Here is a 57671-nt window from a genome sequence, read left to right as displayed (position 1 = left end):
ATATCAGTTTTGTCTTATTTGACCATAATTATGTCATAAATGACAATACGGTAAGGCGTTAAATTAGATTAATATCAATGCATCACTTGTTCATCACCGCTTATTTATCATTATCATAATAGGGAAATGACTATGGCCGCAGATACACTTATCAACGACTTTGAATTACCGTTTCAACTCTACGATGTATTAGGGGTTGAGCATTTAACCAAGCATTCGAAGTTTGCAGAACACAGCCGTGAAACTTTTGATGCGGTATTAGGCACTGCCAATAAAATCGCCACCGATTTGTTTTTACCGCACAACCACGTAGCGGATAAAAACGAGCCGCAGTTTGACGGCAAAAAAGTCAGCATGATAGACGACGTAAAGGTTGCTTTTGATGCCTTTCGCGAGTCGGGCTTTATCGCGGGTCGTTATAGTTTTGACGATGGCGGCATGCAATTACCCGAAACCGTGATGACGGCGGTAGCAGGCTATTTTATGGCGGCCAACCCATCGACCACCGCTTATCCGTTTTTAACCACGGCGGCGATTAATGTCATTTCTCATTTCGCCAGTGATGAGATTAAAAATGCCTTTATGCCGCGTATGCTAACCGGTGAATTCACTGGCACCATGGCATTAACAGAACCACATGCAGGCTCGTCGCTTGCCGATATCAAAACCACTGCCGTGAAACAAGAAGACGGATCATACCGTATCAAAGGCAGCAAGATTTATATCTCAGCAGGCGATCACGAACTGTCTGACAATATCGTGCATTTGGTATTAGCCAAAGTGCCGGGTGGACCCGCTGGCGTCAAAGGTATTTCGTTATTTGCCGTACCCAAGTATCGTTTAAACGATGATTTATCAGTCGGCGAGCGTAATGACGTCCATTTAACTGGACTTATTCATAAACTTGGCTATCGCGGCGCAACTTCTACGGCGTTAAGTTTTGGCGATGCAGGCGATTGTCACGGCTATCTTATCGGTGAAGAGCATTTTGGCCTGCGCTATATGTTCAAAATGATGAACGAAGCGCGTATCGCAGTTGGCTTTGGTGCAGCGATGATTGGCTATCGCGGTTATCAGTATTCGCTCGATTATGCCAAAGACAGAACGCAGGGCAGAATCGCACCGAATAATAAGCCTGAAGATGCGGCAACGGCAATCATTCAGCATGGTGACGTTAAGCGCATGCTGCTGGCGCAAAAAGCCTATAGCGAGGGCGGTATTTCACTCTGTCTATATGGCTCAAATCTGATTGACCGTATCAATACCTGTGAAGATGCCACGTTAAAAAATGAATTGACAGAGTTGCTAGACCTGCTGACGCCAGTACTAAAAGCATGGCCGTCTGAATACGGTCCAAAAGCCAATGATTTAGGTATCCAAGTATTGGGCGGCGCAGGCTATACACGTGAGTATCAAGCCGAGCAGTTTTGGCGTGATAACCGTCTTAATCCCATTCATGAAGGCACAAATGGCGTTCAGGCACTAGATTTGTCATTTCGTAAGTTATGGCAAAAAGGTGGTCTGGGTATTCAAATATTAAAGCGTGAAATCACCCAAGATTTAGAAATTATCAGCACACCAGAAACCGCAAAACTCGCTGGAAAGCTGACGCCTTATATGGGTCACTTACATGAAGTACTAATGCATTTAAGCAAGGTTTTACAGACCGAAAAAGCCATGGCGTTGACGGGGAACGCGCAAGCCTTGATGAATATCTTTGCCTCTATCGTGATGAGTTGGATTTGGATTCGCCAAGCGAGTAAAGCGGAGCAATTATTAAATGATACGGCCGACGTCGATAAGCAAAACTTCTATCATGGAAAAATCCAAGCAGCAAAATACTTTATCGATTGGGAATTGCCGTTAATCAAGCGCGATATTGAGCTATTAAATAATGACAATGCGGTCTGTACCGATATGCAAGTAGAATGGTTTTAATCAATTTTGCATCGTGTTTGGTATGAATAATAAATACAACGTTAAAGGAATAAATAATGACAGCTGATAACAAACAGATTAATAAGCAGTGGCGCTTAAAAGCAAGACCTGTGGGCGCACCAGACGCTGATACGTGGGAATATACCGAGACAGAACTGCCGACTATCTCAGATGGTGAGCTGCTGATAAAAATTGAATATATTTCGATGGATCCTGCAATGCGTGGTTGGCTAAACGATGCAAAATCTTATATACCGCCCGTACAGATTGGCGAGGTAATGCGTGCAGGAACGGTGGGTAAAGTCATTGAAAGTAAGCATGAGAAGTTTGCTGTTGGCGATTATGTCGTAGGTCATAACGGCGTGCAGTCGTATGCAGTCAGCGATGGTACAGGTCTACATAAAGTCGATCCAAGCCTTGCGCCATTGTCTTATTACTTGGGCGTGCTCGGTATGCCGGGTATGACGGGCTATTTTGGCTTATTAAAAACCGGCGCACCAAAAGCTGGCGAGACTGTGGTTATTTCTGGCGCTGCGGGCGCGGTTGGTAGCTTAGTTGGGCAAATTGCCAAACTCAAAGGCTGCCGCGTTGTTGGTATCGCTGGTGGTAGTGAAAAATGTAAGTTCTTAGTCGATAAGCTAGGTTTTGATGCTGCTATAGATTATAAAAACGAAAATGTGAAAAAAGGCTTAAAGCAGGCCTGTCCAAACGGCGTCGATGTCTTTTTTGACAACGTCGGTGGCGATATTTTAAATGATGTGCTGACGCAAATTAATCTGCATGCCCGTATCGTAATTTGCGGTGCGATTAGCCAATATAACAACACCACAGAGGTCAAAGGGCCATCAAATTATCTGTCATTATTGGTCAATCGTGCACGTATGGAAGGCATCGTCGTCTTTGATAATATCAAAGAGTATCCAACGGCGATGAAAGATATTGCTGGCTGGATTGGGTCAGGCGACATTAAAGTAAAAGACCATATCGTTGAAGGCATCGAGACGTTCCCAGATACCCTGATGATGCTCTTTAAAGGTGAAAACTTCGGTAAACTGGTACTTAAGGTAGAGGGATAAATTATGACATTGAATACAAATGGAATTGCATCAGACGTCACTGGTAAACGTATTTTAATCACCGGCGGTGCGTCTGGTATTGGTGCGGCAAGTGCGCTACTGCTCGCCAGTCGCGGTGCGAAAGTGGTGATTGGCGATTTGGCAGAAGCGCTTGGGGAGGCGGTTGCTCAGCAAGGGCAAGCCGCGGGCAATAGTATCGTCTTTAAAAAGGTTGACGTGAGTAGTGGTGATGAAGTGCGCGCGCTCTTTGCTTTTGCTATGGAAACGCTTGGCGGCCTTGATGTGGTTATAAATAATGCCGGTATTGACCATAAACCGGCGCCGATGCATGAGCTAAGTGACGAGGACTTTGACCGTAATATTGCCGTTAACCTAAAAGGCGTCTGGCATTGTATGCGCGCTGCTGTTGCTTGCATGGCACCTAATGGCGGTGGTCATGTGATTAATGTGGCCTCGATTGCTGGTTTACGTTCAGCGCCGCTACTGTCAGCTTATAGCGCTGCGAAACATGGCGTCATGGGGCTGACCAAATCTGCTGCTCATGAATATGCGCGCGTTAATATCCGCTTTAATGCGGTATGTCCAAGCTTTATCGATACGCCGATGGTGCGTAATACCATGGCAAAAATGGACGAGCGCGCCCAGCAAGCCACCATAAAAGCCAGCCCAATGCGCCGTTTGGGAGATGTCGATGAAGTATCTGGCGCGATTGCATGGCTGGCGAGTGATGAAAGTAGCTTTATGAATGGTCATGCCTTTACCCTTGATGGCGGCATGTTGGCTTAACATCAAAAGTATTTATTAAAATATTCAAAAATATAAGGAATAATGATGAAAGACTTATTTGATTTAACAGGTAAGATTGCTTTGGTTACGGGTGCGAGCCGCGGTATTGGCGAATCTATTGCCCGCTTATTGGCGTCAAGAGGCGCGCATGTGATTGTCTCTAGCCGTAAGATTGATGCTTGCCAAGCGGTCGCGGATAGCATCATCGCTGATGGTCATAAAGCCAGCGCCTTTGCTTGTCATGTGGGCGATATGGATCAGATTGAGGCAATTTTTGAGCATATCAAAAGCGAATTTGGTCAAATTGATATCTTGGTCAATAACGCCGCGGCAAACCCTTATTATGGGCATATCTTAGATACGGATCTAGCGGCTTTTGATAAGACCGTTGAAGTCAATATTCGCGGTTATTTCTTTATGTCGACGGCTGCCGGTAAGATGATGCGCGAGCAGGGCGGCGGGGTGATTTTAAACACCGCTTCGGTCAATGGCTTGGTCGCAGGTGACAAGCAAGGTATTTACTCAATCACTAAAGCTGCGGTGATTAGCATGACCAAAGCCTTTGCCAAAGAATGTGGTCCATTAAACATTCGCGTTAATGCGCTGCTGCCAGGGTTAACCGATACTAAGTTTGCCTCGGCGTTAACGACCAATGATAAAGTCTTAAAGATGGCGCTACATGCGATTCCGTTAGGGCGCGTGGCTAATCCTGATGAGATGGCGGGCACGGTATTGTATCTTGTGTCTGATGCTTCAAGTTATACCACGGGTGCGACCGTGGTTGTCGATGGTGGCATGCTTGCTTAGTTAGCAATGCATGTTTAAAGCGTCGAAATCATTAATGTTTAAAAATAGAAAACCGCATGACTTTCATAGTGATGCGGTTTTTTTATACCGATGTTTTTATACTGATATTTTTATTCAGCCATTTTACTTCTTGCATTACTATATTAGGGCGTGTCTTCAATTCATCTTACAATGAACGATAGTACACGCCAGATAGAGCATTGACTTAAAATTACGAGCTAACTTCTCATAGCGAGTAGCGATACTACGAAAGTGCTTAAGCCTTGCAAACATATTTTCAACAAGATGACGCAGCTTGTACAAGTAGCTATCAAATTCTGGATTAGGCTGTTTGGCATTCTTCCTTTTAGGGATGACAGGTATCATACTATGGGTACGGGCTTTGTCTCTGATGGCTTCTGAGTCATAGCCATTATCAGCGATAAAGTAATCTGCCTGTCCAATCATGTCAATCAATTCACTTGCAACTTGACTGTCGTGGACTTCACCCCCAGTGATTTTAAAATCGAGCGGATATCCATCGGCATCACAGGATAGGTGTATCTTTGTAGTTGCTCCGCCACGGCTTCGTCCAATTGCTCGATCTTCACCACGCCGAGCTCCACTTGCATGCTGGTGACACCGTATATAACTTCCGTCGATGAATACCCATTCCGTATCAACTTCTTTTCGTAGGCTAAAAAAAATTTCTCCCACAAACCCGTTTTTGACCATCGATTGAAACGGTTGTAAGCGGTTTTCCATGGGCATAATTCTTCAGGTATGTCACGCCAAGGCGCACCTGTACGCAGCTTCCACAGTATGGCTTCCATGACCTCTCGACTGTTTTGAGTGTGATAGCAGCCATGCTGTGTCATTGTTGATTGCAATTGATCCCAAAGCGTATCTGTTAGTGCTGTTCTTGCCATAACTTGTATTTCTCGCATCGACTCAGTAGATGCGGTATTGTAACTATTATTTATGCCTTATCCAATTGAAGACACGCCCTAATACTAAGTCAATAAAAAAGGTGCAGTGCGACTTTTTTTGGATTTCGCCACCTCTTTAGGCGTGCCCGCGGCGACAATAAGCCCACCTTCATCGCCAGCACCCGGGCCCATATCGATAATCCAATCGCTGTTGCTAGCGACTTGCATATCGTGCTCAACCATAATCACCGTATTACCAGTTGCGACCAGCCCATTTAACTGTGCCATCAGCAGCGCGACATCAGAAGGGTGTAAGCCAGTCGTTGGTTCATCGAGCACATACAGCGTATCGCCGCGCTGGGTACGCTGCAGTTCGGTAGCAAGTTTGATACGCTGTGCTTCGCCACCAGACAACTCGGTCGCTGGTTGCCCAAGCCGTAGATAGCCAAGCCCAACTTTTAGCAAGGCATCTAAGGCGCGCATAATTGGGGCATCATCAATGAAAAATTCAGCAGCGGCTTCGACTGTTAAATCAAGCACTTCGGCGATATTTTTACCTTGATAAGTAATTTCTAAGGTTTCGTCATTGTAGCGCTGACCATGGCACACTTGGCAAGGCGAGTAAACACTCGGCAGAAATAGCAGCTCAACGCTGACAAAACCGACGCCTTCGCAATTTGAGCAACGTCCTTTTTTAACGTTAAATGAAAAACGTCCGGCATCATAGTGCCTTGCTTTTGCTTCTTTGGTGGTGGCAAATAATTTGCGCACATGGTCAAACAGTCCAGTATAAGTGGCCAGATTTGAGCGCGGTGTGCGCCCGATGGCTTTTTGGTCAACGGTGACTAAGCGTTTTATATATTCCATACCACTGACTATCTCTCCACCTATTGGCGTTTCTTGTTCTTGCTCCAGTAAAGCCGCTTCATCGGTGGGCGCTTCAATCACAGTTTTTTGCCCAAGCGCATTGTAGACCAGTTCAACAAACGCTTGACTGACCAAACTCGATTTTCCCGAACCTGAAACGCCCGTTACTGTGGTTAATACCCCTAAAGGAAATGCCACATCTAGCCCTTGTAAATTATTACGCTCGATATTAGCAAGTTTTAGCCAATGAGTAGGTCGTCTTGGTTGCTCGGTTTTTAACTTTTGAGTTGCTGTGTCTTTACTAAAGAGATATTGTCCAGTATAGGAATCAGAGATATCACGCAAGCCTGCAACAGGGCCGCTATAGATGATTTCACCGCCATGACTGCCCGCTTTTGGTCCGACATCGACGATCCAATCGGCGTGGCGAATGACGCTGACATCATGCTCGACAATGAATAATGAATTACCCGCCGCTACCAGTTCATCTAGAGCGCCTAATAGCGCCTGAGTATCGGCAGGATGCAGGCCAGCGGACGGTTCATCGAGTACATAAACCACGCCAAATAGTTTAGAGCGAATTTGAGTGCCAAGTCTTAGGCGCTGTAGCTCACCGGGCGATAAGGTAGGCGTGGTGCGCTCAAGCGATAAGTAACCTAGCCCAAGTCTGGTTAACGCTTCTACACGCGATAAAATATCGCTGGTAATACGCTTGGCAACAATGGCTCTTTCACGGTCGGGCATATCATCGCTGAGTTTTTTATTGGCAGCGTCGTGAAGTTTTAGCGCCAGTTCAGTCAAGGTTAATTGTGACAATTCACCAATATCAAGCCCTGCAAATTTAACCGACAGCGATTCTTGCTTTAACTTTTTGCCATGGCAGCTTGGGCATTCTGAAATTTGCATGAACTGCGCCACGCGTTTTTTGGTACGTGAACTTTGGGTCGTAGCAAAAGAATGTAAGACGAAATTTTTTGCGCTGGCATAGGTGCCTTTATAATTGGGTTTTTCGCCTTTTTTAATCGCCTCGCGTACTTGCTCGAGATTGTACTCTGGGTAAACTGGCACTTCTGGGGTTTCATCGGTAAATAAAATCCAATCGCGGGTTTCCTTGGATAACGTGTCCCAAGGTTTGTCGATATCGTAGCCAAGTGTCGTCAATATCCGGCTCAGATTTTGCCCTTGCCATGCCGGTGGCCAAGCGGCAATGGCGCGTTCTCGAATGGTTTTCGTTTTGTCAGGTACGAGCAAATCTTCTGTGACCTCAAACACGCGGCCAATACCTGAGCAAGTAGGGCAAGCACCTTCTGGCGTATTTGGCGAAAAGGCATCGGCGTAGAGCATATCTTGCCCAGCAGGGTATTCGCCCGCTCGCGAGTACAGCATGCGCAGACCATTTGAAATCGTCGTCACGCTACCAACCGATGAACGTACCGACGGCGTACCGCGCTGCTGTTGCAGGGCGACGGCGGGCGGCAAGCCTTCTATCGAATCGACATCAGGCTCGCCAACTTGGTCAATCAAACGCCGTGCATAAGGCGATACCGAATCAAGGTAGCGCCGTTGCGACTCAGCAAACAAGGTACCAAATGCCAGTGATGACTTGCCTGAACCTGATATGCCAGTAAAAACAACCAACGCATTACGCGGTAAATCCACATCGACATTTTTGAGGTTATGCACTCGTGCGCCCCTGACCTGAATGCTTTCATCAGCGGCAAGGTTGTGTTTTTTGGGAGAAGTGTTAGATTTTTTATGATTAGATTTCTTATGATTGTTCGTCATACAACGCTATTCCTTTGACTAAAATCGGCTCGTTAACGCTTTGGTTTAACAATACCGTGTCTGTTTAATACGGTGTTCGTTTAATATCGTATCTGCTTAACGTCATCCTACCACCTTAAAATAAAATCACTGCGTAGGCTTACGCTTTATAGACAGAGGGTCGACACAGCAACGCCAAACGATAACATTGATAAGGTTTACCCGATAAATTGCGGATTATAGAGGTTAAGAAATATGGCGTTTTGACCTCTATTAAGCGGGCAAGTAGCGCGTTAACTGGGAATGCTTTATCATTAACCTTATCTATCAATCATTTATAAAAGTGTTTTATGATTTTTATCAGCAATACCATTAGCCTGAATGACAGCGAAGTAGACATTAGCGCTATACGTGCGCAAGGGGCAGGCGGGCAAAACGTCAATAAAGTCTCTTCTGCGATTCATCTGCGTTTTGATATTCCCGCGTCAAGCTTAAGCGATGTGATCAAGCAGCGCTTATTGGACAGTAAAGACAGCCGAATGACCAAAGAAGGCGTACTTATTATTAAGGCGCAGCAGTTTCGTACCCAAGAACGTAATCGAATTGATGCGCTTGAGCGGCTGCAAAGCTTTATTATTCAAGTTACTCATGTCAATAAAACTCGCAGGCCGACCAAACCGAGTAGAAATGCCAAACGTAAACGCGTTGATGAAAAAACCCAGCGCGGCAAAACCAAAGCGTTACGCGGTAAAGTAGATTATTAAATAAACGGCTTACTTTTTAAATAAACCAAACAGCAAAATGCCAGCCCATTTAAGTGGCTGGCATTTTTTATAGGCTTATTTATTATCAAGTTTTTAGCTATCCAAGCCTTCTAATTAACCAAGTCTTCTGCTTAATTCGGGAAAGCGCTTTATCATAAATAACATCAACAGCAGCGACACACCAGCGATAGCGGCGCCAACATAGCCGACGCTTGATATGGAAATATGCGTCACTGCATAACCACCGAATAGCGCACCGGCACCAATCCCTAAGTTAATAATCCCTGAGAACATCGACATCAGCATGTCTTGGGCAGTGACATCAACCATAATGACTTTGGCTTGCATAGAGATAATCAGCAGCATCAGCGCCGCGCCCCACAGTAATGCAATGAAACTCAGTGCCCAGATGGAGGTCACGGCAAACAATAGCACTAGCATAGATAGCAGCATTAATATGATCGATATCAGCATCAATCTGGTATTAAAACGATCACCCCAGCGGCTGAATATCACACTGCCCGCAATCCCAGCGATACCAAACAGGAGCAGTATAAAAGTAGCTGAATTTTCACTAATAGCACCGACTTGGCGCATAAAAGGTTCGATATAAGAATAAGCGGTATAGTGAGCGGTAAAGACCAGTAAAATAAGCAAATACAAACAGACCAATAATGGGTTTTTGAGCAATTCTGGAATTTTTCTAAACGAGCCTTCAAACATACTGGGTAGCGTTGGCAATAGTCTAGCTTGCAAGAGAAAGACGATAAAAGCAATCACGCCAATACCGCCAAAGGTTGCCCGCCAGCCGAACCATTGACCGACCAAGCGCCCTAATGGCACACCAAGTACCATCGCCAATGAAGTACCGGTCGCAAGCACACTAAGCGCCAGTGCTTTTTTGCCTTCTGGTGCTACGCGTATCGCAATCGCGGCGGTGATGGACCAAAATATCGCGTGTGATAGCGCAATGCCCACGCGGCTAATCAGCAATACATCAAAACTCCAAGCAAATACGGATAATACATGACTGGCAATAAACACCACAAACAAGCCCAAAAGTAAGCTTTTACGCTCAAAACGGCTGGTGAGCAGCATCAATGGCAATGACATCGCCGCGACAATCCACGCATATAGCGTCAACATCCAGCCAGTCTCAGCCGTGGTAATAGAAAAATCATGGGCGATGTCGCTTAATAGGGCAACGGGGACAAATTCGGTGGTATTCATAATAAAGGCGCTAACGCCCATTAAAAATACTTGGAAATACTGAGTGCGGCGAGCATTTACGCTCACCTCAAGGGTCGGTTTCATAAAGTTCAACACAAATAAAGAAGGTGCTAATACAGCAAAGTGGCTTAACAATCACTCATTAGCTTAATAAGATGGCAAAGATACGTCGTAGTGACAGAAAGAAGGAGAGCAAGATACCAAGTCAGAAGCAGCAGTTAAAGTAATTTTTTGATAATTAGCAAGAATCTTGGCAGGATTGTTAAGGTTAAGCATTTATGCGCTATAAACTTACTTTGAACCGCGTAAATACGATTTTTTAATAGTAAGAACAGTGTCTTGTTTGTCAGCCGCTGTAAATCAGGGGATAATCTACAGCATTAAATCTAATCTCGAGAAACTATTTTATGCTGATTAATGCAGATTTTACTCGCCGTGCTGCATTGGCACCCGAACACTATCAATGGGTGCCATCACCGCAAAACGGCGTCGAGCGTGTCATGCTCGACCGCGTCGGCGCAGAAAAAGCCCGTGCCACCAGTATCGTGCGCTATGCGCCTGAGTCCTATTTTCCGCATCATATGCATCCGGGCGGCGAAGAGATTTTGGTGCTGTCGGGGACTTTTTCGGCAGATAATATCGACTATCCAGCAGGTTGGTACTTACGCAATCCAACAAACTCTGGCCATCAGCCGTATAGTAAAGAAGGCGCAGTCATTTTCGTCAAACTTTGGCAAATGCTAGCCACCGAAACACGTTATGTTGCTATCGATACTAACGATTGGGCAAACTGGCAAATACAGGACAATCGTGAGGTCTGTCAGTTATTCTCAGATGACAGCGAACAGGTCAGCTTACAGCGTTTAAAGGCCAATGAAGCCCTATTTACCGACACAGTATTTATAAACGCAATATTTACCGACACAATCAAAGGCGGCGCTGAGATACTGGTGCTAGATGGTGAGCTGATAGATGCTGAACTAGCAGATAATGCTAAAACCTATACTCGCGGTGGCTGGCTACGTTTGCCAGTGGATGCACTACCGCAAATAAAAGCAGGCGTGCACGGTGCTACGGTTTATCTCAAAACTGGTCACCTGTCTAAAGTCATTGGCGCTAAAGTAGAAGAAAAATAGTACGCAAACGTAGCTTTAGCAATTATTAATAGTGACTTTAATGGTTTATAGGCTACTGCCTCACTATAAAAAAGGCGTCAGAACTATTTTTCTGAAAAATAGATTTGACGCCATTTACATATAATTAGCTATAAAATATAGAAAGTTATTAAAATAATGTTCTGTAACTCCTCAGTACATACTCGCCCTTCACATTGCTGCTTTATTTCTATAAAATACCAACCGTACGGTTTCTTTAAAAGAAACTATTTTTTCTTCTATATTAATAAAACATATTCTTTTAAAGCCCAAATTATTTTTAGTTAAACTGACGCGCTAATATCGAGATAAAAATGGAAACTCAAAACGCTCATAAACGTAAAAAACAGCCAGAGCTTATACGGCGGGCGCTGCTTGATGAAGCAGCGCGCATCACTTTGGAGCAGGGCTTGTCTAAAGTCACCTTCCAATCGGTAGCGGATGCCGTCGGCGTGACCAAAGGCGGGGTGATGCATCATTTTGCCACCAAGGACGCGCTCATCTTAGAGGTGTTTTATGACGCGATGGCTAAGTTTGAGGCGGAAGTCAATCAAGCGATGGCAAAAGATCCAGTCAGCTATGGCTCGTTTACCCGCGCTTATATCGATGCCACCATCAGTCTGGGCGAAAAAGGTCAAGCCGAGTTTAATAGCCAAGCCACGCTGTACGTCTTGATGCTAGGGGATCGGATGCTACGCGAACGCTGGGCTGAATGGTCAAACGAGCAGCTAAAAAAACACGCTGCTACGGACAATACCGAAACGCTATGTATGGTGCGTCTGGTCGCCGATGGGATTTGGCTCTCTGACTTTTCGGGTATCGATATCTCGGATAAAGCCTCACTACGCACGCGCTTGATAACTATGACGCAGCAAGACTTTGACGCTTAAAAATGCATACAAACTACTTTTATTTTTCACCTTTAATCCATGACGACATTGTTTTTAAGACTTTATAAAAAAGCTTTTTTATAAAGCGAACCCGTCGCCCTAAGGAAAACTTATGACAGCTACTCAGACAAACATAAATAACTTAACAGATATTATCGACTTAACACAAACACAGACCGCTTATATCAATGGTCGCTATTTGGCGGTCGATGATTCTTTATCAACTTTCGAAGATATCAACCCAGCGACAGGTGAAGTGTTAGCTATCATTCAACAAACGACGACTGAGCAAATCGATGAGGCGGTAAAAGCCGCGCAACAAGGGCAAAAAGTGTGGGCGGCAATGACCGCGGTTGAGCGCGGCCGTATTTTGTCAAAGGCGGTTGCGATATTGCGCGAGCGTAATGATGTGCTGGCATTGCTCGAAACCAAAGACACGGGTAAAGCGCTTTCCGAGACCAAGTATGTCGATATCGTCACTGGTGCTGATGTCGTTGAGTATTATGCGGGGCTTGCGCCAATGTTAGAGGGTCGTCAAATTCCGCTGCGTGATAGCAGTTTTGTTTATACCCGCCGTGAGCCACTCGGCGTGGTAGCAGGTATCGGCGCGTGGAATTATCCGATTCAAATCGCGATGTGGAAGGCAGCGCCAGCATTGGCTGCTGGTAATGCGATGATTTTTAAACCCTCAGAAGTCACACCGTTAACGGCACTAAAACTGGCAGAAATCTTCACCGAAGCAGGCTTACCAGACGGCGTCTTTAACGTCGTGCAAGGGGATTATAAAGTTGGCGAAGCATTAACCCAGCATCCTGATATCGCCAAAGTCTCATTCACAGGCGGCGTACCAACAGGTAAAAAAGTCATGGCAAGCGCCGCATCATCATCGCTTAAAGACGTAACCTTGGAGCTTGGTGGTAAGTCGCCATTAATCATATTTGATGATGCAGACATAGATACCGCTGTTGATATTGCCATGATGGCAAACTTCTATAGTACAGGTCAGGTTTGTACCAATGGCACGCGCGTCTTTATCCCAAAAGCGCTACAAGCCAAGTTTGAAAAGGCAATCTTGACGCGTGTTAAGCGTATCAAGCTCGGCAATCCGCTGGACGAGAGCAACAATATGGGGCCATTGGTTAGCTTTCCGCATATGGAGCGAGTGCTTGGTTATATCGAGCAAGGTAAAGCTAGCGGTGCGCGTTTATTGGCGGGCGGCGAACGTATCACGGCAGGCGAGCTTGCCAATGGCGCATTCGTTGCACCGACAGTATTTACCGATTGTAGCGATGATATGACCATCGTACGTGAGGAAATATTTGGTCCAGTGATGTCGATATTGACTTATGAGCTTGAGGAAGAAGTGATTCGCCGTGCCAATGATACCGAGTACGGTTTGGCAGCAGGAGTGGTAACTGCTGATTTGACCCGCGCGCATCGCGTAATTGCGCAGATACAGGCTGGTATTTGCTGGTTAAATACCTGGGGCGAGTCGCCTGCGCAAATGCCAGTTGGCGGTTATAAGCATTCTGGTATCGGCCGCGAAAATGGCATCGAAGCCCTTGAGCATTATACGCAGACCAAATCTATCCAAGTAGAGCTTGGCAAGTTTGAATCGGTATTTTAAACAGCTGTACGGTAAAAATTTTTAAACAGTAAAGTTAAGGCTTGAGGACTCATTTTTCCTTTTCGCGCCGCCTTACTGCTATGAAATGATGGATATTTTTAATTTTATGGAGCGTTTTATGACATCAACCACACCTGAATATGACTACATCATCGTCGGCGCAGGCTCAGCAGGCAACGTGCTAGCCACCCGCTTGACCGAAGATGCCAACATTAAGGTGTTGCTGTTAGAGGCGGGTCGTCCAGACCATCGCCTAGACTTTCGCACCCAGATGCCAGCGGCGCTCGCGATGCCGCTACAAGGCACCACGTATAACTGGGGCTACAAAACCGATCCCGAGCCATATATGAATAACCGCGTCATGGACTGTGGACGCGGTAAAGGGCTTGGCGGCTCGTCACTCATCAATGGGATGTGCTATATCCGTGGTAACGCGCTAGATTTTGATGATTGGGCGAAAATCAAAGGCTTAGAGGACTGGACGTATCTTGACTGCTTACCCTATTTTAAAAAGTCAGAAAACTGCGATGCAGGCGAAAATGACTATCATGGCGTCGGTGGTCCAGTTGAAATGACCACCTCAAAACCTGGCGTCAATCCGCTGTTTGAAGCGATGATTGAAGCGGGCGTGCAAGCTGGCTATCCGCGTACAGAGGATCTAAACGGCTATCAACAAGAAGGCTTTGGGCCGATGGATCGCTTTGTCACGCCTAATGGTCGCCGTGCTTCCACCGCACGTGGATATCTTGATCGTGCCAAACCGCGTAGCAATATTACCATTTTAACGGGCGCATTGACTGACGTGATTTTGTTCGATGGTAAGCGTGCGGTCGGTGTTAAAGTTGAGCATCAAGGTCAAACCAAAAAATTCTATGCATCTCGTGAAGTGATTGTATCCTCTGGCGCGATTGCCTCTCCGCAATTATTGCAGCGCTCTGGCATCGGTCCTGGTCAGTGGCTCAAAGACTTAGATATTAACGAGATTTTAGAATTACCGGGTGTCGGTAATAATCTGCAAGACCATCTAGAGCTGTATATGCAGTATGAATGTAAGCTACCGGTCTCAATTGCGCCTGCCAATAAATGGTGGAACAAGCCAGCTATTGGTGCTGAGTGGCTATTTAATGGTACAGGACTTGGTGCATCAAATCAGTTTGAAGGCGGCGGCTTTATCCGTACTGATGAGAAGTTTACTCATCCTAATATCCAGTATCACTTCCTGCCGTTAGCGGTGCGTTATGACGGTCGCAGTGCAGTGAAATCTCATAGCTTCCAAGCGCATGTGGGTTCATTGCGCTCGCCAAGTCGTGGCCGCGTCAAGCTAACTTCAAAAGATCCAAGCGCTCATCCAAGCATTTTATTTAACTATATGTCGCATGAGCAGGACTGGCAAGAGTTCCGCGCGGCGATGCGTATCACCCGCGAGATTATGCATCAGCCAGCGCTTGACCCGTATCGCGGCCGCGCCATTGCGCCAACTGATGATCTGGTCACTGATGCGCAGCTAGACGAGTATGTTCGCAACCATAGCGAAACGGCTTATCATCCCTCATGTACTTGTGCGATGGGCGAGGGTAACGATTCGGTAGTCAATGGTGAAGGGCTGGTACACGGTATCGATGGCTTGCGCGTGGTCGATGCGTCGATTATGCCAAATATCATCAGTGGTAATCTAAACGCAACCACCATTATGCTGGCCGAAAAAATCGTCGATAAGATGCGCGGTGTGCAGTTGCCACGCTCAACAGCAGATTATTACGTTGCCAATGGCGCACCGCTCAGAGCCGAGCCGATGCGCGTTTATAACTCTGTCGTTTAAACGCCTTTTTAAATGAATGCCTAAACGAGTATTTAGGCAACTGCGCGAACTATAGTCAAAATATCCTAAAAACGCTATGGTATTGCTGATATCAATTTTTTGTAGCCTCTGTCTGCGCAGGCACAGCAAGCAAGAAAAATTGATATCAGCAGTGCGTGATGTATCGATATTACTTTTCACTCACTATATCAAACAATAAATAATATAAGTCCATTTCTATCAAAAGGCCTTTCGTAATAAAGGTCTTTTTTATCAGCGCTCATGTTTATAGAGATGAAAACCGTTGAGGTTAAATTTACTTAGCATTTGCGTCGCTGTTTTTCTAATCGTTTATCTTTCAGTTTTTATTAATTGGTACTGCTTTGTGCGTCATGCGGTTATTTATCATTGTGTGCTTGTAATTTGCGTGGCTAAAAATATCCTTTTTATAACTCATAAAGTTATGCCGGACAAAGCAATATCAGACCCTGTTTAATTTACCTATTGAGGTCTTTTATGTACAGCTCGCCATCAGAAGATGCGACGAAACCCCTGACTCTAAATAAGACGGTTTTTTTAGGTTCAGCTATTATTTCTATATTATTGATCATCTGGACGATTGTGTTTCCAGATTATAGTGAGACATTATTAAGCGCCAGTATGGCATGGGTATCAGAGAGTTTTGGCTGGTATTATATGCTGGTGGTTGCCGCTTATAGTATTTTTGCCTTGTTTGTTGGTTTTTCTAAATACGGTGATATCAAGCTTGGGCAAGACCACGAAAAAGCCCAGTTCCCGTTTTTAGCATGGGCGGCGATGCTGTTCTCCGCGGGTATCGGGATTGATTTACTCTTCTTTGGTGCCTCTGAGCCGTTGATGCATTATTTGACACCGCATACGGGTTTAGAGCCGGCCAGTGCAGAAGCGATGCGTGAAGCACTGTCGCAGACTTTTTTACATTGGGGTCTTCATGGTTGGGGCATTTATGCCTTAATCGGTATGGCATTGGCGTATTTTGCTTATCGTAAAAACATGCCACTCGCGCTACGTTCACCGCTGACCCCTATCTTTGGTGAGCGCTTAATCAAAGGCTGGCTTGGTGATGGTATTGATACCTTTGGCGTCGTCTGTACCTTAATGGGTATTGCCACCAGTTTAGGTATTGGGGTATTGCAGGCCAACGCAGGCTTAACTCATGTTTTCGGTATCGAATCTAGCAAAATGGTGCAGAGCCTGATTATCTTAGGGGTGGTTATTGCTGCCGCTATCTCTGCGATGACGGGCGTTGAAAAAGGCGTGCGCCGTTTATCCGAATTTAATATGCTGTCGTCGATATTGCTACTATTGGCCATATTAGTACTGGGTAATACCGTTTATTTACTCAATACCTTTACCCAAAATATTGGTCAATACTTTCAGACTATTATTTTTAAAACCTTTGATGTCTATGCTTATGATGGTACGGCTGGTGCTGATTGGAAGTCAGGTTGGACGATATTTTTCTGGGCATGGTGGGTCGCTTGGGCGCCTTTTGTAGGTTTGTTTATCGCGCGTATTAGCCGTGGTCGTACTTTGCGTGAGTTTGTCTTTGGCGTGATGTTTATTCCACTTGGTTTCATCTTTGCATGGTTCTCTATCTTTGGTAATTCAGCGATAGATTTGGTTGCCAATGGCGCCACTGAGCTTGGTGAAATTGCCGTTAATGACGCCGCGATGGGTATGTTTGCCTTGTTTGAATACTTCCCTTATAGCGATGCTTTTTCATTGGCAGGTGTGGTAATTGGTCTGATATTTTTTGTGACGTCCGCTGACTCAGGCGCTTTAGTACTTGCGAACCTAAGCTCAAGAGGTATGACCAATGATACCGACGCACCTGTTTGGTTGCGCCTATTTTGGGCAGCAGCCACGGGTTTGATTACTTTAGGCTTACTGTTTGCGGGTGGTTTTGCCTTGCTACAATCAGTCTCTGTCATTGCCGGTTTACCGTTCTCTCTTATTTTAGTGCTCTACATGATGGCTATGTGGAAGTCATTAAAAGAAGAGGGTAATAAGCGCAAAGCCAGTACCGTTGGCACGGCAAACGTGCTCGATAGCGGTAAAGGTTGGAAAGCGCGCTTGCAACGTATCGTCAGCTTCCCAAGCCATAAACAAGTCGAACGCTTTTTACAAACGGTGGTTAAGCCTGCCATGATTGAGGTTGAAAAAGAGCTGAAAGATGGTGGTCTTAAGACGGCATTGGATATCCGCAATCTGGCCAGCATTGGCAAAGATATAGACGCTGGGATGGATGAAGATGACGGTCAGATAGATGGGGTAAAACTGCGTGTCGGTCATGGTGATGAAGATGACTTTATCTATGAAGTCAATCTCATCAAAGCTGAGCGACCGAACTTTACGCTCAATACTTCAAGCAAGCAGGCCGAGTTTTATTACCGTGCTGAGGTATTTTTAAGTGATGGCTCGCAAGAGTATGACTTGGTTGGCTACACCAAAGAGCAAGTGCTGGTTGATATTCTGCATCAGTACGAATGTCATATGCAGTATCTGCATTTAGAACGTTAATTCATTTATTAAATCATTCATCAAACGCCAGTATATGGCGTGCTAGATTTAAGATATCTGATTCACAATTTGGCAAAAGATAACCTCATAAGTTGCATATAGCTTATGGGGTTTTTTTATATAAATTGGTTTAATAAATAATAAGCTTAATAATAAATTTAGTGATAAATCTAGTAATAAGTGATTGGGCGACAGCAGTTGTCGCAAAGATTTTTTAGCCTCTTTATTTTCATAAGGTTTTATATTATAGTTATTGAGTCAGGCAAAAATAACATGACAAACAGTTAACCCTCGGGGCGCAACGCTTCACTTTTTAACTGAGTTGTCTTTAGCAAGCATTTTTAATGATGTCGTTTGAACAGTATTTTTTAAACAGTATTATTTTCGTTTACTCCTAAACCACTTCGCCTGCACAAATCCAAAACTAAACCCCAAAAAACATATTGATTGATAATCAGAAAGACTAAACAGAGAACGCTCGTTGATTTTAATTTTTTAAGCGTAATAACGATAAAAAAAGCAGCTTTACGATAATGATAAGCTACGGCTAAACAATTAGAAAAAACACCGAATCCTACATTCTAAAACCGATTAACTTACTTAAATTATAGCTAATGACGTCATTTTACAAAATGGCGAATAGACTCGGCTGGCTTAAAGTTGCGCTTAATAAACCCCAAAAAAAAGAAAACAGTACGAAAAACAATACGAAAAATACTGCAACGAACAAACTAAAATCAAAATAATAAGGATATGACGATGACAAAGTTAACCTATCAATTTGAGCAAAAACGCATAGACGATATGCAGTGGTCAGATGGCGCAAAACTGTCTGGAATAACGGCACTGGCGAATGATGAGAAAGGGCGGGTACGAAATAGCCCATTGTTTTATCTTGAGACGGTTTCGATAAACAATTATGAAGACGATGTGTATTTTGTCAATAATACCGATGATACCTTGAGCTTTGTCGCGCCGTTTAGGCTGTGCCGAAACATAGGTGAGGCAAGGGCTAAGCTCGGTGATGACAGTGCTGAAAACGTAGAAAAGGCAAAACTTTATAGCGATGATATCGAGTATTTATATACGGACGTTTTACCGAAACAAGCGGTGCGTATTGGCAGTACGCATGTCATTTATGATAGCGATGCGCTGATGCAGTGGTTTATCGATGTGCCTTATAAGGGCATTGATACCAAAGGCATTGATACGCATTATGGCATTTGGCGCTTTAACGTGGTCAAGAAGGGCGGTATTAGTAGCTCTTACCCATTGCTTTTGCAGGACTTTAGTAAGCCCTCAAACGTGGTCAGTAGCGATTGTGTGACTGAGCGCGATGAGCTGCCGATAGAGCCTTTGCTCTATGACGAGCGCTGCTCGGTGTTAGAGCAATTTATCGAACAGTATGGCGTGGCTGACGCCATATTTATCTTGGCTATTAATGATGTGCTTTATCGCTATTGTGTGGGCTGGAGTGCGCCCTACAATGAGTCGGATATTCAGGCAAAAGATATTGCGCGTAAATTAACAGAGCAAAAGCCAAAAGATACTAAGGCGGTAAAAGCCATTATCCAAGCGGTTTATGATTTTTGGTTTGGTAAGGGCTTTGCAAAGAATCTCTCAATGCAGGCTTGTGAGGAGATTTTGTGTTTATACCAAGCGCAAATTGCCAAACAAAAAGCGGTTTAAACAATAGATAAAATTATTAAAAATAATACTAAAAAATAATGATAAAAGGAGAAAGCTATGATGTTTCCTATCGAAAATAACGACACGTTTTTACTGTTTTTCCATGGTCTCGATTCAAGTTGCGAGACCAGTAAATACACGTGTATCAAGCGCGAGCCGAAATATTGTCAAACGGTCAATTACCGCGAAAATTTTGCAGAAATTTTTAAGATTTACGATGCTTTAATTCAAGAAAAAATGCAAGAGTATCCACGCGTGGTGTTGGCAGGGCATTCGCTTGGCGCTTGGTTTGCCAATCATTTTGCCCATAAATATAACTTGCGGGCGCTCTTAATTGCGCCGTGTATTTATCCAAGTGATGTTTTAGCGGACCGTATTCCCGCCGTAGCCGATATGGAATTGTCGTTTCCGACCTCAAATACTGAGATGATGCGAGTGATGGTAGAAGTCGACGATGAAAGCTTGGATGTGGCGGTCGCTAGGCGAACTTTGGTTAATCTGCCGGATAGCTGGGAAGTCGATTATTTTGACGGCGGTCATCACCGTATCGCTCGCAGTAGTGATATTTGGTATCACTTGGTACATCTGTGTGAAGACCCTATCGTTTGGATGGATGAGGCGACGTATCATGGTGAAGATTAGGATATTTGCTGATTAAAAAGAAGTCATGATCGCGTATTTATTTTCTATGGGCTGATGTGCTATCATCATTGAATAAACTATCGTGGGTTTAACAGTTTTGTCCTCGTCATTTATTGCAAATCATCATGATTGCAATTGGTGGCAGCGTACAAACCTTGCAACTTCCAGCACGATATAAAACAATCCTGGTAAAGCGCATGAGCCTGTACTCCGACATCCTCATTTGTGCCTGATTTTATACTTTTTCGTCGGAGTTATAGGAATATAAGGTCTTCATCATCATGAGCCAATCTGCCCAGCCATCCAAATTTACCCGCCGTTTTCAGCCGTGCCATCCTCTCGCACAATACGTCATCGCGCAAATAGATACGTTAGAATATCGCGCGCAATATATTGTCAAAACCATGGGTTACCCACTAAAGCATACCATGCCTGCTTGCGAACGCCTGCGTCATGTGCTGTCCAATAAGCATCTTGGCCTTGACGGCAGCTATATGGATAAATACTTTAGCGCCGAAGAGTTTTTAGCAAAGTTATTTTCGGTACTCGATTTGCCTTATGAGCCATTTGCAGAAGATATTGCTCAGATTAAAGATGAAATAGCACAGGGTGCTGCGCCGCAACCTCGATATCGTTTATACGCCGATGTTGATTTTAAGTTTGATGACAACGCCAATTGGTTGTCTCGTTGGGGCGCTGCACTTTGGACTCAGGTAGATTTGCCAAGCGGATTTGCCAAACTGGATGACGCTGCGCGTAAAAGCATTATTAAAGAGCGTATCCGCACGCATTATCAAGAGCGTGGATCTAACGTGCCGTACGATGGCGCTATAAAAGGCTATTGCTTGATTATGGAACTGCAAGATAAAGAGGTCGAGAGAATCGCGTACGACTTACCAAAATCTAAAAGTGTGTAATAACCTAAGCAAAAATAAAATCATTATTTCAAAAAACTATCCTTACATTGCTTTAAATTAAATGTCATATTAAAAATCATCTTAAACATAAGCCTCTCTATCCTTTTATGATAGCGAGGCTTTTTTGTATTAAGTAAAAATTTTTAAAATTAAAGCCTACCATTGAAGGCAAGTGTGGTCATTGTTATGATAAGCCAAGCTATACATAATAACTTTTAAGCCTAAAACGATAAAGATTAATCAAACTGCGAAACACGTCTATGACTCCCTCGACTTCCTCTTATCCTCGTCTGTACTCTTTTCGGCGCTGTCCTTATGCCATGCGCGCTCGCCTTGGGTTGTTGTTTGCGGGGCTACAGGTAGAACTGCGCGAGATAACATTAAAAAATAAGCCGCCGCAAATGCTCGTGATTAGCCCCAAAGGTACGGTGCCTGTGCTGCAGCTTTTAAATGGCACAGTGATTGAAGAGAGTAGAGAGATAATGACATGGGCGCTTGAACAGCAAGATGCGCAAGGGTTGCTTGCTGCCCAAACTTTGCCGCAAGCAAATGCGCTGATTGATAAAAACGACAATGAGTTTAAATATTGGCTCGATCGCTATAAATACGCCGACCGTCATCTTGAGATGAGCCAAGCAGAGTATCGACAACGGGGTGAAGCTTTTTTACAAATGTTAGAGGAGTTATTAATCAAAAATCCTTATTTGCTAGGGGAGAGTATAACCATCGCTGATATCGGTATCATGCCGTTTGTCCGTCAATTTGCGCATGTGAATCGCAAGGTTTTTTACGATTTACCTTATCCAAATTTGCAGCGCTGGCTACAAGACTGGCTCAACCATCCACTTTTTTTGCAAGCGATGACCAAGTTTGCGCCCTGGCAAGAAAAAGATGACGTGGTGGTTTTTCCTGCCGCTTTCATCGATTGTCATTAGTGCTATGATAAAATCTCTCAATTACATATAAGAGGTTGCCATGACCGTTGATCTCAATAGCCGCTATGGCTTGAATCCTGCTCATAGTGAAGTCGTAGAAGCGTGCCAAATTATTGAGCCGTGCGATGCGCTCGACATGGGCTGCTCAAATGGGCGCAATGCTTTGTATCTTAGCCAACTTGGGTTTAATGTGACGGCGATAGATGACAATCCTAGCGCTATAAGCATGCTACAAGACATTGTTAAACAAGAAGGACTTACAAACCTCAAAGCCGAAGTGTACGATATCAATCGTGCCAGCCTTGATGCCGATTATGGTTTTATCAGCTGTACGGTGACCCTGATGTTTCTTGACCCCGCGCGCGTTGACGCTGTCATTGCTGATATGCAGGCGCATACGCTGGCTGGTGGTTATAATTTGATTGTTTGTGCCATGAACACTCAAGCCTATCCATGTCCGGTTAATTTCCCGTTTACTCTAAACGAAGGCCAATTACGCGACATGTATCAGGGCTGGGAGTTGATTAAATATAATGAAGACGTCGGCACCATGCATAACGGCGCGCAATTACAGTTTGCCACCATGTTGGCACGTAAGCCCAGTTAAGCAATGTTAAGTGATGTTAAGTGATGTTAGACAATAAATCTTAATCAGATCACATTAGTCATACTGTCAATTCACAAGGTTGTTAGCGCTATATTTACCACAGCGTTAGCAGCCTTTTTTAATTAAAAATTTTACAAGCCTATACAGCAATAACAAACGCACTATACAGCGGAGCAGTCGTTTTTTTAATATACTCATACTTAGAGAAATGACACGATAAAAAAATAACACGATAAAAAAGAATAATGGAAAAATAACATGGATTGGTTCAGTATTTTTATTTATGACACCACATGGTCTTTTGCGGCAGAAATCGCCATACGTACCATCATCATGTTTTGCCTGATTATTTTATTATTACGCTTTACGGGCAAACGCGGCATCCGCCAACTCTCTATTTTTGAGTTAACCATTATCTTATCATTGGGCTCTATCGCGGGCGACCCAATGTTTACAGAAGATTTGCCGCTGATTCAAGCAGTGCTCATCATGAGTATTGTCTTGCTACTTTATCGGTTTTTTACTTGGTGCTCGACAAGATACAAAATTTTTGAGCTTATCTTAGAAGGTAAGCCGACTTGTATTGTCGAGGATGGTTTATTGGTCTTAGAGGATGTCAAAAAGGGCAAAATGTCGCACGATGAGTTCTTTTCAGAAATGCGCCAAAAAGGCGTGCGTCATTTAGGCCAAGTTCAGGTAGGGTTGCTCGAAACGGATGGCGATTTTAGCGTGTTGTTGTTTGAGCCTGAGAAAACGCAGTATGGACTACCTATTTTTCCTAAAGAGTTTCAGGCGGCAAAAGTGTTAGAAGAGGGACAATCTTATGCCTGTATGCATTGCGGTTATATCGACAATATCTCAATGCTAGATGAAGTCTGCCATCGCTGTCATCAGTCAAAAGGATGGGCGAAAGCGCTCAATACCAAGTTTGTAAATTAAGCCGTATGACTGGTGACCACCTCGATAATACTTTTGCAAATAAGGCTGTTTATACTGCGTAGCTTTTGCTCAGGAGCGCCGTGGCACAGGCTGCGAAAATCATAAATCTCGCCTTGATAGCCGATACAATAAAAAAACGTGCCGACAGGTTTTTCTTCAGTTTCAGAGCCACCGGGCTTTAATAGCCCCGTACAGGCAACATATAAATCGGCCTCAAACATTTTTTTGGCTTTGATGACCAGCTCACGCGTCACCTCTAACGACTCAGGCGTACAGTCCTCAATTAATTGGCTAGGTACTTTTAATACCTGCTTTTTTATCGAAACGTCATAACATACTAGGCTTCCCATCAATACATCACCAGAATATGGACTGACAGAAAAGCGATGCGCTAAGTAGCCCGCGGTCGCGCTTTCAATAAAGACCACCGTCAGTCCTTTATCAGCGAGTAATTTTGCACAACTATCGGTCACGCCTGCCTCCTTTTCTTTATTAAAGCTCGTAAAATAAAAACAACCACTATTCACTTAAACTATTACAGTACTTTGCTCGTAATTATTCAATTTATGGATTGATGAATTTGCGTAACTATTATTTAAAACTTACCTTTCTTCACTAAATGTTATTTAGCTTTAGGGTTAGTTCTTGTAATATCTTTATATAGTATAAAATATTTGATAGGAAATCGGTTTTTAGCTTAGTCTGAAGAGACTGGGTTTTAAATAAGATTGATGACCCTTTAAACGGACTTTTAGGCGATAGTTATGTTTGTATTTGATATCAGTATGAAGATTTTAACCTACCACGCCTTTTAGCTTGGCATTGCTTTTATACTGTCACTACCGATTGCCCTTAATCGTGAGCTTGAAGACAATGGTGCGGGACTCAGAACCTTTCCTTTGGTGACGATTACGATTGCCTCGTGCGCTTTTATGTTGGTAGGTATGGACATTTATCAAGGCTCGGACGCAGAAGCTCGTATCATGTATGCGATCATAACTGGTATGGGTTTTATTGGGGGTGGGGCTATTTTTAAAAACGAGAATGGGGCAAAAGGCACGGCAACCGCCGCTGGGCTATGGAATACAGCGGCAATTGGTATCTCGGTCGCCTATGGGCGCTATGAAATTGCCATTATCCTCTCAGTCGTTGGATTTATCATTTTGCAATTCTCCAAACCCTTTAAGCCAAAGCATAGGCGCAAGGACTTATAATTCTGCTAGACATAGGATTAGACAAAAAATAAGCGAGACCATCATGGTTCTCGCCTATTTTTTGTCTCTAATGCTATGCGGTTTATCTATTGCGTACAGCGATGCGATTTACAAAATGAAATTTATTGCACGCCCTCTGCCGGTGTTTGATCGAGATTTGGATTGTTTTCATTAACAACCACAGCATCAACGCCTTTTTCTTCATCTTCTGCACCATCTACGCCAGAATAATAGGTTTGATCTCCATCATTCTCGGTCGCGTCAGTAGAGGTGGCGGTAGTGTCTGTAGAAGTAGTTGCCGTGGTGGTCGAGGTTTCGTTGTCTGTCGTAGTGGCTACAGGCGCCATTTCGTCAGCTTGCGTATCGGTAGACTGGACGTTGTCATTGGTCGTAGTCATGTCAGCAGTGTCGGGCTCTGTACTAACATCCGTTGCATCTTCTCTTTCGTTGCTGCAGGCGCTAAGCCCAATGACACTGGCTAATAAGGCTATCCAAAGTTTGTTTTGAAGCATGTTAGACGCTAATGAGATTTTCATTTTTATATCCTTGTTATTGTTTTTCATTGCCAGCTTACAATAAGATTTAGCCAGTTTAGAGGTTTATTCCTAAATCTCTCATAATTAAAATACCTGACAATTCAAATGACAGTATGCCTAAATATAATAAAGAAGCTTAAAAAAATCAGGTGAATAAAGGTAAAGGTTTGTCAATCTGTGTATCATATACTCTTTAAAATAATTTATAAGTATCTAAAAGAACCAATACGTTATGAAAACCGATATCAAAACCCCACTTGCTTTTAGAAGGTATCCTTCGACCACAGCGCTGCAATGTTTTGAGACGGCGGCGCGGCATTTAAGCTTTACCAACGCGGCGCAAGAGATGCACATGACGCAAAGCGCTATCAGTAAACAAGTCGCGCAGCTTGAAGAAATGCTGAATCTGTCACTGTTCTATCGCACCCCGCATCGTATCTCTTTAACGCCGGCTGGGAAGACTTACTACTTAGAAGTGCTTGAAATCCTCAAACATATTGAGGCGGCGACTACTAGTCTGATGTCAAACAGTGATAATTCAGAAGTACTGAAAATCGTCTCGCATCCAACTTTTTGCTCGCGCTGGCTGATGCCTGCATTAAACGGCTTTGGGGCAGCAAATCCACTGATTAATTTAACCATTAAAGAGCTGGCGGGGCCGTTTTTTTCTGAAGATCAAAACGTTGATGTGGCGTTTTTATATGGTGATGGGATTTGGGGCGGCATGGAGTCGATTAAGTTGTTTGACGAGTACAATGTGGCCGTCTGTCATCCGGATTATTTAACAGACAAAGCCGTATGCATGGGTGATATAGGCAATATAGATAATTGCACGTTATTACAACTCAGCTCACGTCCTAGCGCTTGGTATGAATATTTTAGGCAGCAGGATATTCGTATCGATGGTACCTTTGTCGGCCCGCGCTTTGATACCTTTCATACGACTATTTCAGCGGCATTACTCGGCTATGGTATTGCATTGGTGCCACTGCGTTTGGTTGCGCCAGAGCTGCAATCAGGCGCTTTAGTAACAGCATGGCGTTATGCTTCAAAAGGCAGGGGTGCTTATTATATGTCTTACCCTTTAGCCATGGGCAACTCGCATAAAATCAAGGTCATTATAGAATGGATTTCAGCTTATCTTGCTAAATCAAAGGAGCCTACGCCAGACTTGGATTTTATCTTGTAATATAGAGCAGATTTGAACTTTTTAACGATTAACCCTGTGAGCTTTTAATCCTTTGGCTATTAACAAGGTTAAAAGTGATGTTTGCAACAGTAGCGTTTGCAAAGACAGCAACGCACCGGCCTTGAGCCGGTTTTTTTTGTCAATGTTAAACATGGCAATGATAAGCAGGGTAATGATAAGCAGGGCAATAATAAGCATGGCAATGACAAAAAGGAATGACATCACAACTATTATTCGTTTGCTGATAGTGGAGCAGTTTGCTCAAATGACTCTCTCATCAAGGAAGATAAGAGACAGCCATGGAGCAGCTATACAACGTCACCGATGCCTTTACGATGGTGCATCCGCTGACATTAATCAAAGGTAAAAATGCTAACGTTTGGGACGATAAAGACCGTTGCTATATTGATTTTGTCGGCGGTATTGGGGTCTTAAACCTTGGTCATTGCCATCCTCATATCGTCAGCGCGATTGTCACTCAAGCGCAGTCGCTGATTCATTATGCTTATAACGCCGCGGCTCACTTGCCATACCAAACCTTTATGCCAAGACTGTGTGAATGGATTCCTATTAAAGGTGAGCTTGCAGGCATGCTCACCAACTGCGGCGCAGAGGCCACCGAAAATGCCATAAAAATCACTCGCATGAAGACTGGGCGCACTGGTGTGATTGCCTTTGATGGTGGTTTTCATGGGCGTACACTGGCGGCGGTTAATTTAAATGGTAAGGTCGCGCCTTATAAGCGCGGGCTAGGGCCATTGTCCGGCGGCGTCTACCATATTCCTTTTCCCAGTCCTGATAACGATATCAGCGAACAGCAGGCGATCGCGGCTTTAGAGCGTCTATTTGCGGTGGAGACTGATGTGGCTAATATCGGTGCCATTATCGCCGAGCCGGTTCAAGGTGAGGGCGGTTTTCAGCTGCTGTCAGCGACGTTTGCCCAATATTTACGCAGCTTTTGTGATGAGCATGGCATCTTACTCATCATGGATGAGATTCAGTCGGGGTATGGACGCACAGGTACGCCTTTTGCCTTTACTCATTTAGGCATTGAGCCTGACCTGCTATTGCTCGGTAAAAGTATCGCCGGCGGCTTGCCACTTGGGGCTGTAGTCGGCAAAGCTGGCGTAATGAATGGTCTGCCAAAAGGGAGCTTGGGCGGGACCTATTCAGGTAATCCAGTGGCGTGTGCGGCGGCAAATGCTACTTTGGATATCATGCAGGACGATGAAGTCTGGCAATCAGCTCAGCATTATGCCAACACCATTGAAAGTACTGTCAATGAATGGCAGCAGCAAAACCTCTCTGCATGGCTATATGGACTGACAGGAGTTGGCGCGATGCGTGGTATCGAGCTGCGTCACCCAACTTATGGCACGCATCCAAGTGTGATGGCGCATGTCTTAACACAAGCGCGCGAGCAGGGCTTGCTGTTGATGCCAAGTGGTAAGCATCGACATATTATTCGCTTATTGCCGCCGCTAACCATAGAACCTGAAACCCTAACAGCGGGTCTTGATATTTTAAAGGCGGTGCTAAGCGATATTCCTAATGAAATGCCAAAGCTATAGTGTCTGTGAGCTGCTGAGAGTTTTTGTGAGTTGCTGAGAGCGTCTGAGAGTTTCTGAGACGACTGTTTTTATCTAAAAAAATACCTTAATTAAAAAGGATACATACTTGTGAACCCTACCTTTATCAATAGCGATGATGTTCGCCACGATTTCTCTATCGCCATGTCAGAGATGTACCAAAAAGAAGTGCCGTTATATGGTGACCTCATTGATTTGGTGAGCGAGGTAAATACTGAAGTATTAAATAAGCAGCCTGAAATTAAACAGCAGCTTGAGCACACCGGAGAGATTGATAGGCTAAATATGGAGCGCCACGGTGCGATTAGATTAGGCACCGCCGCTGAGCTAAGCATGATGCGCAGGCTGTTTGCGGTGATGGGCATGTACCCCGTTGGTTACTATGATTTGGCGCCCGCTGGCGTGCCTGTGCACTCTACGGCGTTTCGAGCGCTTGAAACATCTTCATTAAATAAAAGTCCCTTTCGCGTTTTTACTTCTCTATTGCGCCTTGATTTAATCGATGATGAAGCATTAAAACAAGAAGCGATGGCGGCGCTAGATAAGCGCACTATATTTACGGACAACGTTATTAGCCTGATTGAGCGCTTTGAGGAGCAGGGCGGGTTGACGGCGGAAGACGCTAAGCAATTTGTTAAAGAAGCGTTAGAAACCTTTCGCTGGCATGACAATACGCCCGTCTCAAAAGTGCTTTATCAGCAACTATTAAGCCAACACGGACTTATTGCTGATGTCGTCGGTTTTAAGGGCCCGCATATCAACCATCTGACGCCTCGAACCTTAGATATCGATGCGGTACAAGCTGGTATGCAGGCAAAAGGTATTCCACCAAAAGCCATTATAGAAGGGCCACCGAGACGGAGATGTCCTATTTTATTACGGCAGACCAGTTTTAAAGCGTTAGAAGAAGCGGTTAGCTTTAAAAATCCTAACGGCGGCTATGAAACGGGGCATCATACTGCGCGCTTTGGCGAGATTGAGCAGCGCGGCGTGGCTTTAACGCCCAAAGGCAGAGCGCTGTATGACCAATTGCTTAGCCAAGCTCGCCGCCAGTTAGCTGTGACGCCAAATGCCGATAACGCCTCAGAGTATTATCAGATTTTAGAAAGTGCATTTGCAGCGTTCCCTGATGATTATCAAACGCTGCATGATGAAGGTTTGGCGTATTTTTACTATCAAGCGGTCGATAGCAATACAGATAACGCACCAACGCTAGATTCTATAGACGTAGAAGACGTAAATGACCCTTTATCAAGGCACATGGTTACTGGTTTGCTTGAGCAAGGAATGATTCGCCTAGAACCTATCGTTTATGAGGATTTTTTGCCCGTCAGTGCGGCGGGGATTTTTCAGTCCAATCTGCATGACGATAGCACAAACGACAGTGCAAACGGCAATGAAAACGGCGGCAAACAAAGTAAGGGTGAAGTTCATACCAATAAAGAAGCGTTTGAGAATGCTTTGGGCGCTCAGGTTTACGATGAGCTAGCGCTTTATCAAACGCTGCAAGCGCAAAGTCTCAAAGCGTGTTTGGCGAATCTAAATAATAAAGCTTTAAATGGTGTTATCTAAAGCAGTGATAGATAATTGAAACTATTAATGAGCATTCCAAAAAGGAATGGCAGTACGAAATTAATTATTTTGCAACTTAGCTGGGTGCAAGTTAAGTTAATAAGTCTTCAAGGAAGTATAAATTAATAAAAGGGATGGAATATGATCAAGCAGTATATGGCCGCGATAGGCGCCAAAGAAGCGCAATATCAAAATGGTGATTTTGACGTCAACAGCCCGATTGATGGCTCGGTGATTGGCAGCATAACCTTGGATAGCGTTGATGAGGTCGATACCAAGATTGCCAATGCCAAAAAAGCTTTTAAAGAGTGGCGCGTGGTGCCGGCGCCAAGACGTGGCGAGCTGGTGCGCCTGCTCGGTGAAGTGCTGCGCGAGCACAAAGAAGACTTAGGTATGCTGGTGTCATTTGAAGCGGGCAAGATCAAAGAAGAAGGCCTAGGCGAAGTGCAAGAAATGATTGATATTTGTGACTTTGCTGTCGGGGTGTCTCGTCAACTTTATGGTTTGACGATTGCGTCAGAGCGTCCAGGCCATCACATGCGTGAGACATGGCATCCGCTCGGTGTGATTGGTGTCATCTCAGCCTTTAACTTTCCCGTTGCGGTTTGGTCGTGGAATACCGCACTGGCTATCGTCTGCGGTAATCCGGTGATTTGGAAACCATCAGAAAAAACCCCGCTCGTTGCTTTGGCCTGTCAAGCACTGTTTGAAAAAGCCTTGACTAAATTTGGCGATGCGCCGGACCATTTATCGCAAATCTTACTCGGTAAAACCGATGTCGGTAACGCCTTGGTTGAGCATAAAGATGTGGCTTTGGTGAGCGCCACCGGCAGTACGCGTATGGGCCGAGAAGTCGGGCCAAAAGTTGCCAACCGTTTTGGTAAATGCTTGCTTGAGCTTGGCGGCAACAACGCCATGATTTTGGCACCAAGTGCTGATTTAGACTTAGCGTTACGCGGCATTTTATTCTCCGCAGTTGGTACAGCGGGGCAGCGTTGTACGACATTGCGCCGTCTATTTGTGCATGAATCTATCAAAGACGACATCTTACCGCGCATCAAGTCCGCTTATGAAACCGTTAGTATCGGTCATCCACTAGAGGGCAATCTGGTCGGGCCACTGATCGATGAAGACAGCTTTAATAATATGCAAGCGGCGTTAAAAAAGGCGCGAGAAGCGGGCGGCACGGTCACGGGCGGCGAGCGCGTCCTTACAGACAAATATCCTAACGCCTATTACGTAACGCCTGCCATTGTCGAGTTTGACGAGCAAAACGATGTCGCCAGAAGTGAGACATTTGCGCCGATTCTGTATGTCATGACCTACCAAGACTTTGACGAAGCCATTGAGATGCAAAACGATGTGCCACAAGGCCTATCATCATGCGTCTTTACCAATGATTTGCGTGAGGCGGAGACTTTCCTCAGTGACCGTGGTAGTGATTGCGGTATTGCCAACGTTAATATCGGTACCAGTGGCGCTGAGATTGGCGGCGCGTTTGGCGGTGAAAAAGAAACTGGCGGTGGCCGTGAATCTGGCTCTGATGCGTGGAAAGTCTATATGCGCCGTCAGACCAATACCATCAATTACTCAAAAGAGTTGCCACTTGCCCAAGGCATTAGCTTTGGTTAATAAAAAGGTGAGTACAGACTTTTGCCAATTTGATGTATTTATAAATAAACTGCCAAGCGTACTTTATAGAAGCTTGGCAGGCTAAAAATGCTAAGCAATCAAGGATTGGTTGCCACTCCCATCGACGACTACTAAGGAAGGTAGAACTATTATGATCGATGATAAAACACATAACCCCGATATAGACGGTTATGATCCATCGTCTAGCTTTTTACTTGATATCGCGCCGCTTGTATTGACTGCCATCATTCTGATGATACAGTTTTTCGTCTTCAAAGATTTCACCCCTCACATACCCTTAGCCTGCGGTATTTTAATCACCGGTTTGTTTATGAAGCTGCGTGGCCGTAGTTGGCAAGGTATGGAAGAGCGGTTTTTAAAGGTTATTAAAATCGGCTTGCCAGCGATGATTATCCTGATGGGCGTCGGTATGCTCATCGGCGCATGGATTATCGCCGGAACCGTGCCGACCATTCTGTACTACGGCTTTAGTATTTTCTCGCCTTCCTCGTTTTTATTTTCCGTCTGTCTTATTTGCGCCATTATTTCTGTCGCTACGGGTACCTCGTGGGGCACGGTTGGTACGGTAGGTCTTGCGATGATGGGAATTGGCATGGGACTGGGTCTTCCCGCGCATCTAACAGGGGGGGGCTATCGTCTCCGGTGCTTTTTTTGGCGACAAAATGTCACCGCTATCAGATACCACTAACTTAACCCCAGCCGCGGCGGGTGTAGACCTTTGGGATCATATCAAAGGTATGCTGCCGACGACCGTGCCCGCCATGATTACGGCGTTGGCGCTCTATGCTTGGATTGGTATGGGTTATGGTGACGATAGCATCGATTTGTCTTCTATTCGTGCATTGCAGGATAACTTAGCGGCCAATTACAATTTAAGTGTCATCACCTTATTGCCAGCGTTAGTGGTTATTGTCGCCGCTGTGATGAAAATGCCAGCGATACCGACCGTATTAAGCGGGGTGCTGGTAGGCTCAGTGATTGCCGTCTTTATGCAAGGCGTGGGCGTGAGTGATGTTTTTAATGTTTTACAAAATGGCTTTGTCAGTGAGACGGGTTTTGAAGTGGTAGATCAATTGTTGTCAAAGGGCGGCGTTATGTCGATGACATGGGTGATCAGCTTAACGATATTTGCTTTGGGTTTTGTTGGGGCGCTTGAGCACTACGGTACGCTCAAAGCCATCATGGCGAAAATTAACCATTTCGTAAAATCGCGTTTGGGGTTGGTTTTTACGACGTACGGCAGTGTGCTGAGTGTCGGTACGCTGATTGGTGATGTTTACACGACCTGTGTTTTGCCAGGGCGTTTATTGCAAGACAAATATAAAGATATGGGCTATAAGCGCACGACCTTGACACGCTCTATCGAAGACGCGGGTACGCTTTTGTCACCCCTTATCCCGTGGAATATGGGCGGTAGCTTTGTAGCAGCGACACTTGGGATAGCAACATTGACCTATGCACCTTTTGCTTTTGCGTGTTGGTTGTCGCCTTTATTTGGGCTGTTATGGGCGTTCCTTGATAAGTTCATACCGCGCGAAGAGCCTGAGGTGGAAGAGGTTGACGTTGCTTTTTCTGTCAATGAAGCGCGCTAATAAAGGAATATGATATGTTGCAAGAGCAGTGTTTATGGAACATGACCGCGCCGAATATTGACGCTTATAGCCAAATGAGTAGCGATACCCAAGCGGCGGTGTGCATTATTGGCGGCGGATATACTGGGTTGTCAGCGGCGATTCATCTGGCTGAAAAAGGCGTCAAGGTTGTCTTACTTGAAAGCCAAACCATCGGTAGTGGCGGCTCGGGAAAAAGCGTTGGGCTCGTGAACGCCGGAACTTGGGCGCGCCCTGATGACTTGAATATCAGTCTGGGTGAAGTGGCCGGTGAGCGTTTGACCCAAGCGCTTGGACAAGCACCAAGTTTGGTGTTTGATCTAATCAAACGCTATGATATCGACGCCCAAGCCACCCAAGCGGGCAACCTTCACATGGCGCATAATGCCAAAGGTGAAATCGATGTCGATATCAGATACGAGCAGCTGCGCCGCCGCGGTGCCAATGTTGAGGTATTGACTGGCAGCAAATGCCATGAATACTGCGGTACCACCAGTATTAATAAAGCTTTATTAGACCACCGCGCTGGTACCATCAATCCGCTGGCGTATGTCAGAGGGCTTGCCAAAGTTGCCACCAATCTTGGCGTGACGATTTACGAGCATTCTGGCGTTGAAGCACTAGAAAAGGTGGACGGTCATTGGTATGCAAGAACCGCCAAAGCGCGCGTCAAGTCTGAGCGCGTCATCATCGCTACCAATGCCTATAGCGAAGGCGAATGGACAGAAATTAAGAAAACTTTTTATCTGGTTTATTACTATCAAATCGCCTCTGAACCACTGAGCGGCGAGGCGGCAGAGCGCATTTTACCTTATAAAACAGGGGCGTGGGATACCCGCTTGGCTCTATCGAGTTTCCGCCGTGATAATGACAATCGCCTATTATTGGGCACGGTTGGTGGGACGCAAATGAAACCAAAATCCTTTTATCAAGCGTGGGCCAATGCGGTGCAAAAGAGCTATTATCCAGATCTGCCTGCCTTTAATTGGCAATATGAATGGTGCGGTAGCTTTGGCTTTACCCAAGATCATATCTTTCGCGTGATGGAGCCCGATGAAGGTTTGCTGACCGCGACCGCCTATAATGGTCGCGGCATCACTACCGGTACGCTCATGGGTAAATGCTTTGCTGAGTATATATTGACTGGTAATAGAGAGAGTATACCTATTCCCTTCAAGACCTTAGAAGAAGCGAAAATCCCTTTTGCAGGCATTAAATCTGGCTTTACGGAATTGGGACTGACTTTATACCACGCTGGTCAGTGTCTTAAAATTATCAGATAGCATGTTTATTTACATAGTATGGTTATTTATTTGGTTAAAATTCGACTAAATACTTATAAATATCATAGCCAATATGGCCGTCGCTATAAGTCATACATTTAAGCTTATCGTTAATATTATTTTTAAAATTATAAACCGTGATAAAAGCTTTAATAAATGGCGGGTTGCTTGTTAGCTTTTTTAATGTCACATTTAGGGATTGTTAATAATAAAATTACAGGGCAGTTTAAGGAACATTATGCGAATTTTAGACATTCATACGGTAAAAAAACAGCTGACCATGTCGATGGCAATTGAGGCGATTGAGGAATTACTCAACGTGCAAGGCGAGCATCCGACTTGGGTCAAAACGCCTGAACGCCTTGTCATTCCGACTTTTGAGGAAAGTAGTACAAAAAGCTCTGGTAGCCATTTATCCATGCCGGCAGTGGTATTTGACGGTACTAATGAATATGCAATCGTCAAGCTGGTTACTATCTGCCCAGACAATCCTAAGCGTGATAAACCGACAACCATGGCCAATGTTACGGTCTCCGACAATGACACAGGAGAGATGTTGGCCTTTTTGGATGGGGTCTATATCACCCAAGTACGCACCGCAGCGCTGTCTGGTATCGCAACTAAATATTTAGCCAATCCCGATAGTCAGGTGGCAGCAGTGGTCGGTACGGGCGGTATGGCGTATGAACAGCTCAATGCCATTCTTACCGTACGTCCAAATATCAAGCAGGTGAACCTTTGGAACCGAACCGAGCAGACCGCGCATAAATTTCAGGAGAAATTTAAAAAAGACTATCCACAATGGGACGTTGATTTTACGGTGTGCGACGATATCGAAGCGGCGATTCTAGACGCCGATATTATCAATTTGGCAACGCGTGCGACGTCAGGCTTGTTCGAAGCGGCGCAGATAAAAGCCGACGCTCATATCAATGCCGTTGGTGCCTATCAAGCATCGATGAAGGAAGTGAGCAATTCGGTGATAGAAGCCAGCACGTCTGTCATTATCGATGACGCCGAGGGCGGCTTGCATGAAGCAGGCGATTTAATCCAAGCTCATGAAGACGCTGATAGTACTTGGACGTGGGATAAGCTGACGGGAACGCTAAGTGATTTGATCAATGAAAAAGTCACAATTGACCTAAATGCCAATAAAGGTATCACGCTGTTTAAGTCGGTTGGCGCGGCAAGCTTCGATGCCGCCGTCGCGTTAAAGGTTGCTCAAAAGGCCAAAAAAGACGATTTGGGCCAGTTTGTTGCGTTATAAAAGCTGGCTGCTAATAAGGTAACAGTTTTTAAGACAACGATTTTTAAGACAACGATTTTATTTTGGTCTAACGATCTCGAAGAGTATTGATATGCGCTATGACGTGATTGTAGTTGGGGCAGGCATTGTAGGAACTTCTATCGCGTGGCATCTGCAAAAAAACAACGCGCAGGTACTCTTACTTGATAAAAAGCCCCCAGGAGAAGAAACCTCCTATGGTAATGCGGGCATTATCACCAGAGAAGCGGTCAATACCAAACCTTTTCCGCGAAGTGCTAAAGAGATTTCTAGTGTATTGCCCAATAACCGTACCGATATTCGCTACCGCTGGTCAGCGTTATATGGTTTTCAGCGCCCTTTATTTCAGTACTGGCAGCACTCTTGTACAAAAAATGTTAAAGTCATCGATAAAGAATGGGCGACGCTGATTAAGCATTGTACCAATGAGCACGAGCCGATGATTAAAGCGGCTGGCGCAGAAGCACTGGTCAGTAAAATAGGCTGGATTGAGCTTCATCGTCATTTGATTGATTTTGAAAAAGCTATTAGCAAAGCCGTAAAGGCTGCGGAGCAAGGCGTAGAGTATCAAGTGCTATCGCTAGTAGCGCTGCAAGCCCTAGAGCCAAATCTAAACGTTACCGATTATATTGGCGGTATCCACTGGAAAAACTCGTGGCAAATAAACAATCCTAGCCGTTTGGTGAAAGCTTATGCAAAAAGCTTTGCAGCCATGGCGGGCGAGGTTAAGCAGTCAACCGTGACAGATATTATGCAAACGGCAGAAGGCTGGCAAGTTGTATGCGGCGATGATACCTACGCTTGTCAGCATGTCGTGATAGCGGCGGGGCCTTGGTCAGCTGAGCTTATCAAGCCACTGGGTTATAACATACCGATGTTTCCTATGCGTGGCTACCATCAGCATTTTAAGATCACACCCAAAAACGCCCTTTCACACAGCTTATTCGATGTCGATAAAGGGTTTGTGATGGGTGCAATGGAGCAAGGCATCAGAGTTACCACGGGTGCTGAAATGGCAAATTTAGACGCGCCAAAAAAATTTGACCAACTAGAAGCCGTGTTGACTCATGCAAGAAAACTTGTGCCACTTGAAGATGCCGTGGAGTCTGAAGCATGGTGCGGGACAAGGCCTTGTATGCCAGATATGAAGCCAGTGATTGGCCCTGCATCAAAACATGATAACTTGTGGTTTGCGTTTGGTCATGCTCATCAGGGGCTGACATTAGGGCCCGTCACAGGACGTCTTATCGAAGAGATGATTCATAATAAGCCGTTATTTATCGATGCTAAGCCCTTTAGTAGTCATCGTTTCGCTGCTAATCTTTAACCGTTTTCCAAAGCGACTGCCTCCCTTTTTCATCTTTCTTTCTTACATCATTCATTTTACTTCTATATCGATTAATACGTGAGCTAGGGCGTTTTGCCGTAACGCTTAAGCCATATCGTTAGTACTATTGATAGTCAAACACCCACCCTGAAAAAATGGAAATGAGGTAATATTAAGCTTAGAAAAGAAGTGGAAATGTAAATAAAAAAGGAGTTTAAAAATGAAAGGAATCACGCGCTTCTCAAATAGCTTAATGGAGAAATATTTACCTGATCCATTTTTGTTTGTCATTATCTTGACCTTGGTTATTTTTGTCATGGGCTTAGGTCTGACCGATTCCTCACCGATACAAATGGTGGCGTTTTGGGGCGAAGGATTTTGGGCACTACTGGCGTTTTCGATGCAAATGGTGTTGGTGCTAGTCACAGGTTATGTGTTGGCCAGTAGTCCGATATTTAAAAAAGCGCTGGGTAAACTGGCCAGCTTTGCAAAGTCGCCCAGTAGCGCGATTATATTGGTCACCTTGGTATCCCTTGCCGCTAGCTGGATAAACTGGGGCTTTGGCTTGGTGATTGGCGCGTTATTCGCAAAAGAGTTGGCCAAACGGGTCGAAAATGTGGATTACCGTTTGCTGATTGCCAGTGCGTATTCTGGTTTTATCATTTGGCATGCAGGTTTCTCTGGCTCGATTCCGTTATCCATTGCAACAGAAGGCCATCCCTTCGTCGATAAAATTGGGGTGATTCCAACGAGTGCTACCATTTTTGCGAGCTATAACTTAATTATCGTCGCGGCATTGGTCATTATCGTGCCGTTATTAAACCGTTTGATGATGCCAAAACAAGAAGATACGGTGACAGTAGATCCAAAACTTTTAATAGACCCTATCGTTGAGGCGCTTCCAGCAAAGTCAGAGATGACCCCAGCGGAGCGTTTAGAGAATAGTTGGATTTTATCCATGATCATTGGCTTATTGGGTATTGCTTTTATCGTTTATTATTTCGTGCAGAACGGCTTTGCTTTAACGCTCGACTTGGTGAACTTCATGTTTTTATTCCTTGGGATAATATTCCACGGAACGCCGCGTAAGTATTTGATTGCCATACAAGAAGCGGTCAAAGGGGCGGGCGGAATTATCGTCCAATTCCCGTTTTATGCGGGGATTATGGGTATGATGACGGCTTCTGGTTTGGCCGGAGTGATGTCAGAAGCGTTTGTCAACGTTTCGACAGTGGATACGCTCCCGCTTTTTGCTTTTTTAAGCGCAGGACTGGTTAACTTTTTCGTCCCTTCAGGTGGCGGACAATGGGCCGTGCAAGCGCCAATTATGTTAGAGGCGGCGGAGATGCTCGGTAGTGATCCAGCCAAAGTTGCGATGGCGGTAGCGTGGGGTGACGCTTGGACAAATATGATTCAACCGTTTTGGGCGTTGCCTGCCTTGGCAATCGCTGGACTCAAGGCCAAGGATATCATGGGCTTTTGTGTCATTGTGCTGATTGTCAGCGGTGTTGTGATTGGGCTGGGGTTGTTGTTTTTATAAATAAAACTCCTAGTAATGGCCTTACCTAGTTGATAGGTGAGGCTTTTTTTTGAAAAACCAAAACGCCTTACGCAAAAAACAATATCGTCCCATGAAATGCGAACCCTAATGGGGTATCATAGCTATCCTAAAAAGAAATGAATCGCTTAAAGCAGCATTGATAAAGCAGCATATCAATTCTCTTACACAAATATTTATACCAGACCATTGATATAAGGCGTATCACGATGCAACAAAGACAGAATCCTATGGAACAAACGCCAAACACGGTAGAGCATCAACCGGTCTTTATGCCTAGAGTCAATAGTGATAATTTGGTCAAAACGGACATGGTAAGGTTTGAGCGCCACGTGGGGTTTGCCAGTAGACAAAAGAAAAAATCCATCAATGATATGCATCAAGTCATTCGCAAAAAATATGGCTTTAGCCATGTTTTAGAGCTGTCTAGCAAATCTGGCAATAAACTCAGTTTCCCGCTCAGTCCATTAAGCTTAAAAATTACCAATGAGCATGACGGTCAAGCCTATAGTGTCGAAAATGCTTTGCAAGCCAGTAAAGTATTCGAGAATGGTGGGCCGTATCTTGACTTACTGACCGTCGCACCAAGACAGGCCAAAAAAGACGAGCGTTTAACAACCTCTGGTGAGCTGATTGGCTATGATTATTTTGGCATGGAGTGGAGCCTTGAGCCATTGACTGCGTTTTATGATTGGCTGTATGTCAATGCGCTCAAGCAAAATCCTCAGCTACATGAGGAAGTCATGCAGTATCAGGCCTTTACTGATCGTGAGTTTAATCCCAAAAAATCTATCCATTGTGCGGCCTATTCGCTAGCGATGTTTGTCGCGCTCAATAAACGTGGGTTGCTTGATGGCGTTGAAGACCCGATTGTGTTTTATGATTTATACCATGACTTTAAAGTCAGTAATACGGCTAAACTTTTGGAAAATGGTTTGCTTTGATGGGTGTTTTTAATTAAGTTATTGAGCAGAAAGAAAGTTAAGCATAAAAAAAGCACCGAGCTTGCATGGCTTGGTGCTTTTCGTTTTTAGCGTGAAGATTGTTATTTCTAATTCAACGTTAATATTTACAGCAACTCTTTACGCAGCTGGGCAGGCGTTTTAGGCGATAACAAGCTAGGCGCGACATCGAGGACGGTTTTTGCGCCATTCTCTCCTGCTTGATTCATTTTATAAGCAGCGCGGGCATAAGCCACGAGCACGCTGGCGGTAAATTCAGGGTTGCTGCCAAGCTTTAACGAAAACTCTAACACTTGGTTGTTTTGCGCATTATCCATACCGCTTACGCCACTGCGAATAACGAATCCACCGTGCGGCATCTTTTGATGGTCACGCTCAAACGTTTGCTCGTCAATAAAGTGCACTGTGGTATCGTAGTCGGCAAAGTAATCTGGCATGGTGACGATGGTATCGCGTATGCTATCGCTATCGGCGCCATCAGCGAGCACGATATAGCATTCACGGGTATGTTTCTCGCGGGTGCTTAGCGTTGGCTGCTCACCATTGCGTACTTTTTCCATCGCAGATTCTGAGGGAATGGTATATTGCACGCCTGATTTGACGCCGTCGACGCGGCGTACTGCATCTGAATGTCCTTGGCTTAAGCCTTTACCCCAAAAGGTGTAAGTTTCGCCAACGGGTAAAATGGCCTCGCCGTATAAACGGTTGATAGAAAACAAACCGGGATCCCAACCAACAGACAACATGGCAACTTTATTAGCTTTCTTAGCTGGTGCATCAAGCGCGGCAAAGTACTCAGGGATTTTGGCGTGAGTATCAAAACTGTCAACGATATTAAATAAACCAGCGAGCGCTGGACCTTGCTCAGGTAAATCAGACTTAGAGCCGCCACATAATATCAGCACATCTATCTCGTCTTTATATTGGGCAATATCGTCCATGGCGTACACGGGCACGCTGTTGTCAATCAGGGTGACGGAGGCAGGGTCTCGGCGACTGAATACACAGACTAACTGCATGTCTGGGCTTTGTTTGATGGCGGCTTGCGCGCCGCGGCCAAGATTGCCGTAACCGGCGATGGCGACTCTAATTATTGGGGTCATTATGATTAGCCTTACGTTGGTGTAGCGGACAGTCACTTACTGCTGGTGTGATAAGTATCAAGTAACAATGCTATGCAATTCATACTTACTGAGAAGTAAAGTATGCGCAGTAATCTGCCCTGTAATGAATAACTGATTGCTAGAAATGGCATCTATTTTAGAGGATTATGTTTACAAGTGATAGGGCGCGGTCATACTAAATTTCAGATGTGTTTAAGTATGTACCTTATATAATATGACTGCCTCAATGAGTCGCTAAGTTGTTTTTAGTAATGATAAACAGGTTTGGGTTCATCTCTCTTAAAATAGCTACTGAATTTCCTATATAATGTCAGCTATCTCGTTATTGATTATTCATTCAATTCAGTCTTTTTCTTAGTACAAAAAGCTTTTTATTAGGTGAAAATGGCACTTTATGTTTAACACTTCCTCGACTCGTTTAAATAAATATATTAGCGAAAGCGGTATTTGCTCTCGGCGCGACGCTGACCGTTTTATTGAACAAGGTAACGTGTACGTCAATGGCAAACGTGCTCAAGTAGGTGCGCAAGTGGTTGCTGGAGATACGGTAAAAGTTAACGGGCAACTCATTGAGCCACGAGAAGCAGACGATTTCATTTTTATTGCGTTGAACAAACCAGTCGGGATTGTGAGCACCACAGAAAGCTCTGAGAAAAACAATATCGTTGATTTTGTTGGACATAGCGACCGTATTTTCCCGATTGGGCGTCTGGATAAAGATTCTCAAGGTTTAATCTTTTTAACGAGCAATGGCGATTTGGTTAATAAGGTGTTGCGTGCGGGTAATAACCATGAAAAAGATTATGTGGTGACGGTCAATAAGCCGATAACGGATAGTTTTATTGAAGGTCTAGCAGGTGGCGTACCTATTTTGGGGAGAATGACAAAAAAATGTCCGGTGACTAAGGTAGCGCCTACCGTGTTAAATATTACGCTAGTACAGGGATTAAACCGTCAAATTCGCCGTATGTGTGAGCATTTTGGCTATGAAGTCGTAAAGCTTGAACGCACACGGATTATGAATGTGAGTCTAAAGGGTATTCCCGTTGGAGACTGGCGAGATTTAACCCCAAAAGAGTTGTCCGTTTTACTGAAATCTGTAGAAGATTCTTCTTCAGAAGACAATACTGCGGCTAAGAAATCACGTAAGTCGCCACGAAAAAAACCGCGTACTGATACCTCATCAAAATCAAAAGAGTCGTCAAAACCAGCGGGCGCAGCAAAGCACAATGCTAAACACCCCAAAGATGGCGCTAGAAAACCAGCGGGTTCTAAAGGTAAGCGTCCTTTCGGGGATAACAAGAAGTCTGGCGGCAATGGCAAACCTGCGGCCCATGGTAAGCGTCCTTCAAAAGGTCGAGGTTCTTCGCGGTCCTCAAAACGATAGGCCAGTAGGTAATGACTTTTGATGCAGTAGAGCAGTTAAGTTAGGTTAGTCACCAAACTCAGTAGTGATATAATGCCCCGATAATCGATATTTTATAAAGGGTTTACATTATGGCTCGTACCGCTAGCGCCTTACACATTTTAGTAAAAGACAAAGAACTGGCTGATGACATTATGGCCAAACTTAAAAAAGGTACGCAGTTTGACGTGCTGGCTAAGAAACACTCAACTTGCCCATCAGGTAAAAAAGGCGGCAACTTAGGTGAGTTTAAAAAAGGTCAAATGGTACCAGCATTTGATAAAGTTTGCTTTAACGGCGAACTTTTCACCCCGCATTTAGTGAAAACTAAATTTGGCTGGCATGTGGTTAAAGTGCTTTATAGAACGTAAGCGTTAGGTATTTATTTACTCAATGCACGAGAGTTATATAAAAACGCCAGTCGCTTAAATAATAACGATAAGCTCATTACTCAAAAAAAGCACATTACCTCTAGATATTACTGAAAGTTTGGTAATAAAACGTCACAACATGGGCTATTGGCTGAATTTTTGATGATAGAAGGTGAAATTATTGCTCCGCAGCATTGGCAACTGACTTTAAGTAGGATAAAAGAGGTTAGGGACTTTAAGAAGAAGCATAAACTCGGTATTGCCATTAGGGTAGAGACTAACCAAAATTGCGATTGGAATTACCTAAGTTTGGTTCTACAGTTTCTTGAGCACAGCTCATTCAGCTAAAACAATAGGTTAAACAAGAAATGACTGGTTATCTAGGACAATCCCTTAATTTTTAACGAATACTGTGCTTATCTTTAATTGAGGCCACTTTTTAAAAGTGGCCTCTTTTATTGTGCTATTTTCATCTTTGACGTTTTCTGTCAAAAAGTAGTGCTATCTCATGACGTAGGCCTTCACTGTATCAAAAATATTTCAATAGTGTATTGATAATCATTATTATTATCTTTATCATGTACAAACTCTAATGTAACAAACCATATATTTACTCACCAACACTTTAATAAATAGCTCATTTTTTATAGCGTTTTATTAAGCTGACAAGTAATCGTGAGCATTGTTGCTTTGAATAACTGCCTTCCCTCAAATCCTCCTCACTTTCATTGAGATACCATTGATGTTTATGATTACACAAAGTAGAAAACAGCATAAACCTAACCCTAACCCTTTAAGTTGGTGCGTTAAGCAAACCATGTACCTTTCAGCCATTGCTTCGTTGGCAGTAAGCTCATCTATGATTCATGCTGAAATACCGCAGCAAAAACAAATCGGTGAAGAAGATATCGAAATCAATCGTGACGACAATAGGTCAGAACCAAGTACCACGCTACCAACTATCGTGGTCATGGCAGAGACCAATAAACAAGTCACGGAAAATACTGACAGCTATACAATCCCTGTCATCGGTAGCGCCACGGGTATGGACTTGTCGGCCAAAGAAACCCCGCAAGCGGTCAGTGTGGTTACCAACCAGCAAATCAAAGATCAAAATTCAAACACCTTAATAGATGTGCTTAAACGCACGCCTGCTATCCAAGTAAGTAGCGTTGATGGCGCGCGTAATGGTCTTTCATCAAGAGGCTTTGCTATCAATAGCTTCCAAATTGACGGCTTAAATACCGATTTTGTCCAGCAAGCTGCCATGGGCGAATACTCTGCTAATACCGCGATGTTTGACCATGTTGAAATCGTACGCGGCGCGACTGGTTTGATGAGTGGCTCAGGCGACCCTTCTGCCAATGTCAACTTGATACGCAAGCGGGCTGATAGTAGCGTTCCTGCTACAGAGCTATCCGCCAATGTTGATCGTTATGGGCAATATGGTCTCAGTGTTGACCGTAGCCAGCCATTAAGCGAAAGCGGTGCGGTACGAGGCCGAGTGGTGGCAAGTTATCAAGATGGTGACACCTTTGTTGACCGTCAAGAACTGGGTCAAAGTCTAGTGTATGCCACAGTAGATGCAGACCTGGGCGACAGCACTACAGTCAGTGTGGGTGCTAGCCGTCAACACAATAAATCAAAATCAACCATGTGGGGCGGTTTGCCAAACTACCTAAGTGATGGCTCAAAAGCGGATTGGGATACCAGTAAAAATGGCAGCGCAGATTGGACAAACTGGGATTCTGATAATACCTATTACTTTGCAGATATTGACCATGATTTTAATGCCGATTGGAACTTGACCACCAATGCCAGCTATAACGAGAGTGACAGTAGTCCAAAGCTGCTTTATATGTATGCCAATGGCGACCAAGTCGTGAATCCTGATACCGGACTGATTTTTAACCTAAACCCATTTCATGCCGATACCGAACGCAAACAGTTCAATATCAAAAGCAAGTTAACCGGTAATTTTGATGCGTTGGGAAAGACGCATAAGCTCATCGTAGGCGGTTCCTATAGTAAAAGTGATCTTGATACTTTCACTTATAAGTCACCGCCTGATGGTATATTGCCGCTCCCAGATTTTTCTGACTGGGATGGCAGTTATCCTGAACCAGAATGGGGAGAGCGCAATCGCAGCTCTGATGTCACAACCAAAGAAAAAGCTATCTTTGCGGCAACTCAGCTCAAACCATCGGATCCTTTAGCCGTTATTTTAGGCACGCGTGTGTCTGATTTTGAACGCTCAGGTGTGCAGTATGGCCGAAACGTCAACACGGAAGCCAAACACATCTGGACTCCGTACGCAGGTATTACCTATGCGGTTAATGACAATCACAGTCTTTATACCAGCTACAGTGATATCTTCAAACCTCAAACTCAGCGTGATATAAATGGCAAATTCCTCGATCCTATTGAAGGTAAAAACTATGAAATCGGTCTAAAAAGTGAGTCAGATAATGGCGCATTACAAAGCCAAGTGAGTATTTTTAGAATCGAGCAGGACAACCTTGCTCAACTCGATGGTGGTCAAATAATACCCGGCACCGACCTGGAAAAAGCCTACTACGGAGCAAAAGGTGCCACCAGTCAGGGCGTAGAAGTACAAGTGTCTGGTCAAATCAGCGACCAACTACAAGCGAGCGTTGGTTATACGCATTTTAATGCTGAAGACAACAAGGGCAAAACCATCAATACAGGCTTTGCTGATACCACACTGAATCTTTTTGCCACTTATAATCTTGATCATATCATCCCTAATTTAACCATTGGCGGCGGCGTTGACTGGTCAAATGGATACTATGGTATTGTCAAAAACCCTGTGACGAAACAATCTGAAAAGTACGGTCAAGATGACGTGACGCTTGCCAATATCATGGCAAGATATAGCTTTAACGACAATCTTGAAGCGCAGGTTAATGTGAATAATTTGTTCAATCAAAAGTATCTTGCGGGCAGCACTTTTAGTGAATTGACTTACGGTGAGCCTTTGAATGTAGTCGGCAGATTAACCTATCGCTTTTAATCGATCGCTTTCACTTTTATGCCGATCATGACCTTTTACTTTCATACGCAGGCAGTCACATGAGTAAGCGCCGTAGCAGTCATGGTTTTTATCTACCTGAGTTTAAAGTCCTCAGTCGTATTCTTTTAGCGATTATTGGTAGCTATGGCATCGCGGTGCTTACGAGTTTGACGTTTTTGGCCTTACCTATAGATGAGATTTCTGCCATCTATTGGGGTCAAATTGCTAGCCTTGTTGTATGCGCGCTCATTCTTGTCTTAGTATTTTCTTTGCGACGTTTATGGCTGGCATGGACGCTGGTCGTCGGTATTGCAGGGCTATTAGGGATGATTGATTATGTCGCTATTTAGATTTTTCTCACCATCAGGCTGTTATTATGCCCTCAGACACTACTAAGATCCAAACTGCCACAATGAGTAATATTCAGACAAAAAGTAAAACTAAAGTGAAGGGCTATCGAGTCATTTTGTCTGACGTCCATACTTGGTTTGGTCTATTATTAGGTTGGTTGCTGTTTACCATTTTTCTGATGGGCACGGTCAGTTATTTTAATAATGAGCTGACAACATGGATGCAACCTGAAATTCCGGCACGCTCTCAGCAAACGCCATTAACGTCTTCAACATTTACGCACAACCGAAATGTGACGAATCTAAAAGATAAGTCAGATGGTTTTGGTAGGGCAATCGCTCACTTACAGCAAACCCAAGCCCATGCCAAAAACTGGTTTATTGCTAAAGATATTGATAGCGATAATATTGCTCAACGTCTGCATATCAATGTGACTACAGATGACAAAAGGCTAAAATATCATTTTGATACGCAAACCCAAATGGCATATACGCCAAGAGATACCGTAGGCGGTCACTTCTTTTATCGTATGCATTTTGATTTGCATTATATGAGTGTGATATGGGCCAGAATTATCGTCGGTATAGCTTCTATGATGATGTTGATTGCTATTATCACAGGCGTTATTGTCCACAAAAAGATATTTACGGATTTTTTTACCTTTCGTTGGGGTAAGGGGCAACGCTCGTGGCTTGATGCGCACAATGCTTTTTCTGTGCTGCCAATACCGTTCCATTTGATGATTACCTTTACTGGTATCATTACCTTAATAACCTTGTATATGCCGTGGGCAGGCATGGTATCTGGGGTAGATAATGAAGAGTTTCTTAAGGAAATTTACTCTTATCGGGCAGCGGATGCAACCGAGTTACAGGCTGCCCCTATGGCCAGTATTGCTCCATTGCTTGCCACGACACAATCTGATTGGCGAAAACGTAACCCCAATTATACCGTGACCAGTGTCAGTATTAATCATCCCAATACTGACCAAAGTATGATTATTATCGACGGTAAAGCTGAGCATCAATTATCGACGCTAGGGGTGTTTCGTATTTATGATGGACGAACAGGAAAAGTACTCAAAGACAGTCGACCGCCGCCGCTCGCTGTGCAAACACAAGCGGTCATGATAGGTTTGCATGCAGGGCGCTTTGCTGATAATTGGCTGCGTTGGTTGTACTTTTTATGTGGTACAGCGGGCTGCGGTATGATTGCAACAGGCTTAGTCCTTTGGACAGTTAAACGTCGCCGCCAATTATTAACTATAGATAAGCCTGATTGGGGTTTTTGTTTAGTAGAAAAGCTCAATATTGCGACGCTAGCGGGATTGCCTTTAGCAATGATAGGTTTTTTATGGCTCAATCGTTTATTGCCGTTAGAGTTAATAGGGCGAGGCAAGTGGGAAGTAGATGGGTTTTTTATCATCTGGGCGTTTGGTTTCTTGCTGACGTTATTACTGTCTAGTCGTCAGGCGTGGCGTCTATTATTATCATTAATTACTCTATTGCTTTTATTCACACCGCTACTCAACGGCCTAACTACCGAGCGTGGATTGCTTCATAGCATCTTGAGCGTCGATGTGCTCTTTATTAGCTTTGACGTTGTGTTTTTTATTCTAGCGCTGCTGTTTGCTTATATTACTTATATGGTCAGTTTTAAGAAAGCATCTCACCAGCAAAAAATAAAGTCGCCTAGTCGTTCAAAGCTTCAGATGGAAAATGTATAGTATGTCTAACGCGCTGTTATCTGGATTGCTATTGGCATTTAATCTGCTAGGTATGATGGCATTAATGATGACCAGTAAAAGACATAGGGATAAGTTTCATCATGATGAGCAGAAACGATATATCACTAAACAGCAATGGTTACGATGGCTGGGATTGCTACTGCTATTGATAGGTTTCATTTTCCCTTTTTTTGCACCTCATACTGGTTATTTTATCGTTGTCTGGTTTGCTAGCTTAATCGTAGCAGCAGGAGTTGTATATTTAAGCATGGTTATTTATGAAAAACTGGCATAGCCAGTTTATATAAAAGCGCCAAATTCAAAATAAAATGCTGCTATAAAATTTCCCCGCTTGCAGTATGCTTTGATATTAAACATTTTAATAGTACGACTTATTAGCAATTATTCTAGCTGAGCAATTACTCTAACATAGCAATGGCGTCCGCACTGGCGCGTTGGCGTTCTTCTGCATTTAACTCTGTCAGCTTTCCTTCTTTCATCATCAACAAGCGGTCGGCATGCTCAAAATAACCGTCGTCATGACTGATAATAAACAGCGTTTTGCCCATGGCTCTTAATTCAGGAATCAGCGTTTGATAAAATACTCGGCGAAAAGCAGGGTCTTGGTCAGCGGCCCATTCATCGAGCAGCAGAAAGTCTTTTTGTTCGGCGACAGCGAGCAGCATGGCCAAGCGTTTGCGTTGTCCTTGTGACAGCTTGTCGGTAGACAATCGATGGTCAGTTACCGTCACTTTATCTTGCAAATTTAATTTATGTAGCCACTCAGTTACTAAGGACATATCAGGGTCATTGTCTTGACTGCCAATCAGTTGTTTAAAAAGATGTTGATCGCTAAAAATAGCAGAAAACAGCTGCCGATAATTGGTATTGTTATCCGAATCAATCGTCTGCTGGTCTACTTTTACAGCGCCTGTCGTAGGCGTAAAAATACCAGTAATTATTTTTGCAAGGGTAGACTTACCACTGCCATTAGAGCCTATCAAAAATACCACTTCGCCACGTCTCAAGGTGAGATTGACATTTTTTAAAATGTCATCAGTAAGCAACTCATTTTCAGGTATACCTTCTTGTGTATGGTGGTTTATACCTTGATAGCGATAACTCACATTGTTCAGTGAGATGGTCTGCCACTCATTTGCTGCTATATTGGTTAAAAACGCTGGTTGATAATCAGCAAGCGCCAACGTCTGGATTTTATCTAACGCGACTTGCGCCGTTTGTAAAGTGGGATAAGCGCCAACGGCTTGTAGCAGCGGCGATTGCATAAATAAAATAGTTAAAGAAAAAGTAGTGGCAACGCTCATGGGTATATTAAGATAGTTTGAGACGGCAAAGACGACGCCAATCGCTGCAAACATCATAATGTTCGACCAATTCACTGCTGATAAGTGAAAGGTATCCGCTTTAATAACACGCTCTTTATAGGACTGGGCGTGACTCAAAAACTCATTGGTATACAGCTTTTGCGCGCGGTGCTGATTAAGTGCAAGCTCTTTTCGCCCTTCGATAATAGATTGATAATCTTGATACAAAAGATCATTAATCTCCCTTAATTCTGTTAAGTGCTTATAAACGTGCTTCACCAAAATGGTGCTTATCCAAATCGTCATTACAATCCAAACCATGATGATTAGCAATAGTGGCAATGACAACCAACCCAAATATAAGGCGACTCCGCTAGATAAAATAACCCCTTGAACCAACTCTGGCATACGGACAAAGGCGACGGTAATCGATTGGATATCGGTAGACAAGCTGGCGAGTAGTTGGGCGTTCCCTAACTTATCAATCTGCGGAACGTTGGTATCGATGATTTGTTTGACCAGCTTGGTTCTGAGCTCATACACAAATCTATGACCCAAGCGGGTTAGGGCATATTGTGATAAAAAAGTCGTGACCAATAGCAGAACCACTAACGCTGAAAAATAGCCTAAGCTCTGCCATGATAAGGTATTAAAAACAGGCTGACTGATAAAGGTGTGATTAATATAAGCAATAATACCCACACTAACAGCGGCATTGACTAAGTTAAGTAAGATAACTTTGAAAAAAGGCAGCCGATAATGCGACCAGATCATATGGTATAGAGAGGCTGTAGCGCGAGAGGACATAAGGACTCAATAATAAAATGAATTTTGCATATTTTTAGATAGCACAAAAGGGAGTAGGTGGCGCCTAATCCCTTTTATTCAAACCCGATAATGATTCTATAACGACAGTTTATTCAGTATAGTCGTTTCATTGGCGAAGCTTAGCGTTAAAATTTAAAAGTTAAACGTCGCTGAAACTTTTAAAGCCGTGGGTTCACCGGCACTTAAATAACCAGCATTTGTATAGCCACCGACTGATTGCCAATAATCTTCGCCCGTGACATTGGTTACCATGCCTTTTAAGGTTACATCTTGTCCGGCCAGCACGGTTTTATAGCGAGCTCCAAGATCTAACGTGGTATAACCGTCAACCTTTAAGGTATTGGTATTATCAGCATAACGAGGGCCCGTATGAATGATATCACCTGTTAAGGTTAATCCTTCGAGTGCCGCAACATCATATTCTAGATTGACATTGCTCTGTAAGGTAGGAAGACCAATGACTTTATTACCATCTAACGCCGCATCACCGGTGTCTTTTTGTTTGGCACTTAAATAACTGACCCCTGCATTTAAGCGCATGTTTTCACTAGGGCTACCAAATACGGTCAGTTCTACGCCTTGGTGACGGTTTTTACCAGCAGATATAAGGGTGTTTGAAGCATCGATATAGTCACGTGCGGCATCAGTGCGATATATTGCCAAACTACTGCCAATAAGCCCGTTGTCATACTTCACGCCAATTTCAGTTTGTTCGCTCACGTAAGGGTCCAAAGCTTGACCCGCATTAGTAACGGGAGCATTGTTATTTGTCTGCGGGGCTGTTTTTCCTGGTGCTAAGCTTTCAATATAGTTACCGTAGAATGACCAGTCCATGTTCGGTTGATAGACAATACCGATACTTGGTGTCCACTCACTCTTATCATAATGAGCCGTTTCTGCCTGCGTGTTGGCATCATAGCTGGTGGTTTTTATAGTTTGATGACGCACACCCAAGGTGGTTTTCAGTTTGTCATCGAACAGCGATATGGTGTCAGCCAGTGCAAAGCTTTGGAGTTGCTTTTCATTGGTTAATTTTGGATCGTCTAGGTTACCGCCAAACGTAGTTGTACTTGTAAAAGGGACTTCCGTGTAGTCGGTAGGGCGGTAAAAATTGGTCGCTAGCTGATTGCCAAAATCATATGCGAATGCGCCTTTTTCTTCTTGATCATAGAGGTTTGCGGCCAACACCAAGTTATGAGTCACTTCACCGGTTTGTAATTTACCACGTAGACCAAGCTCGGCACTTTGTACCAAATCTTCTCTAGAGTTATCAAAACGATAAATCGTGCCCGCACCATCAGCACTGTTGACGGTTAAGGTGGCTAGTGAGTTTTCTTCCTCGCCACTTCGTATGCCGTAAGCACCATAAGCGGTGAGATTATCATTAAAGTCATATTCTCCTCTGATGGTACCAAAGATATCTTTTTCATCTGAGTACGTCCAAGGCTGCGCCCAATTTTTTGAGCCGTCTGGCGCTTTTGGTACACGAGAAACACCGCCAAGATTGACACTAGGGCGAGTCTCTTTGAGTTTGTTGTCTTGCCAGCCCAAATCTGCTGATAATCGGTATTGCTCGCCTTTATAATCTAGACCAAGCGCTGCCAATCCCAATGTTGAAGATTCATCATCGATGGCACTATCGCCATCTTGATAAGCGGCGTTAAAGCGCACGCCAAAAGCGTCCTCAGTGCCAAAACGGTCACTCACGTCGACGGCAATTTTACCTTGGTCACCTTGACCATAACCAAGCGTTAATTGGCGTAGCGGGTCATTACTAGCACGTTTTGGTAATAGGTTAATCGTACCACCAGCATTGCCGCCACTAGGTGCGGCACCATTTAGCATGGCAGAAGCGCCGCGTTGGACTTCAACACGCTCGAACAGCTCCGTTGCGATATACTGTCGGGGCAAAATACCATATAGGCCATTAAACATCGTATCATCTGATGTGGTGATGAAACCGCGCATAAAGTAAGCTTCTTGAAAGTTACCAAAACCTCTGGCCACGCGGACAGTTGGGTCTTTTTTAAGCAGGTCGCCCACGCTTTGTGCTTGTTGGTTGGCAATGTATTCGTTGGTATACGATGTAGTAGAAAATGGCGTATCCATGATGTCTTGATTGCCCAAAATTCCCACACGGCTTCCAGTCGCCATTTGGCCACCTTCATAAGCATCTGGCAATCCATCCGCTGACGCGTCCGCACTACTGGTTACCACAATCGTATCAAGTACCACACTTGGCACATCTGATTGACTATCGTTATTTATATCGGTTTGTGCCCACGCTGCTTGGCTTGCAGCAAGTAAAACGACTGAAGTAGAAATATGAAAGGTACGCAGTGATTTTACTGAAAATGGGTGACGCGCTCTGTTAGATGCTTTGAGGCAAAATAGAGCAGAATATAGGCGAGACAATTGCATGAATGTTACCAATATGTAAGTTAAATCACTATTATAATGATAAGCATTTTCATTACAATAGTGGCGCGTTATTAATTTTAAAAAATTTTTAAAGCCCTAAATAGCGATAATGTTGTCGTGTCGTTATTGAAGTATTAACCATATAGGTTACGCTCTAATACGCCGCATCAAATATAGGAAATATGCCCCCCCAATAATAGCAGCGATGGTGCCAGCAGGAATCTCATAGGGAAATATGAGATAGCGTCCAACCCAGTCTGCTATGACCATTAAGCCGGCGCCTAAGATAGCGGACAGTTGAATTTGACGTTTGAGCTTCACCGCGCCTAATGTGCTGGCAAGGTGAGGAATCATCAGACCCACAAAACTGAGCGGACCCACTGCTAGCGTTGATATCGTACTCAGTAATGCTACAAGAATGAGTATCAAGCTTTGATACAATCTCAAAGATACCCCAAGCTCACGGGCAATCCCGCTACCTAAGCTCAATATTTCTAACGGTTTGATCACCATAAAGCTTAATAGGAAAAGTATAAAAGCCAACCCTACTAAAATCCATGCCGTTTCTGGACTGGCAAGGTACGTAGAACCTGATAGCCAACTTAACACGGCTTGTAACCGTTGATCGCCAGATATTTTTACCAGACTTAATAAACCGCCCATCAATGCGGCAATGGCCACACCAACCAACAATAAATAAGCTGGATTGATACGACGGGCAAGCCATAAGATCAAACTAAGGACGATAAAAGCGCCCAACAATCCTGATAATATAATACCTGTATAGCCAAAACTGGGTAGGAAAACAAAGGCCAATACCACGCCTATTGCTGAGCCTGAGCTAATACCGAGTACTTCAGGGCTAGCCATAGGATTGCGAGTCAAGGTTTGTAGCAGCACGCCAGCAGTGGCTAGCATTACGCCAGTGGCGGCTGCGCTTAACGTGCGAGGCAATCTAAAGTCAATAATTAAATGTCTTAGCGTACTAAGCTGCCAGCCATTTGAAGTCGCCGTAAAGATAAGTACGCCTATGATCAACAGTATTAAGGCGATTCCCCAACCTATTAAGTGAGTGTCACGGCGTTCTGAAATCAAGGTTGGAATAACCCCATCGGTATGTTGACGACTTTGGCTCACAATTAACCATATCACCAATGGCGCACCAAGGATGGCCGTCATTGCATCAACAGGAATATTTAGGCTTAAATAATGTTGTAATAGCGTCGTGGCATTACTGGTGATCCATAACAACAGCGCCCCAAACACATAACCCAAAAGCAGGCGGTAACCAATACGCCGTACCGAAAACACATTCACCAGTGTGGCAGCCCCTAAGCCAATAAAACCAATAGGGCCCACGCGACTGACGACAAGGGCGGTCAGTAGTGCCACCAATCCCACCACCAATCCACGAATGAGGTTGATAGGAACGCCCAAACTTTTGGCTTGCCTATCATCTAAGCTCATTATTTCTAATGGCTTTAATAAGGGCATTAAGCTAATAAAGGCGACCACACTAGCGATGAGTAATATGACAGATACTTGCCAGTTATTCTGCGTGAGACTACCCGCCGCCCAAACCATAACGTTTAAGGTTTCTTCAGCATAATAAATCAATAATAAAGCAGTAATAGCGCCCAATAAAATATTGGTCACCAGTCCACCAAGCACTAATACCAAAGGATTCATGCGACTAGGCGCAGCTAGAAGAAACACAATCGCCATACTACCAAGCGCGCCAATAAAGGCGACCCAAAAACTTCCCCCTAATGCCAAACTAGGCAGAAATAACGTGACAATGAGTAGCGCCATATTTGCACCGCTACCGACTGCCAATGTCGTGTCTGAGGCCAGTGTATTTTTTACCAGCTGTTGTAATAACACACTGACCAATCCTAAAAGACCGCCAGCGGTTAATGCTACCAACATGGTCGGTAGGATTTGTAGCTGGGTACTCATATCCGAAAGTGATAGGTCAAAAGAGGGGGTGAACAATTCTAAAAAAGTGAGAGACCATAGCTGATGTACGACTGCATAACTGCTGACTACTGCTAGCAGCATTAAGAAAACGACCATCATATAAATACGGTTAGCTGACAAAAAATTATTTTTATTCATCATAAATCGGTATGGCCTACAAAAGTGACATTCGTTAAGCGCTCAGCCAAAACATTCATAGAAGCCACGCCACTGTTGTTCCATGTCGCAGGCAGTAAGGTGATACAGCGGCCTTTTTTGCTAGATGCATGCGCTTGATCAAAGGAATAACCCAAGCGCTGCCACACTAAGCTGTCTTCTAATTCAAGTTTGAGAAGGTCACTAAGAGGTTCAACGACCACAAGGCAAGTATCGTCATCAAGCTGCGCTAAATCTCCTAGCATAATGGGCGTAAACCCCCATTGATTGCCATCTGCCAACGCCACTAGCTGTAGTCCCATCGTCTCTAAAGCAGGTTGAAACAAGCTATTATAAGAAAACATACGCAAATTATTGGTATCGGCAAATTGCACGACAGCCAATTTTTTGATATGAGGATAACGCGCATGAAAAGTCTGTCCTGCTTGTATGATTTGTTTCTTACTGGTGTCTAGATAATCTTGTGCGGCTTGCGGTTTATTGATAGATCGGCCCAATTCTAACGTCGGTTCTATAAAGTCTTCCCACTTTGCGATTTGGTTGGGACTGGTCAATTCAATAGAGTGGATAGGCAAATCGCCGTACATAGGACGCAAGTGCGCATAAAAATCGTTGTCTATGACCAAATCCAAGTCTAGCTGTGAGAGCATTTCAGGATTGGGTTGGTAGCGTGTTCCCACGTCGAGAGTCGTATCAGGTATAAGAGGCTTACCAACCCATTCTCTATAGAAAGGTTTGTCGCCCATAGCAACTGGTGGGTATCCCATGGCCGTCAGCGTCGCCGCAATACCCCAATCAGGCGTCATGACTTTAGGCGTTTTTTGACTGTTTTTAGGCGACAGAGCTTGTGGCGCTTGTGAGGTGGCGTCAGACGACTGGCAACTGCTTAACAATAAACTTGAGCATAATGCCACACATAGCCCGAACGAAAAGGTGCGCGCTTTCATATAACTGCGACTTTATGAGTAGTGGTAGGATGGGTTAGTAGGGTAAAGTCGACACCAAATATCGAGCGCAGTACATCCTTTTCCATGGTGTGTTTGACATCATTCATATGGCACAGCTTGCCTTGTTTTAGGGCGATAAATTCATCACAAAACCTTGCTGCTAGATTTAGGTCGTGCAGGATAATCACAACACCTAAGCCTTGCTCATCGACCAATTGACGAATCAGTTTTAACACTTCTATTTGATAGACCACATCCAGCGCTGCTAGTGGCTCATCCAATAGAAGATACTTTGTTTGCTGGGCAAGGCACATCGCCAGCCAGACGCGCGCACGCTCACCACCTGACAACGTCGATACTTGGCGATCTCTAAAGGCGTCAACTTGAGTGAGGGCGATGGCTTTTTCTACTCGTTGATGGTCGTCGGCAGTCGGCTTTTGCAGCCATTTCTGATGAGGGTATCTGCCCAACATCACAAGCTCATAGACCGTAAAAGCACCCGCATCAGGTAGATTTTGCGGTAAATAGGCAAGATGCGTGGCCAGTCTTTTAGCAGAAAAGCTTCGCAAATCTTGTCGCTCTATCTCAATACCACCTTGCGTGGGCGTCATCTCTCCTGCCATAGCCTTTATAAGGCTGGATTTACCGGAACCATTATGGCCAATGAGGGCATAAAGTTTATTTGGTTCGATAATAAAAGAAGTAGGATGAAGCAAAACTTTTTTTTGACGTATTAAGCTTAAATTATTGATGTGCATCATAGTGAGCAGTCGAAAGTAAATGGGGCATTTTAAAGAAAAGTAGCTGGTTAATGCAAATGATTTTCATTTTATTTATGGAATTGAAGCAGTTATTGAGCGCGCCAATAGACTTTTATGACCATATCTTGACGAGATAAACCAAGGGTGGATTTTAATCGTTGTCTTAATGACTTGATGTCCGTCGCTTCAAGCGCGCCCCATACTTTGCCAATCTTAAGAGGCAATGTCGTTAATCTTGCATGTAATAAGCTCATGATTTGTTCAGAGAGATCGATTGTCGGCGTTTTAATGATATGAAGTAGATTGTCTTGTAGAAAACGCTCATCATGACCTAAGTGCTGACAGAGATTGAGAGTGTGTAAATAACTGATGTCTTCTGGATCTTCGGTGATAGTAATGACAAGGGGCGGCAACGGATTTTGCCAGTTTTCTAATAGATTGGCGACGGTAGGTAGAGAGGTTTCATCGCAGATTAATAAGCATTGTCCCTCACTGAGGTGTTCTATTTTTTCTGGATAATCGCGCACCGTTTTTATTGGCATGCCGCAGACGAGAGAACGTGCCCAATTGCCACCTGGCGTGTCGCCATGGATATAAACATCTATCCAAGCTTGAACAGACAAGCGGATTGGATCTCGCCATGCTTTTCGCAGGGTGTAGTAGCGCTGTAAAGGTTTATCGTTATTTTCTGACTTACTAATTGTGGGAGATAAAACTTCAGCATTTAACTCAAATAAATACGCGTAGCCTGGATGATTGAGTGGGATATTATCGGGTGCTGTGACCACCAGTCGATACATATTAGGACTGACATAATAACCATCAATCACGCGAAAGTGCTGTTCTTGAAGTTTGATCGTACGCTTACCAAGCTTAGTAGCGGATGCCTGCAATAACGCTATATATTGCTCATTTAGTGTCTCAGCGTCGCTAATAGGTACAAAAAAGTTGATAAAGTATCGATGATTAACACTAGAAATGTTTTCAGCGAGGCTGTTATCGGTAGAACTGTTATCTTTTAACGCATTAGAGTTATTTCGATACCGATTCATCGTCATAACGTCTAACAAAAGGCCGTCGGGATACAGCTCTTTTATCGATACTATATCGTACTCGCCGACTGAGGCAGGCGTAAAAGCATTGATAAACATCGCAAGTTCATCTTGATGCTCTTCATTAAGATGGTGAATGAACATGGCTTTATCAGCGATTGCTAATGGGGTTTTATCGGTGTCATAACGAGTAAGCGTTTCAGCCATAAAGGGTCATCCAAGCCAAAAAATCACATAACGATTCATTCATATAACCGTCAAGTAAATGGCATCTGAAAATATAAGGTAGCGGAGAATAGAGATAAAAATAACAAAGGTTTAATCAATAAGTATTGCGAGTCAAGCAAGGCGATAGAATTAGTAATCGATGATATGAATTAAAAACACCTAAGCGTTATTGATAACCATTAACATCTAGATTATTATTACGTTAATAAGGCTGACTGTCAATGTATTTATAAATAGGAAGTTGTGATTTTATTTGTAATGGAACCCCAGTTCGGGATAAGCGC

The 57671-nt window shown here is 44.2% G+C and carries 47 protein-coding genes; 34 read left to right on the top strand and 13 right to left on the bottom strand.

The window, feature by feature from the left end; genetic code table 11:
• The first annotated feature begins 132 nt into the window (after positions 1-132).
• Genes B3R91_RS08670 through B3R91_RS08655 form a run of 4 tightly spaced genes read left to right on the top strand, consistent with a single transcriptional unit; the run spans position 133 to position 4607 of the window.
• A complete protein-coding gene (locus tag B3R91_RS08670; protein ID WP_286797241.1) occupies positions 133-1938 on the top strand; it encodes an acyl-CoA dehydrogenase in 1806 nt (601 codons plus the stop codon).
• Between the two features lie 56 nt (positions 1939-1994).
• Positions 1995-3014, top strand: a complete 1020-nt coding sequence (locus tag B3R91_RS08665; RefSeq protein ID WP_286797240.1) for an NADP-dependent oxidoreductase — start codon at positions 1995-1997, stop codon at positions 3012-3014.
• Between the two features lie 3 nt (positions 3015-3017).
• The gene (locus B3R91_RS08660) at positions 3018-3800 is read left to right on the top strand and encodes an SDR family NAD(P)-dependent oxidoreductase (protein WP_286797239.1); all 783 of its coding nucleotides are present in this window, start codon (positions 3018-3020) and stop codon (positions 3798-3800) included.
• A gap of 42 nt (positions 3801-3842) precedes the next feature.
• On the top strand, positions 3843-4607 hold the full coding sequence (locus B3R91_RS08655; RefSeq protein WP_265088591.1) for an SDR family oxidoreductase: 765 nt from the start codon (positions 3843-3845) through the stop codon (positions 4605-4607).
• Positions 4608-4763: 156 nt separating this feature from the next.
• Here B3R91_RS08655 and B3R91_RS08650 read toward each other — a convergent pair.
• Both B3R91_RS08650 and uvrA read right to left on the bottom strand, forming a co-directional pair.
• Positions 4764-5515 (bottom strand): IS5 family transposase gene (locus tag B3R91_RS08650; protein WP_286797238.1). Its coding sequence is split into 2 segments (ribosomal slippage): positions 4764-5308 and positions 5308-5515, totalling 753 coding nucleotides; the frame shifts between segments, so codons are not numbered across the junction.
• An 84-nt stretch (positions 5516-5599) separates the two neighbouring features.
• Positions 5600-8167 (bottom strand): excinuclease ABC subunit UvrA, encoded by a 2568-nt coding sequence (gene uvrA / locus B3R91_RS08645; protein WP_286797237.1) that lies wholly within the window; start codon positions 8165-8167, stop codon positions 5600-5602.
• A gap of 329 nt (positions 8168-8496) precedes the next feature.
• Between uvrA and arfB the strand changes: the two genes are divergently transcribed.
• The gene (arfB, locus tag B3R91_RS08640) at positions 8497-8910 is read left to right on the top strand and encodes an alternative ribosome rescue aminoacyl-tRNA hydrolase ArfB (protein WP_191691336.1); all 414 of its coding nucleotides are present in this window, start codon (positions 8497-8499) and stop codon (positions 8908-8910) included.
• 114 nt (positions 8911-9024) lie between these two features.
• Here the strand turns inward: arfB and B3R91_RS08635 are convergent, their stop codons facing one another.
• Positions 9025-10224, bottom strand: a complete 1200-nt coding sequence (locus B3R91_RS08635) for a sugar transporter (RefSeq protein WP_286797236.1) — start codon at positions 10222-10224, stop codon at positions 9025-9027.
• Between the two features lie 323 nt (positions 10225-10547).
• Between B3R91_RS08635 and B3R91_RS08630 the strand changes: the two genes are divergently transcribed.
• The 11 genes from B3R91_RS08630 to B3R91_RS08580 all read left to right on the top strand — a co-directional run bounded on the left by B3R91_RS08630 (position 10548) and on the right by B3R91_RS08580 (position 23900).
• Complete coding sequence (locus B3R91_RS08630; protein WP_286797235.1) at positions 10548-11276, top strand: cupin domain-containing protein; 729 nt, start codon at positions 10548-10550, stop codon at positions 11274-11276.
• Positions 11277-11608: 332 nt separating this feature from the next.
• Positions 11609-12184 (top strand): TetR/AcrR family transcriptional regulator, encoded by a 576-nt coding sequence (locus B3R91_RS08625; RefSeq protein WP_144297994.1) that lies wholly within the window; start codon positions 11609-11611, stop codon positions 12182-12184.
• A 112-nt stretch (positions 12185-12296) separates the two neighbouring features.
• The gene (gene betB / locus B3R91_RS08620; RefSeq protein ID WP_286797234.1) at positions 12297-13811 is read left to right on the top strand and encodes a betaine-aldehyde dehydrogenase; all 1515 of its coding nucleotides are present in this window, start codon (positions 12297-12299) and stop codon (positions 13809-13811) included.
• Positions 13812-13929: 118 nt separating this feature from the next.
• Positions 13930-15630 (top strand): choline dehydrogenase, encoded by a 1701-nt coding sequence (betA, locus tag B3R91_RS08615; protein WP_286797233.1) that lies wholly within the window; start codon positions 13930-13932, stop codon positions 15628-15630.
• Between the two features lie 495 nt (positions 15631-16125).
• Positions 16126-18171, top strand: a complete 2046-nt coding sequence (betT, locus tag B3R91_RS08610) for a choline BCCT transporter BetT (protein WP_286797232.1) — start codon at positions 16126-16128, stop codon at positions 18169-18171.
• 759 nt (positions 18172-18930) lie between these two features.
• Entirely contained in the window at positions 18931-19860 is a 930-nt protein-coding gene (locus B3R91_RS08605) for a hypothetical protein (protein WP_286797231.1), read from the top strand.
• Between the two features lie 57 nt (positions 19861-19917).
• Complete coding sequence (locus B3R91_RS08600; RefSeq protein WP_286797230.1) at positions 19918-20502, top strand: alpha/beta hydrolase; 585 nt, start codon at positions 19918-19920, stop codon at positions 20500-20502.
• 281 nt (positions 20503-20783) lie between these two features.
• The gene (locus tag B3R91_RS08595) at positions 20784-21419 is read left to right on the top strand and encodes a hypothetical protein (RefSeq protein WP_102076697.1); all 636 of its coding nucleotides are present in this window, start codon (positions 20784-20786) and stop codon (positions 21417-21419) included.
• Positions 21420-21679: 260 nt separating this feature from the next.
• Entirely contained in the window at positions 21680-22354 is a 675-nt protein-coding gene (locus B3R91_RS08590; protein WP_286797229.1) for a glutathione S-transferase, read from the top strand.
• 40 nt (positions 22355-22394) lie between these two features.
• Entirely contained in the window at positions 22395-22961 is a 567-nt protein-coding gene (gene tehB / locus B3R91_RS08585) for a tellurite resistance methyltransferase TehB (protein ID WP_286797228.1), read from the top strand.
• Between the two features lie 258 nt (positions 22962-23219).
• Positions 23220-23900: a DUF421 domain-containing protein gene (locus B3R91_RS08580; RefSeq protein ID WP_286797227.1), complete on the top strand. Its 681-nt coding sequence runs from the start codon at positions 23220-23222 to the stop codon at positions 23898-23900.
• Here B3R91_RS08580 and B3R91_RS08575 read toward each other — a convergent pair.
• Positions 23897-24373 (bottom strand): CinA family protein, encoded by a 477-nt coding sequence (locus B3R91_RS08575; protein WP_286797226.1) that lies wholly within the window; start codon positions 24371-24373, stop codon positions 23897-23899. The two genes, B3R91_RS08580 and B3R91_RS08575, sit on opposite strands and share 4 nt — an antisense overlap.
• A 348-nt stretch (positions 24374-24721) precedes the next feature.
• Here B3R91_RS08575 and B3R91_RS08570 point away from each other — a divergent pair, with 348 nt between their 5' ends.
• The gene (locus B3R91_RS08570; RefSeq protein ID WP_286797254.1) at positions 24722-25114 is read left to right on the top strand and encodes an MgtC/SapB family protein; all 393 of its coding nucleotides are present in this window, start codon (positions 24722-24724) and stop codon (positions 25112-25114) included.
• Positions 25115-25236: 122 nt separating this feature from the next.
• On the opposite strand, the gene B3R91_RS08565 is transcribed toward B3R91_RS08570, so the two are convergent.
• On the bottom strand, positions 25237-25650 hold the full coding sequence (locus B3R91_RS08565; protein ID WP_286797225.1) for a hypothetical protein: 414 nt from the start codon (positions 25648-25650) through the stop codon (positions 25237-25239).
• 232 nt (positions 25651-25882) lie between these two features.
• Between B3R91_RS08565 and B3R91_RS08560 the strand changes: the two genes are divergently transcribed.
• Positions 25883-26839 (top strand): LysR substrate-binding domain-containing protein, encoded by a 957-nt coding sequence (locus B3R91_RS08560; RefSeq protein WP_286797224.1) that lies wholly within the window; start codon positions 25883-25885, stop codon positions 26837-26839.
• Between the two features lie 21 nt (positions 26840-26860).
• On the opposite strand, the gene B3R91_RS08555 is transcribed toward B3R91_RS08560, so the two are convergent.
• Positions 26861-27064: a hypothetical protein gene (locus B3R91_RS08555; protein WP_286797223.1), complete on the bottom strand. Its 204-nt coding sequence runs from the start codon at positions 27062-27064 to the stop codon at positions 26861-26863.
• 74 nt (positions 27065-27138) lie between these two features.
• Between B3R91_RS08555 and B3R91_RS08550 the strand changes: the two genes are divergently transcribed.
• The 10 genes from B3R91_RS08550 to B3R91_RS08505 all read left to right on the top strand — a co-directional run bounded on the left by B3R91_RS08550 (position 27139) and on the right by B3R91_RS08505 (position 39660).
• Positions 27139-28410, top strand: coding sequence for a 2-aminoadipate transaminase (locus tag B3R91_RS08550; protein ID WP_286797222.1), 1272 nt, complete (start codon positions 27139-27141; stop codon positions 28408-28410).
• A gap of 162 nt (positions 28411-28572) precedes the next feature.
• Positions 28573-30000: a 2-oxoadipate dioxygenase/decarboxylase HglS gene (gene hglS, locus B3R91_RS08545; protein ID WP_414707538.1), complete on the top strand. Its 1428-nt coding sequence runs from the start codon at positions 28573-28575 to the stop codon at positions 29998-30000.
• 141 nt (positions 30001-30141) lie between these two features.
• Positions 30142-31632, top strand: a complete 1491-nt coding sequence (locus B3R91_RS08540) for an aldehyde dehydrogenase family protein (RefSeq protein WP_286797220.1) — start codon at positions 30142-30144, stop codon at positions 31630-31632.
• Between the two features lie 151 nt (positions 31633-31783).
• Entirely contained in the window at positions 31784-32341 is a 558-nt protein-coding gene (locus B3R91_RS08535) for a hypothetical protein (protein ID WP_286797219.1), read from the top strand.
• A complete protein-coding gene (locus B3R91_RS08530) occupies positions 32316-33245 on the top strand; it encodes a Na+/H+ antiporter NhaC family protein (protein ID WP_286797218.1) in 930 nt (309 codons plus the stop codon). The genes B3R91_RS08535 and B3R91_RS08530 overlap by 26 nt, the downstream gene beginning before the upstream one ends.
• Before the next feature lie 14 nt (positions 33246-33259).
• Positions 33260-34546, top strand: coding sequence for an NAD(P)/FAD-dependent oxidoreductase (locus tag B3R91_RS08525; protein WP_286797217.1), 1287 nt, complete (start codon positions 33260-33262; stop codon positions 34544-34546).
• 238 nt (positions 34547-34784) lie between these two features.
• On the top strand, positions 34785-35813 hold the full coding sequence (locus B3R91_RS08520) for an ornithine cyclodeaminase family protein (RefSeq protein WP_286797216.1): 1029 nt from the start codon (positions 34785-34787) through the stop codon (positions 35811-35813).
• A 91-nt stretch (positions 35814-35904) separates the two neighbouring features.
• On the top strand, positions 35905-37158 hold the full coding sequence (locus B3R91_RS08515) for an NAD(P)/FAD-dependent oxidoreductase (RefSeq protein WP_286797215.1): 1254 nt from the start codon (positions 35905-35907) through the stop codon (positions 37156-37158).
• A gap of 220 nt (positions 37159-37378) precedes the next feature.
• Positions 37379-38698, top strand: coding sequence for a short-chain fatty acid transporter (locus tag B3R91_RS08510; RefSeq protein WP_286797214.1), 1320 nt, complete (start codon positions 37379-37381; stop codon positions 38696-38698).
• Positions 38699-38946: 248 nt separating this feature from the next.
• Positions 38947-39660, top strand: coding sequence for a DarT1-associated NADAR antitoxin family protein (locus B3R91_RS08505; RefSeq protein ID WP_286797253.1), 714 nt, complete (start codon positions 38947-38949; stop codon positions 39658-39660).
• A 125-nt stretch (positions 39661-39785) separates the two neighbouring features.
• Here the strand turns inward: B3R91_RS08505 and B3R91_RS08500 are convergent, their stop codons facing one another.
• Positions 39786-40781: a diaminopimelate dehydrogenase gene (locus B3R91_RS08500; protein WP_286797213.1), complete on the bottom strand. Its 996-nt coding sequence runs from the start codon at positions 40779-40781 to the stop codon at positions 39786-39788.
• Between the two features lie 415 nt (positions 40782-41196).
• Here B3R91_RS08500 and rluF point away from each other — a divergent pair, with 415 nt between their 5' ends.
• From rluF to B3R91_RS08470, 6 genes are all read left to right on the top strand, one after another.
• Entirely contained in the window at positions 41197-42189 is a 993-nt protein-coding gene (gene rluF / locus B3R91_RS08495) for a 23S rRNA pseudouridine(2604) synthase RluF (RefSeq protein WP_286797212.1), read from the top strand.
• Positions 42190-42299: 110 nt separating this feature from the next.
• Positions 42300-42578, top strand: coding sequence for a peptidylprolyl isomerase PpiC (gene ppiC / locus B3R91_RS08490; protein ID WP_286797211.1), 279 nt, complete (start codon positions 42300-42302; stop codon positions 42576-42578).
• Between the two features lie 748 nt (positions 42579-43326).
• Positions 43327-45612 carry a TonB-dependent siderophore receptor gene (locus B3R91_RS08485; RefSeq protein ID WP_286797210.1) on the top strand — a complete coding sequence of 762 codons (2286 nt, stop codon included), beginning with the start codon at positions 43327-43329 and terminating at the stop codon, positions 45610-45612.
• A 59-nt stretch (positions 45613-45671) separates the two neighbouring features.
• Positions 45672-45962: a hypothetical protein gene (locus tag B3R91_RS08480; protein WP_286797209.1), complete on the top strand. Its 291-nt coding sequence runs from the start codon at positions 45672-45674 to the stop codon at positions 45960-45962.
• A 26-nt stretch (positions 45963-45988) separates the two neighbouring features.
• On the top strand, positions 45989-47689 hold the full coding sequence (locus B3R91_RS08475; protein WP_286797208.1) for a PepSY-associated TM helix domain-containing protein: 1701 nt from the start codon (positions 45989-45991) through the stop codon (positions 47687-47689).
• Position 47690: 1 nt separating this feature from the next.
• Positions 47691-47984 carry a DUF3325 family protein gene (locus B3R91_RS08470; protein ID WP_286797207.1) on the top strand — a complete coding sequence of 98 codons (294 nt, stop codon included), beginning with the start codon at positions 47691-47693 and terminating at the stop codon, positions 47982-47984.
• Positions 47985-48108: 124 nt separating this feature from the next.
• On the opposite strand, the gene B3R91_RS08465 is transcribed toward B3R91_RS08470, so the two are convergent.
• From B3R91_RS08465 to B3R91_RS08440, 6 genes are all read right to left on the bottom strand, one after another.
• Positions 48109-49821, bottom strand: coding sequence for a multidrug ABC transporter permease/ATP-binding protein (locus tag B3R91_RS08465; RefSeq protein ID WP_286797206.1), 1713 nt, complete (start codon positions 49819-49821; stop codon positions 48109-48111).
• Between the two features lie 153 nt (positions 49822-49974).
• A complete protein-coding gene (locus B3R91_RS08460; RefSeq protein WP_286797205.1) occupies positions 49975-52263 on the bottom strand; it encodes a TonB-dependent receptor in 2289 nt (762 codons plus the stop codon).
• Between the two features lie 147 nt (positions 52264-52410).
• Positions 52411-54384: a Fe(3+)-hydroxamate ABC transporter permease FhuB gene (fhuB, locus tag B3R91_RS08455; protein WP_286797204.1), complete on the bottom strand. Its 1974-nt coding sequence runs from the start codon at positions 54382-54384 to the stop codon at positions 52411-52413.
• The gene (locus tag B3R91_RS08450; RefSeq protein ID WP_286797203.1) at positions 54381-55346 is read right to left on the bottom strand and encodes an ABC transporter substrate-binding protein; all 966 of its coding nucleotides are present in this window, start codon (positions 55344-55346) and stop codon (positions 54381-54383) included. The genes fhuB and B3R91_RS08450 overlap by 4 nt, the downstream gene beginning before the upstream one ends.
• The gene (locus B3R91_RS08445; protein ID WP_349681539.1) at positions 55343-56104 is read right to left on the bottom strand and encodes an ABC transporter ATP-binding protein; all 762 of its coding nucleotides are present in this window, start codon (positions 56102-56104) and stop codon (positions 55343-55345) included. Before B3R91_RS08445 ends, B3R91_RS08450 begins: the two co-directional genes overlap by 4 nt.
• A 92-nt stretch (positions 56105-56196) precedes the next feature.
• Entirely contained in the window at positions 56197-57366 is a 1170-nt protein-coding gene (locus B3R91_RS08440; RefSeq protein WP_286797201.1) for a siderophore-interacting protein, read from the bottom strand.
• Positions 57367-57671: the final 305 nt, after the last annotated feature.

The sequence above is a fragment of the Psychrobacter sp. UBA6291 genome (assembly GCF_002439405.1).
In the GTDB taxonomy this organism is placed as follows: Bacteria; Pseudomonadota; Gammaproteobacteria; order Pseudomonadales; family Moraxellaceae; genus Psychrobacter; species Psychrobacter faecalis.
The sequence above is the reverse complement of the archived record's forward strand: the minus strand, read 5'-3'. Positions and strand labels throughout refer to the sequence as shown.

Coding starts and splice junctions, on each gene's coding strand:
- B3R91_RS08670 (WP_286797241.1), top strand. CDS start 133: ATGGCCGCAGATACACTTATCAACGACTTTGAATTACCGTTTCAACTC.
- B3R91_RS08665 (WP_286797240.1), top strand. CDS start 1,995: ATGACAGCTGATAACAAACAGATTAATAAGCAGTGGCGCTTAAAAGCA.
- B3R91_RS08660 (WP_286797239.1), top strand. CDS start 3,018: ATGACATTGAATACAAATGGAATTGCATCAGACGTCACTGGTAAACGT.
- B3R91_RS08655 (WP_265088591.1), top strand. CDS start 3,843: ATGATGAAAGACTTATTTGATTTAACAGGTAAGATTGCTTTGGTTACG.
- uvrA (WP_286797237.1), bottom strand. CDS start 8,167: ATGACGAACAATCATAAGAAATCTAATCATAAAAAATCTAACACTTCT.
- arfB (WP_191691336.1), top strand. CDS start 8,497: ATGATTTTTATCAGCAATACCATTAGCCTGAATGACAGCGAAGTAGAC.
- B3R91_RS08635 (WP_286797236.1), bottom strand. CDS start 10,224: ATGAAACCGACCCTTGAGGTGAGCGTAAATGCTCGCCGCACTCAGTAT.
- B3R91_RS08630 (WP_286797235.1), top strand. CDS start 10,548: ATGCTGATTAATGCAGATTTTACTCGCCGTGCTGCATTGGCACCCGAA.
- B3R91_RS08625 (WP_144297994.1), top strand. CDS start 11,609: ATGGAAACTCAAAACGCTCATAAACGTAAAAAACAGCCAGAGCTTATA.
- betB (WP_286797234.1), top strand. CDS start 12,297: ATGACAGCTACTCAGACAAACATAAATAACTTAACAGATATTATCGAC.
- betA (WP_286797233.1), top strand. CDS start 13,930: ATGACATCAACCACACCTGAATATGACTACATCATCGTCGGCGCAGGC.
- betT (WP_286797232.1), top strand. CDS start 16,126: ATGTACAGCTCGCCATCAGAAGATGCGACGAAACCCCTGACTCTAAAT.
- B3R91_RS08605 (WP_286797231.1), top strand. CDS start 18,931: ATGACAAAGTTAACCTATCAATTTGAGCAAAAACGCATAGACGATATG.
- B3R91_RS08600 (WP_286797230.1), top strand. CDS start 19,918: ATGATGTTTCCTATCGAAAATAACGACACGTTTTTACTGTTTTTCCAT.
- B3R91_RS08595 (WP_102076697.1), top strand. CDS start 20,784: ATGAGCCAATCTGCCCAGCCATCCAAATTTACCCGCCGTTTTCAGCCG.
- B3R91_RS08590 (WP_286797229.1), top strand. CDS start 21,680: ATGACTCCCTCGACTTCCTCTTATCCTCGTCTGTACTCTTTTCGGCGC.
- tehB (WP_286797228.1), top strand. CDS start 22,395: ATGACCGTTGATCTCAATAGCCGCTATGGCTTGAATCCTGCTCATAGT.
- B3R91_RS08580 (WP_286797227.1), top strand. CDS start 23,220: ATGGATTGGTTCAGTATTTTTATTTATGACACCACATGGTCTTTTGCG.
- B3R91_RS08565 (WP_286797225.1), bottom strand. CDS start 25,650: ATGAAAATCTCATTAGCGTCTAACATGCTTCAAAACAAACTTTGGATA.
- B3R91_RS08560 (WP_286797224.1), top strand. CDS start 25,883: ATGAAAACCGATATCAAAACCCCACTTGCTTTTAGAAGGTATCCTTCG.
- B3R91_RS08550 (WP_286797222.1), top strand. CDS start 27,139: ATGGAGCAGCTATACAACGTCACCGATGCCTTTACGATGGTGCATCCG.
- hglS (WP_414707538.1), top strand. CDS start 28,573: ATGTCAGAGATGTACCAAAAAGAAGTGCCGTTATATGGTGACCTCATT.
- B3R91_RS08540 (WP_286797220.1), top strand. CDS start 30,142: ATGATCAAGCAGTATATGGCCGCGATAGGCGCCAAAGAAGCGCAATAT.
- B3R91_RS08535 (WP_286797219.1), top strand. CDS start 31,784: ATGATCGATGATAAAACACATAACCCCGATATAGACGGTTATGATCCA.
- B3R91_RS08530 (WP_286797218.1), top strand. CDS start 32,316: ATGTCACCGCTATCAGATACCACTAACTTAACCCCAGCCGCGGCGGGT.
- B3R91_RS08525 (WP_286797217.1), top strand. CDS start 33,260: ATGTTGCAAGAGCAGTGTTTATGGAACATGACCGCGCCGAATATTGAC.
- B3R91_RS08520 (WP_286797216.1), top strand. CDS start 34,785: ATGCGAATTTTAGACATTCATACGGTAAAAAAACAGCTGACCATGTCG.
- B3R91_RS08515 (WP_286797215.1), top strand. CDS start 35,905: ATGCGCTATGACGTGATTGTAGTTGGGGCAGGCATTGTAGGAACTTCT.
- B3R91_RS08510 (WP_286797214.1), top strand. CDS start 37,379: ATGAAAGGAATCACGCGCTTCTCAAATAGCTTAATGGAGAAATATTTA.
- B3R91_RS08505 (WP_286797253.1), top strand. CDS start 38,947: ATGGAACAAACGCCAAACACGGTAGAGCATCAACCGGTCTTTATGCCT.
- B3R91_RS08500 (WP_286797213.1), bottom strand. CDS start 40,781: ATGACCCCAATAATTAGAGTCGCCATCGCCGGTTACGGCAATCTTGGC.
- rluF (WP_286797212.1), top strand. CDS start 41,197: ATGTTTAACACTTCCTCGACTCGTTTAAATAAATATATTAGCGAAAGC.
- ppiC (WP_286797211.1), top strand. CDS start 42,300: ATGGCTCGTACCGCTAGCGCCTTACACATTTTAGTAAAAGACAAAGAA.
- B3R91_RS08485 (WP_286797210.1), top strand. CDS start 43,327: ATGATTACACAAAGTAGAAAACAGCATAAACCTAACCCTAACCCTTTA.
- B3R91_RS08480 (WP_286797209.1), top strand. CDS start 45,672: ATGAGTAAGCGCCGTAGCAGTCATGGTTTTTATCTACCTGAGTTTAAA.
- B3R91_RS08475 (WP_286797208.1), top strand. CDS start 45,989: ATGCCCTCAGACACTACTAAGATCCAAACTGCCACAATGAGTAATATT.
- B3R91_RS08470 (WP_286797207.1), top strand. CDS start 47,691: ATGTCTAACGCGCTGTTATCTGGATTGCTATTGGCATTTAATCTGCTA.
- B3R91_RS08465 (WP_286797206.1), bottom strand. CDS start 49,821: ATGTCCTCTCGCGCTACAGCCTCTCTATACCATATGATCTGGTCGCAT.
- B3R91_RS08460 (WP_286797205.1), bottom strand. CDS start 52,263: ATGCAATTGTCTCGCCTATATTCTGCTCTATTTTGCCTCAAAGCATCT.
- fhuB (WP_286797204.1), bottom strand. CDS start 54,384: ATGATGAATAAAAATAATTTTTTGTCAGCTAACCGTATTTATATGATG.
- B3R91_RS08450 (WP_286797203.1), bottom strand. CDS start 55,346: ATGAAAGCGCGCACCTTTTCGTTCGGGCTATGTGTGGCATTATGCTCA.
- B3R91_RS08445 (WP_349681539.1), bottom strand. CDS start 56,104: ATGCACATCAATAATTTAAGCTTAATACGTCAAAAAAAAGTTTTGCTT.
- B3R91_RS08440 (WP_286797201.1), bottom strand. CDS start 57,366: ATGGCTGAAACGCTTACTCGTTATGACACCGATAAAACCCCATTAGCA.